Origin of the sequence: Methylobacterium sp. Leaf117, from assembly GCF_001422985.1 — a bacterium.
In the GTDB taxonomy this organism is placed as follows: domain Bacteria; phylum Pseudomonadota; class Alphaproteobacteria; order Rhizobiales; family Beijerinckiaceae; genus Methylobacterium.
The window spans coordinates 1-56,427 of the sequence record NZ_LMNL01000006.1; the positions used below are offsets into that span (position 1 = coordinate 1).

At 70.3% G+C, this 56,427-nt stretch carries 49 protein-coding genes, 1 tRNA gene and 2 pseudogenes (1 of these 52 only partly in view); 28 read left to right on the forward strand and 24 right to left on the reverse strand.

The features are described from left to right. Positions 1-215: 215 nt before the first annotated feature. From ASF57_RS05720 to bcsN, 12 genes and pseudogenes are all read left to right on the forward strand, one after another. Positions 216-533: a hypothetical protein gene (locus tag ASF57_RS05720; RefSeq protein ID WP_056190599.1), complete on the forward strand. Its 318-nt coding sequence runs from the start codon at positions 216-218 to the stop codon at positions 531-533. 183 nt (positions 534-716) lie between these two features. Beyond that, positions 717-790: transfer RNA gene (locus ASF57_RS05725), tRNA-Gln, on the forward strand. Between the two features lie 104 nt (positions 791-894). Continuing rightward, positions 895-960, forward strand: a pseudogene (locus ASF57_RS27365) (hypothetical protein); the annotation flags it as partial. Positions 961-995: 35 nt separating this feature from the next. Beyond that, entirely contained in the window at positions 996-1,244 is a 249-nt protein-coding gene (locus ASF57_RS26780) for a hypothetical protein (RefSeq protein ID WP_056481001.1), read from the forward strand. Positions 1,245-1,550: 306 nt separating this feature from the next. Beyond that, complete coding sequence (locus ASF57_RS05735) at positions 1,551-1,790, forward strand: hypothetical protein (RefSeq protein ID WP_056481003.1); 240 nt, start codon at positions 1,551-1,553, stop codon at positions 1,788-1,790. A gap of 108 nt (positions 1,791-1,898) precedes the next feature. Further along, on the forward strand, positions 1,899-3,362 hold the full coding sequence (locus tag ASF57_RS05740) for a hypothetical protein (protein ID WP_056481005.1): 1,464 nt from the start codon (positions 1,899-1,901) through the stop codon (positions 3,360-3,362). A 368-nt stretch (positions 3,363-3,730) separates the two neighbouring features. Further along, a complete protein-coding gene (bcsS, locus tag ASF57_RS05745; RefSeq protein ID WP_244476838.1) occupies positions 3,731-4,540 on the forward strand; it encodes a cellulose biosynthesis protein BcsS in 810 nt (269 codons plus the stop codon). Positions 4,541-4,627: 87 nt separating this feature from the next. Continuing rightward, the gene (gene bcsA, locus ASF57_RS05750; protein ID WP_056481007.1) at positions 4,628-7,021 is read left to right on the forward strand and encodes a UDP-forming cellulose synthase catalytic subunit; all 2,394 of its coding nucleotides are present in this window, start codon (positions 4,628-4,630) and stop codon (positions 7,019-7,021) included. Between the two features lie 64 nt (positions 7,022-7,085). Next, entirely contained in the window at positions 7,086-9,608 is a 2,523-nt protein-coding gene (locus ASF57_RS05755; RefSeq protein ID WP_056481009.1) for a cellulose biosynthesis cyclic di-GMP-binding regulatory protein BcsB, read from the forward strand. A 290-nt stretch (positions 9,609-9,898) separates the two neighbouring features. Further along, positions 9,899-10,900, forward strand: a pseudogene (locus ASF57_RS05760) (glycosyl hydrolase family 8); the annotation flags it as partial. Then, the gene (locus ASF57_RS05765) at positions 10,885-12,840 is read left to right on the forward strand and encodes a hypothetical protein (RefSeq protein WP_056481011.1); all 1,956 of its coding nucleotides are present in this window, start codon (positions 10,885-10,887) and stop codon (positions 12,838-12,840) included. The pseudogene ASF57_RS05760 and the gene ASF57_RS05765, both read left to right, overlap by 16 nt. Beyond that, entirely contained in the window at positions 12,837-13,814 is a 978-nt protein-coding gene (gene bcsN, locus ASF57_RS05770) for a cellulose biosynthesis protein BcsN (protein ID WP_056481012.1), read from the forward strand. The genes ASF57_RS05765 and bcsN overlap by 4 nt, the downstream gene beginning before the upstream one ends. A 358-nt stretch (positions 13,815-14,172) precedes the next feature. Here the strand turns inward: bcsN and ASF57_RS05775 are convergent, their stop codons facing one another. The 4 genes from ASF57_RS05775 to ptsP form a co-directional block, all read right to left on the reverse strand. Continuing rightward, the gene (locus ASF57_RS05775) at positions 14,173-15,615 is read right to left on the reverse strand and encodes a carbohydrate porin (RefSeq protein ID WP_244476839.1); all 1,443 of its coding nucleotides are present in this window, start codon (positions 15,613-15,615) and stop codon (positions 14,173-14,175) included. A 137-nt stretch (positions 15,616-15,752) separates the two neighbouring features. Beyond that, complete coding sequence (locus ASF57_RS05780) at positions 15,753-17,507, reverse strand: PTS fructose transporter subunit EIIBC (protein WP_056481016.1); 1,755 nt, start codon at positions 17,505-17,507, stop codon at positions 15,753-15,755. A 68-nt stretch (positions 17,508-17,575) separates the two neighbouring features. Further along, on the reverse strand, positions 17,576-18,535 hold the full coding sequence (pfkB, locus tag ASF57_RS05785; protein WP_056481018.1) for a 1-phosphofructokinase: 960 nt from the start codon (positions 18,533-18,535) through the stop codon (positions 17,576-17,578). Further along, the gene (ptsP, locus tag ASF57_RS05790; RefSeq protein WP_056481020.1) at positions 18,532-21,084 is read right to left on the reverse strand and encodes a phosphoenolpyruvate--protein phosphotransferase; all 2,553 of its coding nucleotides are present in this window, start codon (positions 21,082-21,084) and stop codon (positions 18,532-18,534) included. The genes pfkB and ptsP overlap by 4 nt, the downstream gene beginning before the upstream one ends. Before the next feature lie 168 nt (positions 21,085-21,252). Here ptsP and ASF57_RS05795 point away from each other — a divergent pair, with 168 nt between their 5' ends. Continuing rightward, positions 21,253-22,236 carry a LacI family DNA-binding transcriptional regulator gene (locus ASF57_RS05795; RefSeq protein WP_056481022.1) on the forward strand — a complete coding sequence of 328 codons (984 nt, stop codon included), beginning with the start codon at positions 21,253-21,255 and terminating at the stop codon, positions 22,234-22,236. A 324-nt stretch (positions 22,237-22,560) separates the two neighbouring features. Next, a complete protein-coding gene (locus tag ASF57_RS05800) occupies positions 22,561-24,891 on the forward strand; it encodes an EAL domain-containing protein (RefSeq protein ID WP_056481082.1) in 2,331 nt (776 codons plus the stop codon). A gap of 7 nt (positions 24,892-24,898) precedes the next feature. Here the strand turns inward: ASF57_RS05800 and ASF57_RS05805 are convergent, their stop codons facing one another. From ASF57_RS05805 to ASF57_RS05820, 4 genes are all read right to left on the reverse strand, one after another. Further along, entirely contained in the window at positions 24,899-26,566 is a 1,668-nt protein-coding gene (locus ASF57_RS05805) for a thioesterase family protein (protein ID WP_348528119.1), read from the reverse strand. Positions 26,567-26,987: 421 nt separating this feature from the next. After that, complete coding sequence (locus tag ASF57_RS05810; protein ID WP_056481084.1) at positions 26,988-27,788, reverse strand: ABC transporter ATP-binding protein; 801 nt, start codon at positions 27,786-27,788, stop codon at positions 26,988-26,990. Between the two features lie 10 nt (positions 27,789-27,798). Beyond that, positions 27,799-28,602, reverse strand: coding sequence for an ABC transporter permease (locus ASF57_RS05815; RefSeq protein WP_056481027.1), 804 nt, complete (start codon positions 28,600-28,602; stop codon positions 27,799-27,801). 7 nt (positions 28,603-28,609) lie between these two features. Next, on the reverse strand, positions 28,610-29,602 hold the full coding sequence (locus ASF57_RS05820) for an ABC transporter substrate-binding protein (RefSeq protein ID WP_082503726.1): 993 nt from the start codon (positions 29,600-29,602) through the stop codon (positions 28,610-28,612). A gap of 115 nt (positions 29,603-29,717) precedes the next feature. Between ASF57_RS05820 and ASF57_RS05825 the strand changes: the two genes are divergently transcribed. The 4 genes from ASF57_RS05825 to ASF57_RS05840 all read left to right on the forward strand — a co-directional run bounded on the left by ASF57_RS05825 (position 29,718) and on the right by ASF57_RS05840 (position 34,357). After that, positions 29,718-30,656, forward strand: coding sequence for a 3-hydroxyacyl-CoA dehydrogenase NAD-binding domain-containing protein (locus tag ASF57_RS05825; RefSeq protein WP_056190630.1), 939 nt, complete (start codon positions 29,718-29,720; stop codon positions 30,654-30,656). A gap of 143 nt (positions 30,657-30,799) precedes the next feature. Further along, on the forward strand, positions 30,800-31,735 hold the full coding sequence (locus ASF57_RS05830) for a dihydrodipicolinate synthase family protein (RefSeq protein ID WP_056190633.1): 936 nt from the start codon (positions 30,800-30,802) through the stop codon (positions 31,733-31,735). Between the two features lie 22 nt (positions 31,736-31,757). Beyond that, the gene (locus ASF57_RS05835) at positions 31,758-33,476 is read left to right on the forward strand and encodes an IlvD/Edd family dehydratase (RefSeq protein ID WP_056190636.1); all 1,719 of its coding nucleotides are present in this window, start codon (positions 31,758-31,760) and stop codon (positions 33,474-33,476) included. A gap of 89 nt (positions 33,477-33,565) precedes the next feature. Continuing rightward, complete coding sequence (locus tag ASF57_RS05840; RefSeq protein WP_056481028.1) at positions 33,566-34,357, forward strand: fumarylacetoacetate hydrolase family protein; 792 nt, start codon at positions 33,566-33,568, stop codon at positions 34,355-34,357. A 38-nt stretch (positions 34,358-34,395) separates the two neighbouring features. Here ASF57_RS05840 and ASF57_RS05845 read toward each other — a convergent pair whose 3' ends face one another. Then, positions 34,396-35,634, reverse strand: a complete 1,239-nt coding sequence (locus ASF57_RS05845; RefSeq protein ID WP_056481030.1) for a CaiB/BaiF CoA-transferase family protein — start codon at positions 35,632-35,634, stop codon at positions 34,396-34,398. A gap of 155 nt (positions 35,635-35,789) precedes the next feature. Here ASF57_RS05845 and ASF57_RS05850 point away from each other — a divergent pair, with 155 nt between their 5' ends. Continuing rightward, on the forward strand, positions 35,790-37,019 hold the full coding sequence (locus ASF57_RS05850; RefSeq protein ID WP_056481032.1) for an acyl-CoA dehydrogenase: 1,230 nt from the start codon (positions 35,790-35,792) through the stop codon (positions 37,017-37,019). A 121-nt stretch (positions 37,020-37,140) separates the two neighbouring features. After that, the gene (locus ASF57_RS05855; protein ID WP_162241544.1) at positions 37,141-37,794 is read left to right on the forward strand and encodes a TetR/AcrR family transcriptional regulator; all 654 of its coding nucleotides are present in this window, start codon (positions 37,141-37,143) and stop codon (positions 37,792-37,794) included. A gap of 28 nt (positions 37,795-37,822) precedes the next feature. Here ASF57_RS05855 and ASF57_RS05860 read toward each other — a convergent pair whose 3' ends face one another. From ASF57_RS05860 to ASF57_RS05865, 3 genes are all read right to left on the reverse strand, one after another. After that, a complete protein-coding gene (locus tag ASF57_RS05860) occupies positions 37,823-38,035 on the reverse strand; it encodes a hypothetical protein (protein ID WP_056481036.1) in 213 nt (70 codons plus the stop codon). After that, entirely contained in the window at positions 38,035-38,166 is a 132-nt protein-coding gene (locus ASF57_RS27210) for a hypothetical protein (RefSeq protein WP_274533606.1), read from the reverse strand. Before ASF57_RS27210 ends, ASF57_RS05860 begins: the two co-directional genes overlap by 1 nt. Positions 38,167-38,289: 123 nt before the next feature. Continuing rightward, a complete protein-coding gene (locus tag ASF57_RS05865; protein ID WP_056481038.1) occupies positions 38,290-38,664 on the reverse strand; it encodes a hypothetical protein in 375 nt (124 codons plus the stop codon). A gap of 144 nt (positions 38,665-38,808) precedes the next feature. Between ASF57_RS05865 and ASF57_RS05870 the strand changes: the two genes are divergently transcribed. Beyond that, positions 38,809-39,888, forward strand: a complete 1,080-nt coding sequence (locus tag ASF57_RS05870) for a UV damage endonuclease UvsE (RefSeq protein ID WP_056481040.1) — start codon at positions 38,809-38,811, stop codon at positions 39,886-39,888. Between the two features lie 19 nt (positions 39,889-39,907). Here ASF57_RS05870 and ASF57_RS05875 read toward each other — a convergent pair whose 3' ends face one another. Continuing rightward, the gene (locus ASF57_RS05875; RefSeq protein WP_056190650.1) at positions 39,908-40,624 is read right to left on the reverse strand and encodes an aldolase; all 717 of its coding nucleotides are present in this window, start codon (positions 40,622-40,624) and stop codon (positions 39,908-39,910) included. 27 nt (positions 40,625-40,651) lie between these two features. Next, positions 40,652-41,662: a LacI family DNA-binding transcriptional regulator gene (locus ASF57_RS05880; protein WP_200935825.1), complete on the reverse strand. Its 1,011-nt coding sequence runs from the start codon at positions 41,660-41,662 to the stop codon at positions 40,652-40,654. Positions 41,663-41,893: 231 nt separating this feature from the next. Here ASF57_RS05880 and ASF57_RS05885 point away from each other — a divergent pair, with 231 nt between their 5' ends. The 5 genes from ASF57_RS05885 (at position 41,894) to denD (ending at position 47,348) form a co-directional block, all read left to right on the forward strand. Continuing rightward, positions 41,894-43,204 (forward strand): MFS transporter, encoded by a 1,311-nt coding sequence (locus ASF57_RS05885; protein WP_056481088.1) that lies wholly within the window; start codon positions 41,894-41,896, stop codon positions 43,202-43,204. A gap of 133 nt (positions 43,205-43,337) precedes the next feature. After that, positions 43,338-44,255, forward strand: coding sequence for an L-threonate dehydrogenase (gene ltnD, locus ASF57_RS05890; protein ID WP_056481044.1), 918 nt, complete (start codon positions 43,338-43,340; stop codon positions 44,253-44,255). Positions 44,256-44,269: 14 nt separating this feature from the next. Beyond that, entirely contained in the window at positions 44,270-45,082 is an 813-nt protein-coding gene (otnI, locus tag ASF57_RS05895; RefSeq protein WP_056190656.1) for a 2-oxo-tetronate isomerase, read from the forward strand. Next, positions 45,079-46,371 (forward strand): 3-oxo-tetronate kinase, encoded by a 1,293-nt coding sequence (otnK, locus tag ASF57_RS05900; RefSeq protein ID WP_056481046.1) that lies wholly within the window; start codon positions 45,079-45,081, stop codon positions 46,369-46,371. Before otnI ends, otnK begins: the two co-directional genes overlap by 4 nt. A gap of 17 nt (positions 46,372-46,388) precedes the next feature. Then, the gene (gene denD / locus ASF57_RS05905) at positions 46,389-47,348 is read left to right on the forward strand and encodes a D-erythronate dehydrogenase (protein ID WP_056481048.1); all 960 of its coding nucleotides are present in this window, start codon (positions 46,389-46,391) and stop codon (positions 47,346-47,348) included. A gap of 39 nt (positions 47,349-47,387) precedes the next feature. Here the strand turns inward: denD and ASF57_RS05910 are convergent, their stop codons facing one another. The 8 genes from ASF57_RS05910 to mdcA are packed head-to-tail and all read right to left on the reverse strand — an operon-like array spanning position 47,388 to position 54,588. Beyond that, the gene (locus ASF57_RS05910; RefSeq protein ID WP_056190662.1) at positions 47,388-48,392 is read right to left on the reverse strand and encodes an aldo/keto reductase; all 1,005 of its coding nucleotides are present in this window, start codon (positions 48,390-48,392) and stop codon (positions 47,388-47,390) included. 25 nt (positions 48,393-48,417) lie between these two features. Then, positions 48,418-49,377, reverse strand: coding sequence for an acyltransferase domain-containing protein (locus tag ASF57_RS05915; protein ID WP_056481050.1), 960 nt, complete (start codon positions 49,375-49,377; stop codon positions 48,418-48,420). 13 nt (positions 49,378-49,390) lie between these two features. Continuing rightward, on the reverse strand, positions 49,391-50,275 hold the full coding sequence (gene mdcB, locus ASF57_RS05920; protein ID WP_082503728.1) for a triphosphoribosyl-dephospho-CoA synthase MdcB: 885 nt from the start codon (positions 50,273-50,275) through the stop codon (positions 49,391-49,393). A gap of 3 nt (positions 50,276-50,278) precedes the next feature. Further along, positions 50,279-50,965, reverse strand: coding sequence for a malonate decarboxylase holo-[acyl-carrier-protein] synthase (gene mdcG / locus ASF57_RS05925; RefSeq protein ID WP_244476840.1), 687 nt, complete (start codon positions 50,963-50,965; stop codon positions 50,279-50,281). After that, a complete protein-coding gene (gene mdcE, locus ASF57_RS05930; protein WP_056481053.1) occupies positions 50,958-51,683 on the reverse strand; it encodes a biotin-independent malonate decarboxylase subunit gamma in 726 nt (241 codons plus the stop codon). The genes mdcG and mdcE overlap by 8 nt, the downstream gene beginning before the upstream one ends. Position 51,684: 1 nt before the next feature. Continuing rightward, positions 51,685-52,617 carry a biotin-independent malonate decarboxylase subunit beta gene (locus ASF57_RS05935; RefSeq protein WP_056481055.1) on the reverse strand — a complete coding sequence of 311 codons (933 nt, stop codon included), beginning with the start codon at positions 52,615-52,617 and terminating at the stop codon, positions 51,685-51,687. Then, entirely contained in the window at positions 52,617-52,928 is a 312-nt protein-coding gene (gene mdcC / locus ASF57_RS05940) for a malonate decarboxylase acyl carrier protein (RefSeq protein WP_056481057.1), read from the reverse strand. Before mdcC ends, ASF57_RS05935 begins: the two co-directional genes overlap by 1 nt. A 13-nt stretch (positions 52,929-52,941) precedes the next feature. After that, on the reverse strand, positions 52,942-54,588 hold the full coding sequence (mdcA, locus tag ASF57_RS05945; protein WP_056190673.1) for a malonate decarboxylase subunit alpha: 1,647 nt from the start codon (positions 54,586-54,588) through the stop codon (positions 52,942-52,944). 166 nt (positions 54,589-54,754) lie between these two features. Here mdcA and ASF57_RS05950 point away from each other — a divergent pair, with 166 nt between their 5' ends. Then, the gene (locus tag ASF57_RS05950) at positions 54,755-55,435 is read left to right on the forward strand and encodes a GntR family transcriptional regulator (protein ID WP_056481059.1); all 681 of its coding nucleotides are present in this window, start codon (positions 54,755-54,757) and stop codon (positions 55,433-55,435) included. Positions 55,436-55,633: 198 nt separating this feature from the next. Further along, positions 55,634-55,900 carry a hypothetical protein gene (locus ASF57_RS05955; protein WP_056190679.1) on the forward strand — a complete coding sequence of 89 codons (267 nt, stop codon included), beginning with the start codon at positions 55,634-55,636 and terminating at the stop codon, positions 55,898-55,900. An 84-nt stretch (positions 55,901-55,984) separates the two neighbouring features. On the opposite strand, the gene ASF57_RS05960 is transcribed toward ASF57_RS05955, so the two are convergent. Beyond that, a complete protein-coding gene (locus tag ASF57_RS05960) occupies positions 55,985-56,311 on the reverse strand; it encodes an oxidase (protein ID WP_056481061.1) in 327 nt (108 codons plus the stop codon). Positions 56,312-56,321: 10 nt separating this feature from the next. Continuing rightward, a protein-coding gene (locus ASF57_RS05965; RefSeq protein WP_056481063.1) for a cytochrome c oxidase subunit 3 crosses the window boundary here: on the reverse strand, positions 56,322-56,427 show its final stretch. It continues 560 nt past the right edge of the window; 106 of the gene's 666 nt are visible here — the last part of the coding sequence; the start codon falls outside the window, past its right edge — the gene reads right to left on this strand; it ends in the stop codon at positions 56,322-56,324.

Here is a 56,427-nt window from a genome sequence, read left to right on the forward strand (position 1 = left end):
AGCTCATCGCCCGCGGCAACCTGTTCTCCAAGACCGCCTACGGCCAGAACCTGCTCAAGCTCGCCAAGGAAGATCAGGCCTCCCTCCTGGCACGGTGAGCAGCGCTTTTGCCGACCCGGTGAGCGGACGGGATCCGCAACGGAGAGGCGGATGTCCTGCGCCGCGCGGACAGGGGGGTCTCCCCGAATCCGAGGGGGTCGGGTATAGGGACGGGCATGGACAACATCATCCGCCCCACCTTCGGCGCCCCGCGCCGCACGGAACAGACCGATCCGCGCCGCGTCCAGGTGCTGACGCAGCGGGTCTACGGCGAGGCTCACGGCTGCCGGGTCTGCCTCGTGCATGACGAGGCCGCCCCGGAGGGTGACGTCTACAAGGTGGTGGTCGGCTTCCTGACCGACGACGAGGTCAGCACGGTGGCGATCCTCCCGGCCACGCCGGAAGGCGAGACCGATTGCGAGATCGTCGCGCTGGCCATCCTGCGCACCCTCGGCATGATCGAGGCCCGCACCGAGCCACCCGGCATCGCCTGAGACCCGGGCCGGTGCCCCATGTCAGCGGAACGGACCCTATCACGGACCGTCAGAAGCGGGGTTGCATCGGTCCGGAAAGCCATGCTATCGCCCCTGCACCGGAACGGACCGGGTCGAAACCGCCGGGTATCGCATCGGCGCAGACGCAAAAACCGGATCCATCCTCGTGCCACGCGGGGATTTTGGGGGATAGTTTAACGGTAGAACAGTGGACTCTGACTCCTCTAGTCCAGGTTCGAATCCTGGTCCCCCAGCCACTGTCAGAACTAAGTTATTCTCGGCATTCGATACTTCGCTGAGCCGCCCTGCGGTCTGAGCCCTTTGCGACACTGGCTGTCCGCACGAACGGCGGGAGCACGGTTTGGGTTCGGTCGCCAACGTCGTTCAGCGCGGACGCACTTCCCATTTCAGACGCCGGGTTCCAGCCGACCTGCGGCAGCGCCTCGGCCGCCACGAACTCGTGTGCAGTTCGGCACGAACGACCTCCGCACTGCCAAGCTTGGGTCCTGTCGGCTATACGTGGGCGCGGAAGAGCTGTTCTCGACTCTACGCGCCCTGCCGATGCTGACCGACGACCAACTCGCCCACCTCGTCCGCGATTTCTACGACACCATGCTGTCGGACGAGAACGCCGGCCGGCTTACCCGCGGACCGCTGCCTGAGTGCGGACGCGAAGCCCGCGTTAGGCAATACGCGACGATGGCCGCTTAAGGGTCGCGAGGCGCTGCCCGGCAACCGTCTCGACGAGGCGGCCTTCGCGGAGATGATGTTGAAGTGTCAGGGAATCGCAGTCCGGGATCTGACGCCCAGAGAAGCCGCCAAAGCTTGCCCCTGACCCAGCAAACCGGTCCGCGCTGAGCGCAAGCTTTTCGGGCATCCTGAACCCTGAAGGAGGGTGGATGCCATGCCTCGCAAACGCTTCACGAATGAACAGGTCGCCTTCGCCCCGCATCAATTGAAGCTCCTCCAGATCATCGACGCCGGCGCGGGCAACGACGCCACTCCAGTCGAACGCGCTTGGGCGACCTCGTCGACGCGCTCGCGGCGCACGAAGCCGGGCGCAACCGGCTGGAGGACGAGGTCCTGGCCGTGCTCGACCACCGGCGCGTGCCGCTGCTGGCGGCTGCGGACGGGGGCGGGGGCGGGCTCGCCTGCGCCGCTGCCCCGAAGACGATGGAGCGTTGGACGAGCATGCCGAGGATGGCTGCACAGACCCCACACCGGAGAACTGAATTTACCCATGGCGTACAAGTCTAAACCGGCGCACCCGGCGGTAACGTTTCGTTTACCATTTCCGATAATGACTCGTTAACCCATCTTCGACCCGCCGGTCGAATGCGGCACCTCCGCTCGTTTGGCAGGCCTATGCGTACCGGACTGTTTTCCTCCCTCCGCAGCCTGCTGGCCTTCCTGCTCCTCCTAGCCACGGTGTTCGGCGGGCTCGCCGTCCTGAGCACGAGCGATCGGGTGACCGGCAACCCCCGGCGCATTGAGGCCGAGTGGCGCGTCCAGGCGGACTTCGTTGCCGAACGCCTGGAAGGGGGCCTTCTAGCGGTCGAACGGGAACTGCTCTTCGCTGCACAGAGTCTGGCGATCCAGGCGCCCGGCGGTGATCCGGACGCGCCGGCGCGCCTGCTCGCGGCCTGGCAGCGGCTCCATCCCGAACTGGCCGACGCGCTCTTCGCCGACCGGGCTGGTGTGGTTCTGGCCGCCTCGCGTCGGAGCATCCAGGGGGCAGACGTCTCCAGCAGTCCTTGGTTCGCCAAGGCGCTCTCGGGCTTGGTCGTCGGGGAGGCCGCGCAGGGAAGCCGGGCCGGAATCGGAGTCACCCGCAACCTCATCGTGGCGGCCCCCGTGGGCGAAGCCGGCGCTCCCCTCGGCATCGTCGCCGTCCAGCTCCCGCCCGAATGGACCGATGGAATCGTTGCCGGCGCCCGGCGCATGCTTCCGAACGGGGGGCGGGGCCTGTCGATCCGCGTCATGAACGGATCGGGGCGCAGCCTCCACGACTCCGGTCCAGACGCGCTGGGCCCCGAAGTTCGGGCGACCGTCGGCGACGTCGAGCGGGGCGGCGTGGGATGGCTCGTGACCCTGCGCCCTCCCGAGACCGCGGCCCCGGCGCTTCCCCTTCTGGTCCTGCTCGGCGCCGGCCTGTTCGCGGCCGCGGTCGGCTGGCTCCTCGGCGGATGGGCGACATGCAGCCTCGACCTCGCCGAGGCGCTCTGCCGTCAGGAGGGCCAGAATCGGACGGTCGCGTTCCCCCTGACCCGCGACTTGAACCGCCTCACCGGGTCGATTCGCGCGGCCATCGAGCGGAGCATGGTGCGCGAGCGCCTGCTCCAAGAGAAACGCGCGGCCCTCGCGCGCAGCCGTGATCGGATCCGGGCCATCCGGTCCCTGTCGGGCTCGACCTGCTGGGAAATCGATCTCTCGACCGGGAAAGTCGTCTGGACGGACCGCGAGGATGAGCAGGGCGGGACCACGCCGGAGCGGGTCTGCAACCTTGAAGATGTACTCGCGCATGTCGAGCCCGAGGATCGCGCGATGATGAGCGACGCCCTCGGCACGGTTCAGGCCAAGCACGGGGCCGTCCGCGAAGTGATCGTACGGACCCGGTCGGGCGCGGAACGGATCTCCGGCCGCCGGCTCGCCTTCCGCCTCTCGGCGCTGGGGGGAGCCGGCACGGGCCGCATCTACGCCCTGAGCCGCGAGTACTTCGAGCCACTCCTGATCGCCCCGAGCGTCGAGTGCAGCGCGGTAAGCGTCGAGCGCCGCAGCCCGGGCCTGGCGCGGCCGCGCCACGAAAGCGCGATTCGCCGCCTTGGCTGACCCTGCGGGGTAGGGGACGCAAGGCCGGGAACGGCACCGAGCGGCTGACGCGGCACGCGGCGCGTCCGCGACCTCACGTCGAGCTTCAAGCCCGAAACTCTGCAGAAAGCTTCCAGATTTCGTCAGAGCGTCATCGGCGTCGCGAAAACACCGTCCCGCGCTCCGAAATCAGTTCCTCATGAAATGGGACGTGAAACGCTAAACTTCGATATTGAATCGCTAGCAACGTCGCTTTTCCATTCAATGCTCTCGAGTGTTACGAGCACGGACTTCACGCACGGCGATGCTGCCGAAAACAGTCTTCGCACGCGCCGGCGGCGCAAGCCGAGGAATCTCGATTAACCAGCAATTAACTATACAAGCGCTTAATGATGCAGCGCGAAAAGAGGCGCAAATTTGCCACCTCTCGGGGTTCAGCACAAGTGTTCCACCGTCTCAGAAACGTGTCGTTCCTGCTCAGTGCTCTGGCCGTGGCGCCGACCTCTCCCCGCGCGGCCGACTGGTATACGGGCGCCGCTCAGCCAGAAGTCGCGGGTGACGAATGGATCGTGGCCGTCGATGCCAGTGCGACCGTTACAACCAATAGCTCCGCTTTTGGAACGATCACGGCGACGATCGCGCCCGTCGGCAACCTCCTCAACGACGGTCTCCGCGTACGCCTGCAAGGCGTAGCCGGCACCTATTCCTATCCGGGCGCGGCAGTCCGTCAAACCGTCAATGGCGTTCAGCAGGAAGGCACGGTCCTGCTCGGCTACGAGTGGATCTGGCAGCAGGCGGCGCTGGCCGGCTACATCGGCATGAACGTGCGCAGCAACGAGCTCTCCATCCTGGACCCCGGCAATCCCGTGGTCGGCACGGGCCTGGGCGTGAAAGTGGCGGCGGACCTTTATGTGAACCCCACCGAGAACACGCTGTTCTCGGCCAATGCCTCCTACTCGACGCTGTTCAACGCCTATTACGCGCGCTTCCGCACCGGCGTTGCGGTGGTGCCGGGCGTCTTCGTCGGCCCCGAGGCCACACTCCTGGGCGACGAATTCTTCAACGGCTGGCGAGCCGGCGGCCACATCACCGGGTTCGCCATCGGTCCGATGAAGTTTTCGCTCGGGGCGGGCTACGCATTCGACCGTATTCGTAAGGGTGGATACTACACCAGCGTCGATGGTCGCATCGCATTCTGAGATCACGCTGGAGGTATGCCGCGCGGGCGGCATCTCATCCTTCCTTCGCCTAACCCATCCTTCCTTCGCCTAACGCGGAGTGGCCCCATGCCACCCTTTCTCGTCCGAACCATCTGGCTCGCCAGCGCCGCGGTGACCCTGCTGTTGCTGTCGCAACCTCTGGGAACGGACGTTCAGCTTGAGATGAGCCTCGGCGCCATTGCGGTCATGATCCTCCTGTGGCTGTTCGCCAAGGGGCGCACCGGGCGTCTGACCTTCCTTGCCATCGGCAGTCTCGTGGTGCTGCGCTACATCTATTGGCGCCTGTCGAGCACGCTGCCGCCTGTCAGCGATCTTCCGGGTTTCACGGCCGGCGTGATCCTGATCGCGGCGGAGCTCTACTGCTTCTACATCCTGGCGGTCAGCCTCGTGATCAACGCCGATCCCCTGCGGCGTCCCCCGCCCCCGCAGGACGCGGAAGACGACCTGCCGACCGTCGACATCTTCGTCCCGACCTACAACGAGGACCGGCACATCCTCGCGACGACACTCGCGGCCGCAAAATCCCTGGACTACCCGGCGCACAAGTTCACCGTCTGGCTCCTCGACGACGGCGGGACGGACCAGAAATGCGCGGATAGCGATCCCCGCAAGGCCGAGGAGGCGCGTGCGCGCCGCAAGGTCCTGCAGGCCCTCTGCGCGGATCTCGGGGTGTCCTACCTGACTCGACGGCGCAACCTCCACGCCAAGGCCGGAAACCTCAACAACGGCCTCCAGAACTCGATCAGCGAGATCGTCGTGGTCCTGGATGCGGACCACGTGCCCTTCCGCTCGTTCCTGCTCGACACGATCGGCCATTTCGGCGTGGATCCGAAGCTGTTCCTCGTGCAGACGCCGCACGCCTTCCTGAATCCCGACCCGATCGAGCGGAACTTGAAGACCTTCGAGCGGATGCCCTCCGAGAACGAGATGTTCTACGCGGTGGGGCAGTGCGGGCTCGACAAGTGGAACGGCTCGTTCTTCTGCGGCTCGGCCGCGCTGCTCCGGCGCAGCGCGCTGGACGAGGCGGGCGGTTTCTCCGGCATCACCATCACGGAGGATTGCGAGACCGCCTTCGAGCTGCATTCGCGGGGCTGGACCAGCCTCTACGTCGACAAGCCCCTGATCGCCGGCCTCCAGCCGGAGACCCTCTCGGCCTTCATCGGGCAGCGTTCGCGCTGGTGCCAGGGCATGCTGCAGATCATGCTTCTCAAGAACCCGCTCTTCAAGAGTGGGCTGAGGCCGATCCAGAGGCTCTGCTACCTGTCGAGCATGACGTTCTGGTTCTTCCCGCTCCCGCGCCTGATTTTCATGGCAGCTCCACTGCTGTACATCTTCTTCGACATGAAGATCGTCGTCGCCAACGTCGACGAGGCCATCGCCTACACAGCCACTTACATCGTCGTAAACCTGATGATGCAGAACTACCTCTACGGACGGGTACGCTGGCCCTTCGTCTCCGAACTGTACGAGTACGTGCAGGGCCTGTTCCTCATCAAGGCGACCGCCGCCGTCATCCTGTCGCCGCGCAAGCCGACCTTCAACGTAACGGCCAAGAACGTCAGCCTGGACCACGACCAGCTCTCCCCCCTGGCGCTGCCCTACTTCATCGTCTTCGCGGTCCTCTTCCTCGCTCAAGCCTTCGCTACCTACCGCTACAGCTTCGAGCCCGGCGTCACGAACCTGATGCTCGTGGTCGGCCTCTGGAACCTCTTCAATCTCATCACGGCCGGCGCCGCTCTGGGCGTCGCTACCGAGCGGCGTCAGACGGAGACGGCCCCCTCGCTGCCGGTCGACCGGCCTGCGGTGCTGAACCTCAACGGCACGACCATCGACGTCACCGTGGAGCGCATCTCCAGCGCCCGATGCCGGATCCGGATAGATGCGGTGGTTCCGATGCGCCGTAGCGACGACGGTTCGGTCGGCACCCTCGCGGCGACCCACCAGGGACACATGCCGCTCCTGAGTCATGCCCGGACGATCCCGGTGCGGGTGGCAGGAATCACCGCCGCCGGCGAGGAATCGATCTGCGATCTTGTCTTCGAGCCCCTGACGCCCGGCAGCTACTTCGCCCTCGCGGACATCATGTACGGCGATGCCGACGCGATGGTCCGCTTCCAGCAACGCCGCCGCACCCACAAGGACATCCTGTCGGGGACCGGGCAGTTCATCGGCTGGGGTCTGTACGGACCGATCCGGGCCCTGGCCTGCCTGATGACGGGAACGGCACAGCGCCCTGTCGAGGAGGAGGCCCCGAAGGCCGCCGCCGCAGGCGCACGCCGCCGCGCCGCCGATTCGGACACGCAGACGGCCCCCAGGCCGGCGGCGGCCGCGCCACCGGCCGACGGATCGCCGAGCTGGCTCCAGCTGATGGTCGAGACCGAGACCGGGCAGGACGAGGCGGAGCGCGGACGTCGGACCTCAGACCGGATGGTCGCTGCCCCGACGGGGCTGCGCAGCTGAGATGGCGCGACCGCAACCCCACCCACGGACAGTCCATTCCTCGGACACGAGCGCGAACCCGGCCATGCCCGTCACATCCCAGCGTCGCCCCAGATCGCACGCGGCCTCAGCGCTGACGCTGGCCGGCCTGCTCCTCGCAGTGTCCCACCCGGCCCTGGCGCAGAGCTTCATCGGTCGCGGCGCACCGCGGGTCCTCGCCGTTCCCGATGCCGAGCGCGCCGGCCGGCCGGCCGCCGCCGGCCGGGCGGAGGCGGAGCCCGCGTCTCCTCCCGCTGCGCCGCCGCTGCCGCAGCGCCCGTTCCCGGCCCTGTCCAGCAGCCTGCGACTCAGCGGCGAGGAGAGCGGTCTGCAATGGCCGGTCTACCTCACGGAAGCGCAGTCTCGGGAGCACCTGCGCCTGCGCATCGGCTACCTCGCCGCGATCTCGGTGGTGCCCGACGCCTCGTTCCTCACCGCGAAGGTCAACGGCGTGGCCGTGGGCCGCAGCGAGATCAAGGCACCGGGCGCGATCCGGATCATCGAATTCGACATCCCCGGCGACCTCCTGAAGCCGGGCTACAACGCCCTGGAAATCGCCGGTGTCCAGCGGCATCGGGTCGACTGCTCCCTCGATGCGACCTACGAGCTCTGGACCCAGATCGACCCGGCCTGGACGGGTCTCGTCTCGGTCTCCGGCGCCGCGATGGCCAACTCCCTGCGCGATCTGCCCGCCATCGCGCCGGATGCGCGCGGCATCGTCCCGATCCGGATCGTCCTGCGCAACCGGCCGGGCTTCGCCACCTTCGAGCGCCTGATCGGCCTCGTCCAGCGCATGGCGCTCGCCGGCAGGTTCAGTCAGGTGTCGGTCGAGTTCGCCGGCGAAACTCAGGGGTCGGCCGGCCTCGAGATCCACGTGGCGGATGACGATGGCCCGGGCGGTCTCAGCCGCCAGCCCCTGACCTTCGAGCCGCCGCAGGGTGACCGGGCCGCTCGCATCACCCTCGCGGGCGACACGCCCGCCGAGATCGAGGCGGCCAGCAGCATCGTCAGTGGCCTCGCCACACGCGAACCGATGGGTAGCCCGCAGGGCCTCCAGGCCCTCGCCTTGGCGCGCGGCGTGCCGGCCCAGGGCCGCGAGACGTTGCCGTTCTCAGCGTTCGGCATCGAGAACCGGGAATTCAGTGGCCGCCTGTTCCGGACCGGCTTCGATCTGACCCTGCCGACGGATTTCGTGCCGGCGGATTACGACAAGGTCGCCCTCACCCTCGCGGGTGGCTATGCGGCGGGGCTGGAGCTCGGCGCCCAGATCATCGTGGACGTCAACGGGCGCAACGTGGCCAGCGTGCCCCTGGCAAATGCGGGCGGCGAACTCTTCCGGGACGAGACGATCGCCCTGCCGCTCAGCCGCTGGCGGCCTGGACGGAACAAGGTCGAGGTGAAGGCCCTGCTGCCGGCCCCCTCGGACCGCGCCTGCGAGGGAGGCAGCACGAAGAGCCGCTTCCTGCTCCTCAACCGGTCGACCCTGGCGGTTCCCCAACTCGCCCGGGCGATCCGCCTGCCGGACCTCGCCGCGACGCTCGGTGGCGGCCTGCCGAAGGTCGCGCCCGGCCAGCGCCCGCGCCTCGTCGTGCCGGCGCCCGACCGGGAATCCATGGCCGCCGCCGCGACCCTCGCGGTCCAGATGGCGCTCTCGGCCGAGAAGCCCATCGACTTCGAACTGACCAACGATCGCGCCCTCGAAGGGCGGACGCCGACCGTGGTCGTCGGGCCGGCCCGCGCCCTCGATCCCGCCATCCTGCGCACCACCGGCCTCGATCCTGACCAGATCCGCCAGATCTGGCAGGGACGGGCGGCCACGACGCAGCTGAGCGAGCCCGGCCGTCGCTTCGCCGTGATGGACGGCGCGAGTCTCGATCGCCTGCGCAACGACCGCCCCCCGGCCTGCGCGCTTCCGGCCGCGGGTCCCCGTCCGGCCGGCGCGGTCGGCCGGTCGCGTCCCGATTCCGCCACGGACCGGCGCGAGCGCGATGTCATCGCCGAATGGAACGGCGCCACCGCCTCGCAGGACCGCCTCTCCGACCAGGTCGCCACGATGTCGGCGAGACTCGGCGCCGCGGCGCGCGAGAGCTGGGCCGCCACCAAGGCCTGGGCCGAGGATCAGGTTCGCGAGCCCGAGATCGAGATCGGATCGCAGGCCTCCCTGATCGTCAGCCAGGGCCTGCCCGGACGCGATCCGAATGGACTCCTGACCGTGTTCACGGCCCCGAGCGCGGCCACCCTCCAGGCCTCGGCCATCTGCCTCACGACGCCCTCGATCTGGAACCGGATCGAGGGTCGCGTCGCCACCCTCGACGCCAATGACGGCGCGCTCACCAATCACGCGGCCAAGCAGGCCCGATTCGTGGAGAGCGGGCCGGCCTCCCTGGAGAACCTGCGCCTCGTGGTTGCGGGCTGGTTCTCCACCAATCCGAGCATGTTCACGCTCATCATGTTCGCCGCCGCGATCAGCCTCGGCCTGAGCACCTCGGCGATGCTACGCGGCCTGGGCCGGGCCAATCCGGGCACCGCCGCACCGGCCCGATCCGACGATGAGGGAGTTCCGCGATGAAGCGGTATCGGGCGCAAGCGTATGCGGCTTCGCTCTGTCTGCCGCTGCTGGCCATGGTGCCGGCGGCTGCGCAGGGCCCCGCCATCCCTTTCGGGACGAAGACGGGCGAAGCCGGACCGGGTGACGCCAAACCCATCGAAACGAGGCCCTACGAAGCGCGGCCCGGTGAGATCCAGACCACCGATGCCAAGCCCGTCGGGCAAGGCAGTCCCCAGCAAAGCGGTCCCCAGCAAGGCGGGGCTCGGCAAAAGGGGCCTCAACAAAGCGGGGCTTGGCCGGCCGAGGTGCTTCCGATGCTGAACAGCCTCGGGAACACGCCGGGCTGGCGCAGCTACAAGGCCCGCTTCGTCACGGACCAGGGCCGGGTCGTCGACACGGGCAACGGCCGCATCAGTCACAGCGAAGGGCAGGGCTACGGCATGCTGCTCGCGGTGGCGGCGGGCGACCGCGACGCCTTCCAGCGGATCTGGAACTGGACCCGCGCGAACCTGATGGTCCGCGACGACGCCCTGCTGGCCTGGCGCTGGGAGCCGGACAAGCGGCCCGCCGTCGCCGACATGAACGACGCCACGGACGGCGACATCCTCGTGGCCTGGGCCCTCGCCGAGGCCGCCGAAGGCTGGTCGGACGAGGGCTATCGCCTCGCCAGCCGGCGCATCGCCGTGGACATCGCCCGTCGAACGGTCCTGTTCCGTAACGAGGGCTTGCCCCTGCTGCTGCCCGCCATGAGCGGCTTCTCGGCCGAGGACCGGAACGACGGTCCGGTGATCAACCTGTCCTACTGGGTCTTCCCGGCCTTCCCACGGCTCGCCGGCGTCGCGCCGGAGTTCGAGTGGAGCCGCCTCAGCGCCGTGGGCCAGGAACTCACCCTGCGCGCCCGCTTTGGTGCGGCCCAGCTGCCGACCGAATGGATCTCGATGCGCGGGGGCCAGCCTCAACCGGCCGCCGGCTTCCCGCCGCACTTCTCCTACAACGCGGTGCGGCTCCCCCTCTACCTTGCCATGGCGGGCATCACGGAGCGGAACTACTACGAGCCCCTGTTGAAGCTCTGGGCCGAGCCGGATCCCGCCGGGCTGCCGATCATCGACACCGCGAGCGACACCGTCGCGGGACGCATGGCGGAGCCCGGCTACGCGGCGATCCCGGCCTTGGCCGCCTGCGCCGTCTCCGGCACGCCGCTGCCTGGCGGGCTGGCGGACCCGGCCCCGAACGAGAACTACTATCCCGCCACGCTCCACCTTCTGGCCCTGACGGCCACCAACATGAGGTACCGCTCATGCCTCGGCCGCTGAACCTGCGACCCGGCGCGGCGCCGCTCCTCCTCGCCCTCGCGGGCGGTCTCGCCTGGGTCGGCCCCAGTTTGGCGCAGCAGGCCCCCGTCCGCACGGGGGTGCTCCAACTCAACGAACGGCGCGCGCCGGTCATCCTCGACACGCCGCAGAACGCGGGCGGCGCCGAGATCATCGACGAGAGCGCCCTGCGCTACTACGCCGCCCAGCGCCAGGGCGAGCGCGTCCAGGCCGAGATCGCGCGGCTGCGGCGGCGCCATCCGAACTGGACCGTCCCGGCCGATCTCGACACCCTGAAGCCGAGCCCGCCCGAGGAGGCCCCGATGTGGGACCTCTTCACGGCCGGCCGCTTCGATGAGCTGCGCACGGCGATCAGCGTCCGCCAATCGGTGGATCCCGGCTGGCAGCCGTCGGAGGATCTCGCGCGCAAGCTCAACCGCGGCACCCTGCGCAGCGCCGCGCGGGCGGCCGCCCGGGACGGATCCTGGGACGACCTCATCGCCCGGGTGAAGGCCACCCAGGAGGGCATCCAGAACCTCGACATCGACATCGCCTGGACGCTGGCCGAAGCCTATGCGCGGACCGGCGACATCGCTTCGGCCTCCGCCCTGTACGGTACCCTGTTGAAGGAGCAGGCCGATCCCGGCCTGCGCCTCGCCACGGTGCAGAAGGCCATGGCGGCGATGCCGATGGCCGCCGTCGAGCCGCTCCTGGCCATGCGGAGCCCCGGCACCGAGGGCACGGACGAGTTCCGGTCCATCCATCAGGACGTGACCCGGGCCCGCATCACGGCGGTCCTGCACGGGCAACCGGCCGGACGCATCGAGCCGGCCGATCTGGCCGCCCTCGGCGAACAGGCCCGCCGCGTGGGCGAGCCCGCGCAGATCGCGCTGCTCGGCTGGTACGCCTATCACCGACGCCAGTTCCGCGAGGCCCTCGACTGGTTCAAGACGGCCCTGGCCCGCGGCGGCGATGCCGCGGTGGCGACGGGCCTTGCCCTGTCGCTGCGCGAGATGGGACAGGATCGCGAGGCGGAGGAGGTCGCCTTCGCCTGGCGCACCGCCTCGGTGACGAACCTCTCCCTCTACGTCGACATGATGGAGCGGCGCCTGGGCGAAGGCCCCGCCTCGCCGGTCGAGACCGAGCGCCTCGACCGGTTTGCCAAGGTCGTCCTTGCCACGAGCGCTCCCGAAGGCGCGCAGGCGCTCGGCTGGTACGCTTACAATGCCTGCCAGTTCGACGCCGCCGCGGACTGGTTCCAGAGGGCCGTCAGCTGGCGGCCGCGCGAATCCGCCGTGCTCGGCTACGCCCTCAGCCTGTCGCGCCTCAAGCGCACGCGGGACTACCTGGAAACCGTGAACCGGTACGACGGCCTGTTCCCGAAGGTGGTCGGACTCGTCTTCGCCGAGCCCGATCCGCAGGCGCGCGACACCGGCCCGTGCGGCCCGGCCCCGGCCGTTCCGCAGCAGGCGGCGCCCCCCGCCCCGTCGCGCGTGATGGTGCCGAAGCCGGCCGTCGCCACCGCGCCGGTCCGACCCCTGGCCGTCCAGCGTGGGGAATTTCCGATTACGGTCGCGGCTGAGAACCCCCTGCGCTTCGGCGAGGGCGCCTCTCTCACGCCGCGTGCGCGGGACTCGGAATACTTGCGTGAGGTGCGCGGGCCGCAGCCCCTGATCGCCCGCCGCGTCGTGGGCGTCGGGGCCATGCCCTACGAGCGCTACGGCTTCACCCTGCTGCCGGGATGGAACGGCCTCGCTCGGGCGAGCCTTCAGGCAGGACCGCCGGCCCCGCCTGTGGGCACCCTCGCGCAAGCTGAGGGTGGCATTCTTGCGCAGACCGGCTCGCCCCGGTCGGTGCAGCCCCGGGACGGCGACCGCTTCGGTCCGTTCGATACCGCCAGCACCGAACGGAGCGGCCAGCGAAATCCAGGACTGGATCGATGAACGGACCGAAGTTCTCCTCCGGCCGGCCGCAGGTGCCCTTCCGGAACACGCTGCTCCGGATGACCGGCCTCGCCCTCGGCCTGAGCCTGCTCGGGGCTTGCCAGACCGCGAAGACGAGCCGGAACGCCCCCCGATTCGAGACGGCCTTCGCCTCCACGGGGTCCGCCGGCAACCAGCCCCTGGTCTTCGTTCCGAACAGCGGCGCCATCGAGTCCGTCGAGGAGACGCGATCGAGCGCGAGCCTGCGGCAGCGCATCGTGTACGGACAATCCCGCGGCCGGGTGGATCTCACCATCGCGTCGGGCCGGGTGTGGGACGATCCGGCCATGGCCAAGCCAAGCCGCGCCGGAATCGCGGCCGAACTCGGAAGTCTGGAAGACGGGTCCTCCTACCGCATCGTCCGCCAGCCCATGCGCAACGCCTACGGACCCATCGGGGTCGCCGTGAGCCAACGCTGCGCCTATGCTTGGCAGTGGATCGACGACCTTCAGCGGGTAGAACTCGGCCGTGCCGCCCTGCGCGGGCCGGTCGCGGTCTCGCTCCGCGTGCAGCATTGCGGCCGCAGGCCGATGGCCGCCGAGACGCTCCTGGCCGACCTCACGCGCATCCGCCTTGGGGTGTCGACCGAAGCTGTGGCCCGTGCCACGCGTCCCCGGATCGTACGGCCGAGACCGGCCGCCGAGCCCTTGACCGCCGAGCCCGTGGCCACCCTGGCCCCGGTCGCCCCTGCCATCGCTGCGCCGACCCCAGTTCCGGGCCCGCCCTCGGTCGCAGTCAACAGCAGTCGCACCCTGGTGACGCTGCCACCGGCCCCGGCAGGCCAGTCCTACCTCGCGCAGCCCGCTCCGGCTCCGGCCGCGCAGACCGTATCCGTGGTTCCCCGGCCGACGGCCTCGGGGGGCTCGGATCGCGCGCGTTACCTGACCGACGCCCTGTCGGCCTCAGGCCGTACGCCGCCGCCAGCTGGCTGGTAGGGGTCCCGGACGGCGAGGATGCCCATCGCGTCGTGGCGGACGATGCAGGATTGTCCGACTCACGCTCGCTGCGCTGATCATTGCAGGCGAGCCCAGACCAGACCACACGACCTCGTTCCAGCGGTGACGGCAGGTGCTCGCCGACGATAACAACGCTTTTTCGTTCGAACCGAAACGTCGAGCCTGAGCGTGGGAAGGGTCTGCGGAGTGAGCCTGTCGCGGCGATGCGCGGCCACAACGCGCGTTCGAAGCTGCCACGCGGCCTCGGACATCGCCGGTCTCGTTATCGCACCCGGACCGGGTGTGGGTGAAACCGGCAGCCGATCGGTCCTCGCGGCGAGGCCGGAGGCAGGCGCCCTCAGTTCGACACCGATCCCGGCGCCAGCCCCGCGAGGGTGAAGAGATCGACCGACAGCTTGGCGCCGACCACGAGGGCGTCGGGGATGTTCCGGGTGTAGGCCGGGAAGCGGGTCTGGTCCGGGTTGATGATGTACTGAAGGTTCGGGGTCAGGCGGATCGCCGGGGTGACCTGGATGCCGTAGTTGAGCTCCATCATGATCTGCTGTCGGGGAATCGACCGGTCGAGGCCGAGGGCGTTCTGCGCGGCCGTGATGTTCGAGAGGGCCAGGGGCGAGAAGCGCTGAGTGTTGATGACGAAGCCCAGGGTGTCGAAGGGGCGGCCCGCGAAGGTGCCGGTCTGGAGAGCGCCGATCTCCAGGAAGTAATCCTCGACGAGGCGCCCGGAGGTGCCCGCCATGGCGACGCCGAACAGGGTCAGGCCCTGGATGGCGCTGGGATCGGGACGCCAGACCATCTGGTCGAAGCGGGCATAGACGCCCGAGCGCCCGAAGCGGCTGGCCGGGGCGAGACCCGTCAGGACCGCGCGCTGGCCGGTGATGTCGCGCACCGGGTCGGCATAGTCGGAGGCGTCGTACCAGCCGCCGATGCCGTAGTTGCGCGGCAGGGGGTCGTTGGCGAAGGTGGTGGAATAGCCGAGCTCGACCGGCAGGATCGCCCCGGTGGCGCCGCGGGTCGAGAGGTCGAGGCCATTGTCGCCGGGCTGCTGATGGCGGGGATTGACCTCGTAGACGCCGGCATGGACGAAGACCCGGTCGGTGAGCCAAGCCTTGGCGTGGGCGCCCCAGCTGGAGACCGGCCAGAAGGTGAAGTTCGAGGTCTTGAACACGAAGGTCGGGTTACCGCAGGCGGAATTCGACTGGAAGTTGCAGTAGATTGGTGAGTTCAGGAAGGCGATGTTGGCCACCAGGCGGCCGAACTCGATCACGAGCCGATCGTCGAAGAGCTTCTGCTCGTAGCTGAGCAGGGTGAGCCGGGTGGTCTGGCCGCCACCGTAGATCTCCTGCACGGAGGTGTTGTTGCCGATGAAGTCGCCGGCGAGATTGTCGCCGTGGCGGTTGGTGACGGCGATGTGGAAGGCGCCGCCACGGATGCCGGCGAGGCGGTTCAGGTCGGCGTCGATGCCGAAGAACAGCTGCCCGGCATAGGCGCCGCCCTGGCGGATGCCGCCGATCGGGTTGGCGGCGGCCTGACCGGTGTAGTTGGCGCTGAGCGTCAGGCCGTGGCCGAGGTCGAACACGCCCGTGGGCAGGGTGGGGGGCGTCGCACTCTGGCCCAGGGCGTCCGCCGCACCGGCCGCGCTCTGGGCCCCCGCGATGCCCTGGCCGCCCGGACGGGGCGGCAGGCGCCGCGGGCGGCGCAGGACCTGCCGCCGGACCGTCTCCGCCACGCCGATCCCGACCGCTTCCACCGCCTGCGCCCGCGCCTCCGATCCCAGCGTCATCAAGCCCAGGCTTACGACAGCAGCCCTCAATCCCTTGCTCATCCGGTGTCCCCTTCGATCGCGTGGTGTTTGCGTGGCCGGTCTTGATGCCGGGTAGGGTGCTGGCCGCCGGTCCCCGTGCGGGGCCGCCGGCGGCCTCAGGCGGCGCGCTTCTTGAGCAGGCCGACGAGCAGACCGGTGACAAGGGTTCCGACCACCAGGGCGATCAGCGCACCCGGGACGTTGGTCACCGCGTTGGGAATCGGCAGGACGAAGAGGCCGCCATGCGGCACCTTCAGCTCGACCCCGAGGCTCATCGCGATGGCACCGGCGAGCGCCGATCCCACCACCATGGAGGGAATCACCCGAAGGGGGTCCGCCGCGGCGAATGGGATCGCGCCCTCGGTGATGAAGGCCGCTCCGAGCACAGCCGCCGCGCCGCCGGCTTCGCGCTCGGCCTTGGTGAAGCGGCCGGGGAACAGCCGGGTGGCGAGCGCGATTCCGAGCGGGGGCGTCATGCCGCCGATCATCACGGCGGCCATGGGCGCGGTGATGCCCGATGCGATCAGGGCGGCGGCCGAGGCATAGGCGGCCTTGTTGACCGGGCCGCCCATATCCACCGCCATCATCCCGCCGAGCACCAGGCCGAGCACCAGGGCGCTCGCCCCCTGCATGCTTCTCAGCCAGTCGGTGAGGGCCGCCAGGATCGCCGCCACCGGTACGCCGACGACGTAGATCATCAGCAGGCCGGTGACGGTGGTGGCCAGCAGCGGCAGGATCAGGACGGGCTTCAGGCCCTCCAGGTTCCTGTGCAGGCGGATGTGCCGGTTGAGGAAGGCGGTGGTGGTCCCGGCGATGAAGCCCGCCGCGATGCCGCCGAGGAAGCCGGCCTGCAGGTTGGCGGCGAGCATGCCGCCGATCATGCCCGGCGCGATGCCGGGCCGGTCCGCGATGGAGAACGCGATGTAGCCGGCCAGCACCGGCACGATCAGCGCGAAGGCCGCCTTGGCGCCGATATCGCCCAGGGCGAAGCCGAGGCTGCCGGCGTGGTCGGGTTTCATCGCGTCGATGCCGCCGAAGGCGAAGGCCAGGGCGATCAGCAGGCCGCCCGCCACCACGAAGGGCAGCATGAACGAGACACCGGTCATCAGGTGCTTGTAGGCCCCGGCCTTCTTCTCCTCCGGTTCCGGCCGGGCCGACCCGCCGGCCTCGGTAGCGATTCCGGCAGCGGTTCCGGCATCGGGCTGGCGCTGCGCCTCGGCGAGCGCCGTCGCGAGCAGTCCCTTGCCGTCGCGGATCGCCGCCTTGGTGTTGGTGACGTAGAGCCTCTTGCCGGCGAACCGACTCCGGTCGACACCGGTATCGGCGGCGATCAGAACGATATCGGCCGCGGCGATCTCGGCAGCCGTGAGGGCGTCGCGAGCGCCGACCGACCCTTGCGTCTCGACCCGAACGTCGTGGCCGAGCGCCTGAGCCGCCGCCTGGATGCCCTCTGCGGCCATGAAGGTATGGGCGATGCCGGTGGGGCAGGAGGTGATGGCGACGATCCGCCGGCGCCCCTTCGGCGCCACGTCCTTCGGCGCCACGTCCTTCGGCGGACCCGCCTCGCCCGACCCGGCGAGGAAGCGGTCGAGCACCGCATGGGCGTCGGTGAGCACGTCCTCGATGCGAATCCGGGCGCGGCGCATGGCGCCGAAGCGGCCTTCGTCGAGGTCGCCGTCGCCCACCAGCAGGACGGCGTCGGCGCCCGCGATCGCGTCGGCGCTCAGGGCGTTGCCGGAGACGCCCTTGCCGCGCAACTCGAGGTCGAGGGGCTGGTTGCGCCGGCCGGCCGCCTTGCGCAGGGCCTCTCCGGCCAGCACCGCGTGCAGGCCGAGATCCCCACCTCCCACCACTGCGAGCACCTGCGTCATGGCTTCCTCCCGTTGCGTCGCGCGCCGCTGTGCGGATGCGTCGGTGTCATGATCCGGAGTCCGAGGTTTCAGACCGGGACGTCGAGCGATTCGACCCGCACCGTCCTGGCGATCGCCAGGACGGTCTCGCGGGCGGGCAGGTTGGCGCCGGCCAGGCCGAGCTTGCCGGCCGCGAAGGCCATGGCGAGGCGCGCGGTCGCGACCCGGTCGAGGCCCGCATGGAGGCCGGCGACGAGGCCGGCCACGAGGGCGTCGCCCGCCCCCACCGTGCTGGTCACCCGGGTCGGCGGGGGATGGGCGTGGACCATGCTGTCGGCCGCCGCGAACAGCGCGCCCTCGGCCCCCAACGAGACCACCACCAGGGGGATGCCGCGCGCCACCAGATCGCGGGCCGCCCCGACCACATCGGCCAGGGTCGGTAGCGGCCGCCCGACCCAATCCTCGAGTTCGTGCCGGTTGGGCTTGACCGCGAAAGGCAGGGCTTCGGCCGGGGCCGCCAGGGCCGCCGCCAGGGCGGAGCCGGACGCGTCGAGGACCAGGCGGGCGCCGCGCGGCCGCAGCTCGGCGGCGATCTCCGCGTAGATCCCGGGCACGACGCCGCCCGGCAGGCTGCCGGCCAGCACCACCAGGGCATCGGATGTCACATCCCGGCGCAGCAGCGCCCGGACGAGGTCGAGGGTGGCGGAATCGACGGCGAGCCCCGGCAGGTTGAGGTCCGTGGTGTCGCCGGTCTCCGCGTCGAACAGCTTCAGGTTGGTCCGGGTCTCGCCCGGGATGCGCACGAAGCGATCCTCGATGCCCTTGGCCGCCAGCAGGGCCTGGAACGGCGCGGCGTTGTCCTGGCCGAGGATGCCGGCGGCGGCCACCGGCACGCCCCAATCGGCGAGGCAGGCGGCGACGTTGACGCCCTTTCCGCCCGCATCCGAGCGCGTGCCGCGCGCCCGATGGACGTGCCCGGGCCGCAGGGCGTCGAGGGTCACGGACCTGTCGAGGGCCGGGTTCAGGGTGAGGGTGACGACGCGGCTCATGCGGGCTCTCCCTCGTCGGGCGCAGCCAGGGCTCGGACCGCGGCCGCGTCCTCCTGGGCGCAGGCCCGGGCGGCCAGCGCCCGCAGGGCGCCGATCTCGCTCACCCGCAGCCGGGCCTTCACGGCGGCCACGTCGCGCGGGGTCATCGACAGCTCGTGGACGCCGAGGCCGGCGAGCAGGCCGGCGCCGAACGGATCGCCGGCGATGCCCCCGCAGACGCCGACCCACCGCCCGTGCCGGGCCGCGCCCGCGCAGGTCATGTGGATCAGGCGCAGCACCGCAGGATGCAGGGAATCGGCCTCCGGCGCGAGCTCGGTGTTCTGGCGGTCGATGGCCAGGGCGTACTGCGTCAGGTCGTTGGTGCCGATCGAGAAGAAGTCGCAGTGCCGGGCCAGGGCGTCGGCCTGGATCGCGGCGGCCGGCACCTCGATCATGATCCCGAGCGGCAAGGCCGGCGCCTCGAGTTCGGCCCGGATGCGCGCGCAGTGGGCGCGGAGCGCGAGCACCTCCGGCACCGAGGTGATCATCGGGAACATGATGGAGAGCGGGGCCTCCCTGCCGGTGGGCGCACCGGCCGGAATGCCGTCTCGTGCCGCCCGGTACAGGGCGCGCAGCTGCGGCTCCATCAGGTCGGGCCGGCGCAGGAGCAGCCGGGCGCCGCGCACGCCGAGAAACGGGTTCTCCTCCCGCGGCAGGTGCAGGTGAGCCACCTGCTTGTCGCCGCCGATGTCGAGGGTGCGCACGATCAGCGGCCGGCCGGCGAGGGCGTCCAGCATCGCCCGATAGGTGGCGTACTGGTCGTCCTCGGTCGGCGTGTCGCCGCGCTCCAAAAACAGGAACTCGGTGCGCATCAGGCCCACGCCCTCCGCGCCCTGGTCGAGGGCGAGGGGCACCTGTTCGGGATTGTTGACGTTGGCCCCGATGGCGACCGTGTGCCCGTCGCGGGTGCGCGCGGGCAGGGACCGCTCGCGGGCCTCCGCCTCGGCCCTGGCGCGCTGGCGCGCACCCCAGGCCCGGGCCGAGGCGAGGTCGGCCGCGCTCGGGTCGAGGTAGAGCCGGCCGGTGCCGCCGTCGAGGATCGCGGGCGTGTGGTTCTTCAGGGCGAGCAGGGTGGGGCCGCCCGCCACCATGGCGGGAATCCCCAGGGTGCGGGCCAGGATCGCGGTGTGCGAGGTCGGGCCGCCCTGGGCGGTGGCGAGGCCGATGACCCGGGACGGGTCGAGCCCGGCGGTGTCGGACGGGGCGAGATCGGGGGCGATGAGGATGCAGGGCGCGTCCGGCAGGTCGTGGCGGCTCCTGAGCGACGGATCGATCTGCGCCAGCACCCGCCGGCCGACGTCGCGCAGGTCCGCCGCGCGGGCGGCGAGCACGGGATTGCCCAGGGCCGAGAGCCGGCCGGCCATCCGCTCCACCGCCTGGTTCCAGGCGAATGCGACCCCGTGGCCCTCCACCATCAGCTGGCAGGCCAGGGTGATCAGGTCCGTGTCGGCGATGAGCTCGCCTTGCGCCCGGAAAATGCCGGCATCCGCCTTGCCGAGGCGGCGCTCGGTGTCGTCGGCCAGGGCCCGGAGCTGACCCTCGGTGGCGGCGAGGGCCGCGTGCAGGCGGTCGCCGCCGGAGGTCAGGGGCTCGGGCACGTCCGGGACGGTGACCTCCGCCTGGCTCAGCACATGGATAGGCGCGATGGTGAGACCGGGGCTCGCGCCGATGCCCGCCAGCACGCGCGGCGCGTCGGCGGGATTCCAGCCGGCCACCGGGCCGGCCGCACGAGCGGCGGCTTCCGCAGCGGCCCGCGCGGCGGCCTTTTCCCCGGCGCTCAGGCCCGTCACCGCCGCGCAGATCCGGGCGAGGGCACCGGCCTCGTCGTCCCCCTCCGACGAGATCGTCACCGCGTCGCCGCAGCGCAGGCCGAGCTGGAGCAGGGCGATCAGGTTCTTGGCGTCGGCGACTTCGGCGCCGTGGCGCACCTGGATCCGGGCGGAGCAGGCGCGGGCCGTCTCGACCCAATGGGCGGCCGGGCGGGCATGGAGCCCGGTGGGATAATCGACGGTCCAGTCGAAGCGCTGCCTGAGGTCGCCCGCCGGGCCGGCCGCACCGGGCGCAGGCGCATCTTCGGTGAGGGCCGCGACGATCTCCTCCTTGCGGGTGGTGGTGCGCAGGGCGGCGAGGCGCGCCTCGTCCTGGATCAGCCGGGTCAGGCGACGCAGGATGGTGATGTGGGTGTCCGACTGGGCCGCGATGGCGACCACGAGGTGGGCGACCTGGCCGTCGTGCCACGCGATGCCGCCCGGAACCTGCAGGACCGCCAGCCCGCTGTCGCGGACGTGGTGACGGTCGTCGACCATGCCGTGCGGGATGACCACGCCGTGGCCCAGATAGGTGTTCGCCACGCCCTCGCGCCGCAGCATGCTGGCTTCGTAGGGCGCCTCGATGCAGCCGGATGCGATGAGGAGCTGGGCCGCAGCCCGGATCGCCGCTTCCTTGGTGGCCGGCGCGGCACCCAGCTGAATCAGCAGGCGCGGAGAAAGGGTCGGCGTCGGCGCGAGCATGGCGTGCTCCTCCCGTGAACATCGTTGCCGGTGCAGTTGTTGGCTGTATGAAAACGTTTTCACAAATCGTGTCAACGGAATTCGGCGCAATAATGCAAATCGGACCCTTGTCGATCACCGGTCCCGGTGCCAGAACGGCGCTATGACGCTGAAAACGTTCTCTTCCCGATGAGTGCCAGTATTCGTGACGTGGCGCGCGCGGCCGGTGTCTCGACGGCGACGGTCTCCCGGGCTCTGGGGCGGGGACCGGTCAGCGACGTCCTGCGCCAGCAAGTCGAAGCCGCGGTTCGAGCCACCGGATACCGCCCGAACCTCTCGGCCCGGCGCCTGCGCTCACAATCAACGCAGACCATCGGGTTGATCGTCGCCGACATCCGCAATCCCTTCTTCACGGCCGTGAGCCGCGCGGTCGAGGATGCCGCCTACGCCGCCGGCATGCGGGTGATCCTGTGCAACACCGACGAGGACCCCGAGCGCGAGCGTCTGTACCTCCGCTTGATGGAGGAGGAGCGGGTCACCGGCGTGATCTTCGCGCCCACCCGCGTCACCGCCGAGTCGCTCAAGGCCGACAGCCTGGACGTGCCGGTGGTGTTCATCGACCGGACCGGCCCCGCGGGCACCTATGACAGCGTGGTGCTCGACAACGCGGCCGCGACCGGCACCCTGGTCGATCATCTTCGAGCCCGGGGCTATCGCCGGATCGGCGGCCTGTTCGGCTCGACGAGCTCCACGGCGCAGGAGCGGCAGGCCGGCTACGAGGCGGCGATCCGGCGCCTCGGCGCCGAGCCCCTGGCGCGCGTCGCGCCGCCCACGGCGGAGGCGGCCGAAGCCACGCTGACCCGCTGGCTGACCGAGCCGGACCGCCCCGATGCGCTGATCCTGTCGAACGGCCTGATGCTGATGGGAGCAGTGCGGGCCGCGCGCGCGCTCGCCCTGGCGGTGCCGGACCGGCTCGGCCTCGCCGGCTTCGACAACGACCCTTGGACCGACCTCGTGGAGCCCGGACTCACGGTGATCGAGCAGCCCGTCGCGCAGATCGGCGCCCAGGCGATGGCGCTGCTGTTCGACCGGCTGAAGGCGCCGGCGGAAGCGGTGCGCAAGGTCACCCTGAGCGGCCGCCTCGTCGTGCGGGGATCGTCGGGGCGCGTTTAGACCCGTTCCGGAGCGCGGGACCACGGAGGGGCGCCCGAGGAGGATCGGAGACATGACGGGTCGGGCGATCCGTATCCCGACGGCCGGATGGTCCGGCCCACCCGGAGCCAACGATCATGCGGGAAGATCACGCCATTTGCGTCGATTTCCGATATTCAAAATACACTTGAGGATCATAGCATGGTTCACCGAAGGATATTATTTTTATGTTAACCTTCTGTTTCGCCCATCGTCGAAGAATCCCGGCTACAGGGCATATTAAGAGTTTCCACCTTTAGTTCCAGGTCTACAGACGCTCAGCAAGGGACGTCGGTGTCGTTCGAGATGTTGATTTCATTCCTGGTCGACACGGATCGGCGGGGCGGACCCCTGGATTCCAGTCTGCGCGATCGCGTTCGTCTCGAGCAGATCGATGTGGCCCTGCGCCTCGTGCCCTTCACGGTGCTGGTCAGCCTCAGCGTCGTGCAGGTCATCGTGTACCTTTACTGGAACTCGCCTGAGCGGACCTATCTGGCCCTGCTCGAAGCCTTCATCCTCCCGCTGGCCGTCGGCGCGCTGGAGCAGTGCTGGCGCTGGCGCTCGCGCGCCAAGCCGACCGAGGTGAATCTGCGCTTCGTCCGCCGGGTGACGCTCGCGGCGTTTCTCTACGGGTGCCTCCTGGCTTCGATCCCCGTCATGCTGTTCGGCAAGGCCGACGCGGATGGCCGCCTGCTGATCGCGGCGAGCTGCGCCGGCCTCATCGCCACCGGCATGAGCGCGGCGGTCCTGCCCCGCGCCGCCATCGCGTATTCCGGCCCGATCATCGTCGGTTCGTTCGTCGCCCTCGTGATGACGGGCGAGCAGTTCTACATCTATGTCGGCCTTCTCCTCACCTTCTATGCCGCGTTCGTCTGCCTGACGATCATCCACCTGAGCCGTCTCGTGACGATGCGGGTGATCGCGCAGGCCGATCTCGAACGGCAGCAGGAATTCACCCACCTGCTGCTCAACGAGTTCGAGGAAAGCGCCAGCGACTGGCTCTGGGAGACCAATTCCGACCTGCGCCTGCAATACGTGTCCCCGCGCCTGATCGAGGTCGCGGGCTCCTCCGAGCGCCAGCTCCAGGGCCTTCCGCTCGAACGGCTGCTCCTGCCCTCGCTTGCCGCGCCGTTCGGGCATCCGAGCGCGAGCCTGTGGAAGCATATCGAGGAGCGCCGCGCGTTCCGGAACATCCTGCTCCCCATCGACATCGCCGGCGAGGCGCGCACCTGGTCCTTGAGCGGCAAGCCGACCTTCAGCCGGAAGGGCGAGTTCGCGGGCTTCCGCGGCGTCGGCTCAGACGTCACCGAGAAGCGGCGCTCCGAGGAGCGGCTGTCGTACCTGGCTCTGCACGATTCCCTCACCGACCTCCCCAACCGCGTCCTGTTCCAGCAGCAGCTCGACAGCCTTCTCGCGGACCTCGGGGAGGCCGACCGGTTCGCCGTGCTGGCCCTCGATCTCGACGAGTTCAAGAGCGTGAACGATACCTTCGGCCACGCCACCGGAGACGCGCTGCTGCGCGCCATGGCCGAGCGGCTGCGCCGGGCCGCGCCCGACGTGCTCCTCGCGCGCCTGGCCGGAGACGAGTTCGCGATCCTGGCGACGGGGTCGCACCTGCGCGACGACTACGCCCTCGAGGCCCTGGCGAGCGGGATCGTCGAGGCCATCGCCCTGCCGTTCCACATCGAGGGCATCTGCGTCAGTGTGGGCATCAGCATCGGCATCGCGATCGCCCCGAAGGATGGGCGCCGCGAGATCATGCACCGCGCCGACCTGGCGCTCTACCGGATGAAGAACGAGGGCCGCAACGGCTACCGCTTCTACGAAGCCGAGATGGACGAGCGCATCGAGGCCCGGCGCGCCCTGACGGCGGATCTGCGCGGCGCGCTCGATCGCGACGAGTTCGTCCTCTACTTCCAGCCCATCGTCAGTGCGGCGGACGGCCGGATCCACGGCTTCGAGGCGCTGCTGCGCTGGAAGCACCAGATCCGCGGCTTCGTCTCCCCGGCCGAGTTCATCCCCCTGGCGGAGGAGACCGGCATGATCATCCCGATCGGGGAATGGATCATCCGGGAGGCCTGCCGGATCGCCGCGAACTGGCCGCGGGGCCTCCACATCGCCGTCAACCTGTCGCCGATCCAGTTCCGCCACTCCGACCTGACCCTGATCGTGCGCTCGGCCCTGCGGGATAGCGGCCTTCCGGCCGGCTGCCTCGAACTCGAGGTGACGGAATCGGTGTTCCTCGAGGCGACGCCGGCCGTCCACACCACCTTGATCAAGCTGCGCGAGATGAACGTCCGGCTCTCGCTGGATGATTTCGGGACGGGCTATTCGAGCCTGAGCTACCTGCGCCGCATCGCCTTCGACAAGATCAAGATCGACCAGAGCTTCGTGCGCGACCTGCCGCACGAGAAGAGCGGCGCCGCGATCGTGCGGGCCATCGTCGACCTGGCGATGAGCCTCGACATGACGATCACCGCCGAGGGCGTGGAGACCGAGGCGCAGCGCCTGTGCCTGGCCCAGCAGGGCTGCCACGAACTCCAGGGCTACCTGTTCAGCAAGCCCCTGCCCATGAAGGAGGCCGCGGCACTGGCGGCGCTGCGGGTGATCCGCCCGAGGCAGCCTCACGCGGCCTGATCCCGGCTCAGCGTCCCCCGATCGCCGCACTCTCCGCGGCCTGCTGCGGCTGGACCGTATGAGGCGAGGATTTCGGCCAGTAGGGCAGGAAGCCCTCGACGATCGAGCGGGGGATATCCAGGGGCCGGAACAGCTGCGTGTCCACGAACATCAGCGACTGCTCGCCCCGGCCGAGAAGGCCGTGCCGCTCGCTGTGGATCTCGTGGGCGAGAGTGACGAACTTGCGATTGTGGTTGGCGATCCGCAGTCGGACGACGATGGGCTCGAACTCCGCGGCCTCGCGCCGGAAATCGTGGGTGAAGGACTTGGTCAGGACGTAGAAGCTCGTCGTCTTCAGATCGAACCGCGGCATGCAGATGTTGAAGAACAGCTCGCGCGTCTTGCCGACCCAGCGGACGTAATTGGCGAAATAGACGTTCCCGACCGAATTGGTGTCGTCGTAGGTTGGGATCATCCGCATCACGAACCATTGCCCGTCGAACCCGTGCGACATGACCGCGTCCTCGCGCGCCATCGTCACCACGGGGGCGGCGGTCGGGACGGGCGCCTGCGGGACGGCGTTCGGGTCGGTCGCCGGGGCGACGGTCTGGGGCGCGGTCCAGCCGAAGAGATCCAGGATCGCCGGCAGCGCGCCGATCAGGCCGATCAGCGGCGCGACCGCCAGGAAGGCCGGGACGGGCGTCACGTAGCCGGCGAGGAAGATCAGCGCCGCGGTCAGGCCGATCATGTAGCTCAGCACCGGATCGTAGGGCCGTCTGGCACCGAGGGTCTCGCCGACGAGGCTGCCCGCAGCGCCGACCAGGAGCGTGGCGAAGGGGAGCATCAGGTACATCATCGACAGGTTGGCGGCGATCATCGCGAAGGCGAGCGCCAGCGCGGCGAACACGATCCAGACCGGGGAGGCGATGAGGCCCGCCGGGATGAAAGCGAGCAGCGGGGAGGAACTCCGCGCCGTGACCGCCGTCATGAACCAGCGCGTCGCGCCGTAGAAGCTGTCGAAGGTCGAGGCCGCCGCGATGACGGTCCACACCACGAAGGGCAGGACCACTCCGTCGAGGTGGCCGCGAGCGATCGCGAGGGCGACCGCCGGCTGCAATCCGGTGATCCCATCGGCCGACACGATGCTGCCGGCGGACCCCGCCGCCGCGGCCAGCAGGGCGTTCATCGACAGAAGCCCGAAGAACAGGATCGCGCCGACGCCATAGGCCAGCCGGATCGACGCGCCTTCGCGCCGGATCTCCACCGCCCGCTGCCAGTGCTGCACGTCCATCCACGGTCCGAGCAGGAAACCCACGAGGGTCGGGACGACGAGACCGGTGAAGCGATCGTCGAGGGCGAACAGCGGGAGGCTAGCGGCCTGCGAGGCCGGCCAGAAGCGCAGGAGCGCCACGCCGGCGGCGATCAGCCCGATGACCAGATAAGCCGCGTGGAGTGTCTTGAGCCTCCGCAACGGAAGCGCGTGTCCGATCGAGCAGGCGGCCAGGATCAGAACGGAGAGTCCGAGTTCGGCCTGCGGGCCGAACAGCGGAATCCACGCGTAATACGCGAAACCGAACACTGTGATGGCGAAGGCAAACAGTTGGCACAATTGGAACAGGAGCGCGTATCGCGACCCGACATCGGCCAGGATCTTGGCGGGATTTCTCTGAGGCGCTCCGAGCATCCACCCGAACAAGCAAAGACCTCCCGCATTAGGCAGTGCAAACGCAAGGAATCCGAGCCATCCATTGGTCAGCGTCACGTGAATTGCGTAGAAGAACCCTAACCCCCAGAACCATGACAAGGCGATGGTGGGCGACCACATCAGGGATCGAGAAAAACTAGACTGCATTTTAATCACTTGGCAGAGGATTACCTCGCGGTTTTTATCTGATCAGATCTCCAAGTGAAATACGATTATCATAAGAAAGGACGGGACGCCGAGCGTCGGCCGACAGACCTTCGAAAGGTCGCGGTGCGCCGAGGCGCCGGGCCCATCGGGCGCGCGGATGAGGTGCGGATCACACGCGGATCGAAACGTCAGGATCCAGCCCTGATCAGGCCGGGGCGACGACCGGGCGAGCCCGGTTCCGGGTCCCGCCGGCGGGCGTTGCGGTTCAGTCCACCGCGGCCCCGTGCAGCTCCGCGCTGGTGAAGCGCTGCTGCTCGGCCATCACCAGGCCGGCGAGTTCGCGCTTGAGGGCGTTGAACTCGCCCGAGGCGGTGTCGCGCGGGCGTGGGATCTCGACCGTGAGGTCGCGCTTGATGCGGCCCGGCCGGTAGGTCATCACCAGGATGCGGTCGGCGAGGTAGATCGCCTCCTCGATCGAGTGGGTGACGAAGATCACCGTCTTGCGGGACTCGGCCCAGATCCGTAGCAGCTCGTCCTGCAGGGTGCGGCGGGTCAGGGCGTCCAGCGCCCCGAACGGCTCGTCCATCAGCATCACGGGCGGGTCCAGCGCCAGGATGCGGGCGATGGCCACGCGCTGGCGCATGCCGCCGGACAGGTCCTTCGGGTAGCGCTTGCGGAAATCCGACAGGCCGAGGGTGGCGACGATGCGGTCCACCGTCACCGTGGCGTCGGCACGCGGCACGCCCTGGATGTCGAGGCCGAAGCGGACGTTGTCCTCCACGTTCATCCAGGGAAACAGGGCGTATTCCTGGAAGACCATGCCCCGGTCCGGGCCCGGCTCCGTCACCGGGCGCCCGCCCATGCGGATCTGCCCGGCGCTGAGGGGCATGAAGCCCGCCACCGCGTTGAGCAGGGTGGACTTGCCGCAGCCGGACGGCCCGAGCAGGCAGAGGAACTGCCCCTCCGGCACCGTCGCGGTGATGTCGTCCAGCGCCGGCACGGCGCCGGCGCCCGTCCCGAACACCTTGCTGGCGTGGGCGATCTCGATCTGCGCCGACCTGATCAGCCGTCCCGGTTCAGCGTTCAAGGCCGCGATGCCAGCGCAGGAGGTGGTCGTTGAGGCGCGACATCGCCCCGTCGATGATGAGGCCGAGGATGCCGATGGTGAGCATGCCGCCGATGATCTTGTCCGACCACATGTACTCGCGCGCCTCGAGGATGCGGTAGCCGAGGCCGTCCGAGACCGCGATCATCTCGGCCACGATGACCACGATGAAGGCGGTGCCGATGCCGATACGCATGCCTGCGAGCACGTAGGGGCTCGCCGCCGGCAGGATCACCCGGCGGAACATCGTACAGGGCTTCGCCCCGAGATTGCGGGCGGCGCGGATGTAGATCGAATCCACCTGCCGCACGCCCGCGATGGTGTTGACCAGCACGGGGAAGAAGGTCCCGAGCGCGATCAGGAACAGGGCCGGCGGGTTGCCGAGGCCGAACCACACGATGGCCAGCGGGATGTAGGCAATGGGTGGAATCGGCCGCAGGATCTGGAGAAGCGGGTTGAACAGCCCATAGAGCCGGTCGCTGGTGCCGAGGATGAGCCCGACCGGCACCGCGAGCCCGGCGCCGACGCAGAAGCCCATGAGGACGCGCGCGAGGCTCGCCACCGCGTCGTGCGGCATCTCGCCGGAGACCAGCCACTGCCCGTAGCTCTCCGTCGCCGGATCGTAGGGCAGGCCGGGCAGGAGGCCCTGGTACCACTTCACCGCCACCGCGCTCGGCGGCGGCAGGACGATCGGGGAGAACACGCCGGCCCGGCTGAGGATTTCCCACAGGACGAGGAGGACGAGGGGGACGAGAGCGCCGCGAAACCGGTTCATGGTCCGCTCAGTTCGTCTTGAGCTCGGCCTTGGCCTTGTCGAGGAGGTCGGTCTTCACCCACTCGGCGTCGGATTTCGGCGGGTTCACCATCTTCCCGAGGCCGTACTTCATCATGTAGTCGGTCGTGGTCTGCATGTGCCCGGCCGGCACGTCGTAGGTGTACTTCGCGTTGGCCATGCCATCGCGAAAATCCTGGCTCGAGAGCTGGCCCTTGAACACCGTTTCACGGACGTACTTCTCGGCGAGCGCCGGATCGTCGATGAAGGCCTTGGTGGCGGCCACGAACAGCTTGAGGACCCTGGCGGCGACCTCGGGCCGCTCGTTGTACATCTTTTCGGTCATCACCAGCGGGCGCACCGGCACGCCGATGGGGGTGTCGTAGGGCTTGACCACCTCGGTGGCGTAGCCCGCGCTGATGGCCTGGGTCGATTGGGGCTCGCTCTGGCAGATCACGTCGACGTATTTCTGCGCGAGCGCCTGGTTCAGGTCGGCGTAGTTGTTGAAGTAGATCAGCTGCACGTCCTTGCCGGCCCGCTCGGACCAGGTCATTCCGTGCTTGTCGAGCTCGGCCAGCAGCATCAGATCCTGGGTGCCGCCCCGCACGGTGGCGACCTTGAGGCCCTTCACGTCCTTCAGGGTCTTGACCGTGTCGAGGTCGGGCCGGCGCAGGATGCGGACGCCGCCATTGGCGAAACCCGCCACCACGTAGAGCTTCACGCCGTTGCCGCGCGCCGCCACCGCGCCATCGGCGCCCGAGGCCGAGATGTCGATCTGGTCCACCGCCATGGCGGGGTAGATGTCGGCCCCCTTGGCGAAGACCTTCTCGTCGATCTTCAGGCCGTATTTCGGGGCGATCTCCTTCATGTAGGAGATCGCCCCGTAATGGGCGAACTTCAGGTTGCCGAGGCGCACCACGTCGTCGGCCCGGGCGCTGCCGAGAGCCCCCAGGGTCGCGAGAACGAACAGGGCTGCGCGCGTCGTCGCGTGGCGCTTGAACATCGGTGTCCTCCGGTCGCGGGTCGTGGCGCCCGCTTTGTCCGCCGTGAAAACGGTCGGTACAGTCTTGAGTTAAGCGTATTCTGGATTCGAATGTAAAGCGCCGGGAGGGAGAGTTTTGGCAGGCCTTGAAACGGATGAAATCGGCCGGGTCACCGTGCTGGGCTGCGGCACCCTGGGTGCCAGCTGGGCCGCCCTGTTCCTGGCTCACGGCCTCGATGTGGCGGCCTGCGATCCTGCGCCCGGGTTCGAGGCGAGCGCCGGCCGGGCGATCGAGGCGGCGCGCGCGCAGTTGGCCGAGCTGGGCTTGCGCGGGCAGGGCGCGCTGCAATTCTACGGCCGCCCGGAGGACGCCCTCGCCGGCACGGACTACGTGCAGGAGAACGCGCCGGAGAACGAGGCGGTGAAGCGCACCCTGCTGGCGGAGGTCGATCGCCTGCTGCCGCCCTCGATCCTCGTGGCGTCGAGCACCTCGGCGATGCTGCGCAGCGCCCTCGTGGCCGATTGCGTCCGGCCGGAGCGGATCCTGGTGGCGCATCCGTTCCACCCGCCCCACCTCGTGCCGCTGGTGGAGATCGTCGCCGGCACGCCCGCGGTGGCGGCGCGGGCCGCGGCCTTCTATGCCCGCCTCGGGCGCCGGCCCGTGATCCTCGACCGCGAGATGCCGGGCCACATCGCCAACCGCCTCGCCTCGGCCCTGTACCGGGAGGCGGTGAACCTCGTGGCCGAGGGCGTGGCGAGCGTCGCCGACATCGATGCCGCCCTGTGTAACGGTCCCGGCCTGCGCTGGGCCGCGATGGGCCCGCACATGACCTATCACCTGGGCGGCGGGGCGGGCGGCATCCGCCACTATCTCGACCATCTCGGCCCGAGCCAGGAGCGGCGCTGGGCCAGCCTCGGCACCCCGAGCCTGACGGAGGCGGTCAAGAACCGGATCGTGGACGGAATCGAGGCCGAGGCCGCCGGCCGCTCGCTCGAGGTCCTGGCCGAGCGCCGCGACCGGTCCCTCATCGAGATCCTCAAGGCCCGCATCGAGGTGGCAGGGGAGGGCTCCTGAAGCCTCGCGCGGACCGCCCGATCCGCGGCCGGCCGCGGTCCGACCTCGTCACCCCGGCAGCGCCGACGATCCCCCGACAATCCCCTGCCACTTCCTCGTCACTTGCCCGTTCCTCGGCCCCGCCGACCCCCAAGGAGGACACCATGGCTCTGACCAGCGCGATCAAGGGGGTGATCCCCATCGCCCCGACCCCCTTCCATCCCGACGGCCGGGTCGACGAGGCCTCCCTCGACCGGATGTGCGGGGTCTTCTCGGGCGCGGGCGTCGATGGCGTCACCATCCTGGGCCAGCTCGGCGAAGCGCCGAAGCTCGACCATGCCGAGGCGGTCGCCATCGCCAAGCGGGTCGTCGGGCGCCTGGATATCCCCGTCCTCGTCGGTGTTTCGGCACCCGGTTTCGCCGCCATGCGGTCGCTCGCCCGCGAGGTGATGGATCTGGGTGCGGCCGGCGTCATGATCGGGCCGCCCAACACCCTGCGCACCGACGATCAGGTGGTGGCCTATTACCGCAACGCCGCCGAGGCGATCGGCGCCGACGTGCCCTTCGTGATCCAGGATTACCCGCTGACCTTCTCGGTGGTGATGACCCCCGCGGTCATCCGCCGGATCGTCACCGAGAATCCGTCCTGCGTCATGCTCAAGCACGAGGATTGGCCGGGGCTCGACAAGATCACGGCGCTGCGCGCCTTCGAGCAGGACGGTTCGATGCGCCACATCGCGATCCTCACCGGCAATGGCGGCCTGTTCCTCGACTTCGAGATGGAGCGCGGCGCGGACGGCGCCAACACCGGCTACGCCTTCCCGGAGATGCTGGTCGACGTCGTGCGGCTGTCGAAGGCCGGCGCGCGCGATGCGGCGCACGACCTCTTCGACGCACACCTGCCGTATCTGCGATACGAACAGCAGCAGGGTCCCTTAGGCCTCGCGGTGCGCAAGTACGTTTTCCAGAAGCGCGGCATCTTCGCCTCGGATGCCCAGCGCAAGCCGGCCGCGAGCCTGTCGGCGCAGGGTAGGGCGGAGGTCGACTACCTTCTGTCGCGCATCGCCCGCGTCGACCCGCGCGCCCGCGTGGCGCCCTGACATCCGGAACGGGACACGCATCATGAGCAAAGGTCTGCGCAAGGGCCTCACCAGCTACGGCGACGCGGGCTTCTCCCTGTTCCTGCGCAAGGCCTTCATCAAGGCGGCGGGCTACTCGGACGATGCCCTCGACCGGCCCATCGTCGGCATCACCAACACGGCGAGCGACTACAACCCCTGCCACGGCAACGCCCCCGCCCTGATCGAGGCGGCCAAGCGCGGGGTGATGCTGGCCGGCGGCCTGCCGATGGTGTTCCCGACGATCTCGATCCACGAGTGCTTCGCCCACCCGACCTCGATGGTCCTGCGCAACCTGATGGCCATGGACACCGAGGAGATGCTGCAGGCCCAGCCGATGGACGCGGTCCTCGTCATCGGCGGCTGCGACAAGACTCTGCCGGCGCAGATCATGGCGGCGGCGAGCGTCGACCTGCCCACCGTGGTCATCCCGGTCGGCCCGATGGTGGTGGGCCACCACAAGGGCGAGGTGCTCGGCGCCTGCACCGATTGCCGCCGGCTCTGGAGCGCTCATCGGGCCGGCGCGATCGATGCCGAGGAGATCGAGCGGGTCAACAGCCGCCTCGCCCCCTCCGTCGGTACCTGCATGGTGATGGGCACGGCCAGCACCATGGCCTGCGTCACGGAAGCGCTCGGCCTGTCGCTGCCGATGAGCGCCACCGTGCCGGCGCCCCATGCCGAGCGCATCCGCATCGCCGAGGCGAGCGGTCGCCGCGCCGCCGAGATGGCGGTCTCGGGCGGCCCGCGGCCGAGCGAACTCCTGACACCGGCCGCCTTCCGCAACGCCCAGGTGGTGATGCAGGCGATCGGCGGGTCGACCAACGGCCTGATCCACCTGACCGCCATCGCCAATCGGACGCCGCACGGCATCGATCTCGACGCCTTCGACGCAATCGGCCGGGCCGTGCCCGTGCTGGTCGACCTCAAGCCCTCGGGCCAGCACTACATGGAGCATTTCCACCATGCGGGCGGCCTGCCGACCCTGCTCCGGAACCTGGGATCGCTGATCGATCGCGACGCCCGCACCGTGGCGGGCGGCACCTTGCGGGACGTGGTGGCGCAGGCTGAGGACGTGCCGGGCCAGACCGTGATCCGCTCCGCCGGAGACCCGATCAAGCCGGTCGGCGCCATGGCGGTCCTGCGCGGCAATCTCGCCCCACGCGGCGCCCTGATCAAGCACAGCGCCGCAAGCCCCGCCCTGCTTCAGCACACCGGCCGGGCGGTGGTGTTCACCTCGATCGCCGACATGACCACCCGGATCGACGATCCCGACCTCGACGTCGGACCGGACGACGTCCTCGTCCTCCAGAACGGCGGACCGAAGGGCGCCCCCGGCATGCCCGAGGCGGGCTACCTGCCGATTCCGAAACAGATCCTGGCGCGCGGGATCAAGGACATGGTGCGGATCTCCGATGCGCGCATGAGCGGAACCGCCTTCGGCACCATCGTCCTCCACATCACGCCGGAATCGGCCGTTGGCGGCCCCCTCGGCCTCGTCCGGACCGGCGACCTCATCCGCCTCGACACCGCGGGCCGGCGCATCGACGTGCTGGTCGACGATGCGGAGCTGGAGCGGCGCCGGATCGCGCTCGGACCGCCCGTCAGACCGGATTGGGCCAGGCGCGGCTACTTGCACCTGTTCTACGAGACGGTGCTGCAGGCGGACGAAGGCTGCGACTTCGATTTCCTGCGGGCCGAGCCTTCTCCGGACAGGGCGCGCTGAGGAAAGAGGCGCATTCGGGCGCAGGAATCCGGTAGAGAATCCGGGAGGGGATCGGTCGCGCTCCGCTCCGCCCGACAGCAAGGTCCGCCATGCCCGATACGTTCGATTCCGATACCTTCGATCCCCGGCCCGCCGCGGAGCTGCTGCGGGATGCCTATCGCGACGGGCGGCCCTTCGTCGAATTGCCGGAGGCCGTCCGCCCGCGCACGATGGCGGAGGGCTACGACGTCCAGGATCGGCTCCTGGCCGCCCTCGGCGCGGAATCCGGCGGCTGGAAGCTCGCCATCGGCAGTCACAAGGGCAAGCGCAGTTCCGGCGTCGGCCGCTCCATCGCGGGCCGGGTGCTGAAGGATCACCTTCACGCCGACGGCGCCGCGCTCCGGATGCCGCATGCCGGCGCGGTCACGATCGAGTTCGAGATCGCGTACCGGATCGCCCGCGATGTCGCCCCGGACGCTCCCGTGGTCCCGGCGGCCGACATCGTCGGCGAGACCTGCGCGGCGTTCGAACTCGTGCTGTCCCGGTTCTTCGATCGCCGCGCCGTCGGCTGGCCGAGCTTCGCCGCCGACAATTCCGCCTTCCAGGCCCTGGTGCTCGGCCCGGCGATTCCGGCGGCCGACCTCGCCGAGGTGGCGCGCAGCCTCGTGGTCGAGGTCGACGGGACCGAGCGGGTCCGCGCCGTCACGGGCGACGACGTGACCGACCCGCTCGCCGCGCTCACCGACCTGATGGCCGTGGCGCGCGAGCGCGGCATGACTCTTCCCGCCGGCAGCATCGTCTCCACCGGCACACTCTCGGTGCCGTTCGACCTGGCGGGGCCGGGCCGGATCACGGCGCGCTTCGCGGGCCGGAGCCTCGGGTTCACGCTGCTGCCGGTTTGAAGACGCCTGCGGGTTCGAGGGATCGCCCTCGGGTCGCGCTACGGTTTTCCGTCCACCGGCTCCGCCCGGATCTCTCCCACGCGCCGCGCGTCGGATTCCGCTCGGATCTCGGCGCTCGACGCCCCGAGGGCCGGCGGCATCAGGCGGACGGGCAGGCGCTCCCCGTCGAGGCGATAGGGCGGGGCGAGGACGTGGGCGCCCGGATGGGCGTCGCCGCCCTGGGGCAGCACGAGGGTACCGGCCCGCGCCCGATCGGAGGTCAGGGCCTCGTGCAGACCCAGCACCTCGCCGCAGGGAATACCCGCCGCGTCCAGCCGGGCGACGAGATCGGCCCGGGTCCAGCGGGCGAGTTCGGCCTCGAGCGCCGGCAGGAACTGCGACCGGTTGCGCGAGCGCTCCAGGTTGGTGGAAAAGCGCGGATCGGAGGCGAGGTCGGGACGCTCCAGCACCTGCTCGCACAGGCGGCGGTACTGGCCGTTGTTGCCCACCGCCAGGACGATCGGGCCGTCCCCGGTCTCGAACACGCCGTAGGGCGCGATCGACGGATGGGCGTTGCCGGCACGGACGGGATCGTGCCCCCGCACCATCGCCTCCAGGCCGCAATAGGCGGTGAGCGCCACGCCGCAATCGAACAGGGCCAGTTCGACGTGGCGCCCGAGCCCGGTGCGCTCGCGCTCGAACAGGGCGGCGAGCACCCCCTGGGTCGCGTATTGCCCGGTGAAGAGGTCGACCGCCGCGAGGCCGAACTTCAGGGGGGGCCGGTCGGCCTCGCCGTTCAGCGCCATCAGGCCGGCCTCGCCCTGCACCACGATGTCGTAGCCCGGCCGCGTCGCCTCGGGGCCGTCCGAGGCGTAGCCGGAGATCGAGCAGTAGATCAGGCGCGGGTTCTCGGCGCTGAGGTCCGCGTAGCCGAGGCCGAGGCGATCGGCGCCGCCGGTCTTGAAATTCTGCACCACCACGTCGCTGGACCGGGCGAGATCGCGCGCGGTCGCCAGCCCCTCCGGGGTGGCGAGGTCGAGGGTGATCGAGCGCTTGTTGCGGTTGGCGCTGTCGAAATACGAGGTGTTGGTGGCGCCCGTGCGCAGGCCCCAGTCGCGGGTGTCGTCGCCCCGCTCCGGGTGCTCGACCTTGATCACCTCGGCCCCGAGATCGCCCAGGCACATGGCGCACCAGGGGCCGGCGAGCACGCGCGAGAGATCGAGCACGCGGATGCCGGTCAGCGGCAGGGCCGGCGATGAAGGCTGTGGGCCGCCGTCCTGCGCCGTCGTCTCGCCCATACGTGTTCTCCCATCCCTGCGCTGCCCCGGCACGACGCCCTCCGGCGCGGTGCCTGTCTACCAGGAATTCGCCCCGTTCCACTCCGGCGCCGCGCGGGTGGCCTCTCCGGCGCGGCCTGATAGGATCGCCGGAACAGACAATTCGAGGAACGCCGATGAACGCTCCGACGCGCCCGCCCGGCTCAGCCGCGCCGACAGCCCCCGCTTCCGCCGGCTTCGCCTGGGACGATCCCTTCCTGATGGACGACCAGCTCACCGAGGACGAGCGCGCCATCCACGAGGCGGCCCGGTCCTTCGCGCAGGAGGAACTCCTGCCCGGCATCGTCGAGGCCTACGCCCACGAGACCCCCAACCCTGAACTCTTCGCCAAGATGGGCGCGCGCGGGCTGCTGGGCGTGACCCTGCCGGAGGAATACGGCGGCGCCGGCGCCACGTACGTCGCCTACGGCCTCGTCGCTCGCGCCGTCGAGGCGGTGGATTCCGGCTACCGCTCGATGATGAGCGTGCAATCCTCGCTGGTGATGTACCCGATCCACGCCTACGGCTCGGACGACCAGCGCCGCAAGTTCCTGCCCAAGCTCGCTGCCGGCGAGTGGATCGGCTGCTTCGGCCTGACCGAGCCCGATGCCGGCTCGGACCCGGCCGGCATGAAGACGAAGGCCGTGAAGACCGGCGGGGGCTATCGCCTGTCGGGAGCCAAGATGTGGATCTCGAACGCGCCCTTCGCCGACGTGTTCGTGGTCTGGGCCAAGTCCGAGGCGCATGAGGGCGCGATCCGGGGCTTCATCCTGGAGAAGGGCATGCCGGGTCTCTCGGCCCCGACCCTGAAGGGCAAGCTTTCGCTCCGCGCCTCCACCACGGGGGAGATCGTGATGGCGGATGTCGAGGTGGGGGAGGACGCGCTTCTGCCCAACGTCTCGGGCCTGAAGGGGCCGTTCGGCTGCCTCAACCGGGCACGCTACGGCATCGCCTGGGGCGCCATGGGGGCGGCGGAGGATTGCTGGCACCGGGCGCGGTCCTACACCCTGGAGCGCCAGCAATTCGGCCGGCCGCTCGCCCAGACCCAGCTCGTTCAGAAGAAGCTCGCCGACATGCAGACCGAGATCGCCCTCGGCCTCCAGGCCGCACTGCGGGTCGGGCGCCTGTTCGACGCGGGGCGGATGGCGCCCGAGATGATCTCGCTGATCAAGCGCAACAATTGCGGCAAGGCCCTCGACATCGCCCGGGTCGCCCGCGACATGCACGGCGGCAACGGCATCATGGGCGAGTACCATGTGATGCGCCACGCCCAGAACCTCGAGACGGTGAACACCTACGAAGGCACGCACGACGTCCACGCGCTCATCCTCGGCCGGGCGCAGACGGGGCTGCAGGCGTTCTTCTGAAACGGCAGGAGGGGCGAGCCGGATCAACATGGCGGAACCGGGTCCACATGGCGTTGGTGCCGCCGCCCTGGTGTTCGCCGGGCAGGGCTGGCATCGTTTCCCCGGGGGAGGACATCGCGCCGTGACTCAGAGGGACGTGACGCCGTCGCCGGTCCGGCGCCTCGGCCGCCCGCCGCGCGGGACCGAGGGCGACGTCCTGCTGCGCGTCCTGGCCGCGGCCAAGGCGGTGTTCCTCACCGAGGGCTTCGAAGCGGCGAGCATCGACGCGATCGCGGGTTCCGCCGGCCTGTCGAAGAAGACGATCTACACGCGCTTCACCTCCAAGGTCGATCTTTTCGAAGCCGTCTGCGTGCGCTTCATCGAGGAGAACGTGCCCTCCATCGAGCGGGTGGCGGCCAAGGCCGGCTCCCTGGAGGAGCGGCTCCACCGCATTGCCCTCGCCATCCTCGAGACGGTCCTGACCCCCGACTGCATCGCGTTCCGGCGGGTGATGGTGGCCGAGGCCGCGCGCTTCCCGGAATTCGCCCGCGCGCTCCATGATTTCGGATTGGCACGCGTGGTACCCCTGGTCGAGCGCTGCCTGGAGGAGGGGGTCCGGTCCGGCGAGATCGCCGTGGAGGATGTCCGTCACGCGGCGGACGCCTTCCTGGGGCTGACCATCCGGGGGTTCGTCGACCGGACGGAACTCGGCCTGGAGCGGCCGGGCATGACCCACGTCAAGCGCGAGACGTTGAAGCGCTCGCTGGATTTCTTCCTGCGGGCCTGCCGGCCCTGAACGCGGTCCCCGCCGTGCGACGCGGGTCCTACGGCGCCTTGGCGGGCGGGAAGGCGGTTCCCGGACAATTGGCGGCGAGCCCCGTATCGCCGACCCGGTCGGGTGCGCAGGCGGGAATGGCCGGGCGGCCGCCATTCTCGATGCGCGCCTCCTGCAACCGCTCGAACTTCCACAGGCCGAGGCCGATCACCACCAGGATGGCGAGCAATGCGGCGCCCGCGAGCGGCAGCCAGCGCGGCATCAGCGGGCGCTCGCGCCGGCTTCCGGCACCGGCTGGGTGTGGGCGGTGTCGCCGTGCTTGACGAAGGTGAACAGGATCACCCCTGCCAGGAGAGCGACGGCGGCGATGAAGACGGGAAACAGGCGACGCATCGGAAGAAGACCACGCTGATCGAACGGAGCGCCGGGTGTGCGCCGGCGGAGGTGTGTAACGCGCGGACCGGCGCCTGGGTCGCAGGATCCGTCATCACGAATTGGGCGGCGGGGAAGATGGCGTCAGCCGCCCGCCGTGAGCCGCTGACCGGCCTCGCCGTAGCCGAGCCGCGCGCCCTCGCGATTGACGATCCCGAAGCGCAGGGTCGCCTGTTCGAGGTAGTCGATCGCCGCGACGAGGGCGCGGCGCGCCGGCTCGACGGCCTCGGGCTCGTCGTCGGGCGGCGTCTCGGCGAAGTTGACGGCGGCGATGAGCACCCGGTCGCGCTCGTCCTCGATCCGGCGATCGCGTTCGACGCGCCCGCGGATGTCGGCGTCGAAGGCGGCCACGACCGCGAAGGGAAAGTCGTCGCGGCGCGACCCCTTCGGGTAGGCCAGGGTCAGCCTGCGGGCGAGGTCGGCCGCGTGCCGGACCTGATCAGCGAGTTTGGCGTCCATCGGGGCTCCGGGGCCGGCGTGGGAGCCGGCACGTTACGCTTGCACCAGACCACCCTGCACAAGGGTTCGGCGCCGGGGCAACGCGCCTGGGCCGGCCGGGGGTTCCGGCCGTGCACCAATGGCGTTCCGCCGCGTTATCGCCCCATGACCGATTCAACACCCCGCCTCGGCTTCTGCTGCAAGTTCATCCTCGAGGCCCCGCCCGAGAGCTTCAAGACCCTGAAGGCCGCCCGCGAGGCGACCCTGCAGATGAATCTCACCCACGCCACCATGGCGCATCTGAAGACGCTGGCGCCCGCCGCGCGGCGGGCGAAGCTCGAGGGTCTGGTGCGCCACAACCTCGGCGCCCTGGAGCGGCAGGTGGCCTGGGTCGCCGCCCGGCCCGTGATCGAGCGCCTGCTGCGGATCGCCAGCAACGTCCTGCCCGGCTACACCCACGCGGTGGCGCAGGACATCTACGCCGAACCCGAGATGCGCCGCCTCGTCGAGGACGGCCTCGCCCGGATCGGCGCCATCGCGCGGGACGGGGCGGTGCGCCTGAGTTTCCATCCGGGGCCGTTCTGCGTCATCGCCTCGCAGAACCCGAATGCCGAGCGCAACGGCATCGAGGAACTCGAGCACCACGCCGAACTCATGGCGATGCTCGGCTACGGCCAGGGCTGGCATCCGCACGGGGCCCACATCAACATCCATGTGGGCGCCCGCGACCCCGGCATCGCCGGCTTCCGGGCCAGCCTGCCCAAGCTCTCGCAGACGGCGCGCGACCTCCTTACGGTCGAGAACGACGAGAACGTCTTCGGGCTCGACACGGTGCTGGGCCTCGCCGACGTCGTTCCGGTGGTGCTCGACCTGCACCATCACTGGGTCGAGAGCCGGGGCGCGTATATCGAGCCCGACGACCCGCGCGTGATGCGCGTGCGCGAATCCTGGCGCGGGGTGCGCCCCGTGGCGCATATCAGCGTCTCGCGCGAGAGCCTGCTGGAGGGCCACGCACCCGACGCCCTGCCGGATTTCGCCGCGCTGACGGAGGCCGGCCACAACTGGCGCGACCTCGCCGCCCATTCGGACATGATGTGGAACCGGGCTGTCAACGCCCTGGTGGCCCGCCACATGGCCTGGGCCGATTTCGAGATTGAGGCGAAATCCAAGAACATCGCCTCGGTCGGCATCGCCGCCGAGATCGCGGCCGCCCTGCCGGGGGCGCAGATCGAGGTGGCAGCCTGAATCGACGCCGGTCGCGGTCTCAATGCCCGTGGTCGTGCCCGTCCGGCTCCGGCAGGGTCAGGCCGAAATGGCTGACGAGATCCTGGACCTGCCCTGGGCTGAGGTGGCGCGGATTGAGGTTGCGCAGGAGGAGGTAGAGCTTGGCCGTCTCCTCCAGCTCCTCGGTGGCGAAGACCGCGTTCTCCAGGGTGGTGCCGGCCACCACCGGGCCGTGATTGGCCAGCAGCACCGAGGCGTAGCGGCCGGCGAGCCCCCGGATCGCGTCCGCCACCGCCGGATCGCCGGGTCGGTAATACGGCACCAGGGCCGTGGCGCCGGCCCGCATCAGGTAATAGGGCGTCAGCGGGGGCAGCACCGCCTTCGGGTCGATCTCCGGCAGCATCGAAACCGCGACCGCGTGGGTCGAGTGCAGGTGGACGATGGCGCGCGCCTCCGTGCGGCTGTCGTAGAGCGCCGCGTGAAGCGGAATCTCCTTCGTGGGCGCGTGGCCCGAGACCAGGGCGCCCGTCGCGTCCAGGCGCGAGATCGTGGCCGGATCGAGGAAGCCCAGCGAGGCGTTGGTGGGCGTCACCAGCCAGCCGCCGTCGTCGAGGCGGAGTGAGATGTTGCCCGACGAGCCCGGCGTCAGGCCGCGCTCGAACAGCGAGCGGCCGAACCGGCAGATCTGTTCGCGAAGCCGGGACTCGCTCGGTGTAGTCTCGCTCGATGTTCTCTCGCTCGATGTTCTCTCGCTCATGGCGTTCCTTGATCGTGAGGGGCGATCTCAGGCGGTGGCGCCGGGGATCAGTTCATAGCCGAGATCGATCACCTCCGGCGGGCCGTCCGCTCCGAGGCGCTCGGCCGCCATCGCGCCGATCTCCAGGCGCGGGGTGCGGATGGTGGCGAGAGGCCGGGGCATCGCCGCGGCGATGTCGAGGGCGTTGAAACCGAACAGGGCGAGGCGCCCCGGCACCGCGATGCCTTCGGCGAGGCAGTGGAAGTAGCCGCCGAGCGCCATGTCGTCGTTGGAGAAGTAGACCGCGTCGAGGTCGGGCCGGCGGGCGAGGAGTTGCCCCAGGGCCTCCCGCCCGGCCGCCGCCGAGGAGGGGCCCGACGCGATCGCGCGCTCCACCAGGGGATGGCCGGCCTGGACCAGCGTCTCGCAGAACCCCGCCAACCGCTTGGCCGCGCGCAGGTCCCGCGTGATGTCGTGCCCGACATAGCCGATGCGGCGGTAGCCCCGGTCGAGCAGGTGCCGGGCGCTGTCGCAACCCACCGCCCGGTTCGAGAACCCCACCACGATGTCGAGGCCGGTGCCGTCGGTATCGATCATCTCGACGACACGGATGCCGCTCGCCCGCAGGCGCGCGACCGCACCGGGCGTGTGCTCCAGGCCGGTGACGATGAGACCGGCCGGGCGCCAGGAGAGCAGGGCGCCGATCAGCGCCTCCTCGCGGCTCGGGTCGTAGTCCGAGACCCCGATCACGCTCTGGAAACCGTCGCGGTCGAGGGCGGCGTTGGCGCCGCGCAGGAGATCCGGGAACACGATGTTGGTGAGCGACGGGATGATGATGCCGACCAGCTTGGCGCCCGCCGTGGTACCGGAGCCCGCCAGCATGCCGGCCAGGCGGTTCGGCACGTAGCCGAGGCGCGCCACCGCCTCCGCGACCCGATCCTGGGTGCGCTTCGAGAACGAGCCCTGGTTGCGCAGGACGCGGGAGACCGTGCTCTCGCCGACCCCGGCCGCGCGGGCGACGTCGGCCAGGGTCACGAGCCGGCGCTCGGGCTCATGCACGTTCATCGGCGACCTTCATCCTCGGGGCAGGGACGGCAGAGCCATAGCAAGGTTAGCGACCCGCAACAATCAGATTGGCAGCGCTGCCAATCGCTGTTATCCAAGATGCAAGCGCTGCCAACAGGAGTCGCGCACCGATAAAATTCTGCAACGCCAGAACGGTGATCCGCAAAGCGGGCGCCCGCAGGAGGAAACATGACCGTGCAAGCTTCAACGGCGAAGGCTTCGACCATGCCGGGCGCATCCGCGCGCGGCGCCGGCGCGCCCTCGTCGGATTTCGTCGAGCAGACCTACGCGAAGGTATTCTGGCGGCTCGTGCCGTTCTTGATGCTCTGCTACGTGGTCGCCTATCTCGACCGCGTGAACGTGGGCTTTGCCAAGCTGCAGATGTCCCAGGAGCTGGGCTTCAGCGAAACGGTCTACGGCCTCGGCGCCGGCCTGTTCTTCATCGGCTACTTCCTGTTCGAGGTGCCCTCGAACGTCATCCTGCACCGGGTCGGCGCCCGGGTCTGGATCGCCCGCATCATGATCACCTGGGGCATCATCTCGGCCGGGTTCATGTTCGTGAACTCCGCGACCTCGTTCTACCTCATGCGCTTCCTGCTCGGCCTCGCGGAGGCCGGCTTCTATCCGGGCGTGATCCTCTACACGACGACCTGGTTCCCGGCTCATCGCCGCGCCCGGGTGATCGCGGTGTTCATGTCGGCGATCCCGGTCTCGGGCATCTTCGGCAACCCGCTCTCCGGCTGGATCATGGACACGTTCAACGGCACGCACGGCCTGTCCGGCTGGCAGTGGATGTTCCTGATCGAGGCGGTGCCGGCGGTGCTGGTGGGTCTCGCCGTGTTCTTCTATCTCGACAACCGCCCCTCGGAAGCCAAGTGGCTGAACGCCGCCGAGAAGCAGGTCATCGAGCGCGACATCGCCGCCGACGGCGCCGGCAAGGAACAGAGCCCGCATTCCATCGCCACCGTGTTCCGCAACGGCCGGATCTGGTTCATGAGCCTGATCTACTTCGCCTTCGTCACCGGTCAATACGGCCTGACCTTCTGGATGCCCACCATCGTCAAGGCGTCCGGCATCCAGGGCAACCTCAACATCGGTCTCGTCAGCGCGATCCCGTTCCTGTTCGCGGTCTTCGTCATGATCCTGCTCGGCCGCAGCGCCGACCGGATGCGCGAGCGGCGCTGGCACCTCATCGTCCCGGCCCTCTGCGGCGCGGTCGGCTTCGTGGTCGCGGCCAGCACCGGCAGCACGGTCGTGGCCATCGCGGCGCTGGCCGTGGCGGCCGGCGGCGTGCTCACCTGCGCGCCGCTGTTCTGGTCCCTGCCCACCGCCTTTCTCAGCGGCGCGGGTGCGGCGGCCGGCATCGCGCTGATCAACTCGGTGGGCAACCTCGCGGGCTTCGCCAGCCCCTACGTGATCGGGGCCCTGCGCGATTCCACCGGCAGCACCGCCGCCGGCATGTACGCGCTCGCCGTGATGCTGGTGATCGGCGCGGTCTGCGTGTTCGTCACCCCGAAGCACGTGGTCAATCGCTGAGCCGGACGGATCCGAAACCCACACCGTGATTCCGGGGCTGCGCAGCAGAACCCGGGATGACGGGGTGAGTGGCAGGAGCATCCGTTCGATCCGCCTTCCCCTGATTTCGAAATTCCATCCGACAGGTCCCTCCATGAGCACGAACACCCAGAACCGCTGCGTAGCCGTGATCGGCCTCGGCTCCATGGGCGCCGGCATGGCCGGTTCGCTCCTCCGGGCCGGCTTCCAGGTCACCGCCTGCGACGTGAACGCGGAAGCGGTCGCGCGCTTCGCCGAGAGCGGGGGACAGGCGGCGGCGAACCCGGCGGCGGCGGCGGCGGGGGCCGACGTGGTGGTCTGCGTCGTGGTCAACGCCGCCCAGACCGAAGCGGTGCTGTTCGGGCCGGACGGGGCTGCCGAGACCATGCCCGAGGGCGCCGTGTTCGTCTCCTCCGCCACCATGGACCCGGCCATCGCCCGTCGCCTCGCGGCCCGGCTGGAGGAGACCAGACGGCACTATCTCGACGCCCCGATGAGCGGCGGCGCGGTCCGGGCGGCGGACGGCGAACTCACCTTCCTGGCCTCCGGCAGCACGGCGGCCTTCGATGCCGCCCGACCGGCCCTGGAGGCGATGGCCGGCAAGCTCTACGCGCTCGGCGACGCGGCCGGGCAGGGGGCCGCCTTCAAGATGATCAACCAGCTGCTCGCGGGCGTGCACATCGCGGCCGCCAGCGAGGCCATGAGCTTTGCCGCCAAGCAGGGGCTCGACCTGCGCAAGGTCTACGAGGTGATCACGGCCTCCGCCGGCAATTCCTGGATGTTCGAGAACCGCATGCCGCACGTGCTCGACGGCGATTACAGCCCGAGAAGCGCGGTCGACATCTTCGTCAAGGATCTGGGCATCGTGCAGGACATGGCGCGGGCGGAAAAGTACCCCGTGCCGGTGGCGGCCGCCGCCCTGCAGATGTTCCTGATGGCGTCGGGCTCCGGCATGGGCCGGGACGACGACGCCTCGGTGGCCCGCCTCTACGCCCAGGTGGCCGGCGTCACCCTGCCGTCGCCCAAGGCCTGAAGGGAGAACAGCCGATGCCGCGTTTTGCCGCCAACCTCACCCTGATGTTCACCGAACGCCCCTTCCTCGACCGCTTCGCGGCGGCCCGGGAAGCGGGCTTCACCGCCGTCGAATTCCTGTTCCCCTACGACCATCCGCCCGAGGCCATCGCCGAGCGCCTGGCGCAGTACGGCCTTACCCAGGCCCTGTTCAACCTGCCGCCGGGCGATTGGGCGGCGGGCGAGCGCGGCCTCGCCGCCCTGCCGGACCGGTTCGCGGAGGTGCAGGCGGGCGTCGAGACCGGCCTGACTTACGCGAAGGCCACCGGCGTGGCCCGGCTCCACCTCATGGCCGGCATGGCGGATGCGCAGGATCCGGCGGCGCAGGCGGCCTATCGCCGGGCCGTGGCCTGGACCGCCGAGCGGGTGGGTCGCGAAGGGCTCGACCTCGTGCTCGAGCCGATCAACGCCCGCAACATGCCGGGCTACTTCCTCAACGACTTCGCCATGGCCGCCCGCCTGATCGAGGACCTCGCCCTGCCGAACCTGAAGCTGCAGTTCGACCTCTACCATTGCCAGATTCTGCACGGGGACGTGACCACCCGCCTGCGGACCCTGATGCCGATGGTCGGGCACGTCCAGACCGCGAGCGTGCCCACCCGGCACGAGCCCGGCACCGGCGAGATGAACGACGCCTTCCTCTTCGCCGAGCTCGACCGCCTCGGCTATGCGGGCTTCGTCGGCTGCGAGTACAACCCGGCCGGCGGCACGGGGGAGGGCCTCGGCTGGTTCGAGCCCTACCGCGCGTCGCAGGGACAGCAGGCGCAAATCCGGGAGGCCACCCGATGAGCCTCGCCCTCGGATCGGTGGCCGACGACTATACCGGCGCCTCGGACCTCGCCAACACGCTGACCCAGGCCGGCCTGCGCACCGTGCAGACCATCGGCATCCCGGCCGACGACCTCGATCTGGCCGGGGTCGATGCCGTGGTGGTGGCCCTCAAGAGCCGCTCCATCCCGGCTGCGGACGCGGTGGCGCGCTCCCGCGCGGCCGAGGCCTGGCTGCGTGGCCGGGGCGCCGCCCATGTCCTGTTCAAGATCTGCTCGACCTTCGATTCGACCGATCAGGGCAATATCGGTCCCGTCCTGGACGCCCTGCGGGGCGATGCGGGCGAGGCCATCGCCCTCGTCACGCCCGCCTTCCCGGAGACCGGGCGCACCGTCTACCAGGGCAACCTGTTCGTCGGCGCCGTGCCGCTGAACGAGAGCCCGCTCAAGGACCATCCCCTCAACCCGATGCGCGACGCCAACCTCGTGCGGGTGCTGGCCCGCCAGAGCGCGGCGCCCGTGGGCCTCGTGGATTTCGCCACTGTGGCGAAGGGGCCGGACGCCGTCGCCGCGCGCCTCGACGCGCTCGCCGCCGGCGGCGTGGGCGCGGCCATCGCGGACGCCGTGAGGGAGACCGATCTCGAAATCCTCGGGGTGGCGGCGCTCGGCCATCGCATCTCGGTGGGCGCCTCGGGCCTCGGCCTCGGCCTCGCCCGCGCGCTCGTGGCGGCCGGCCGGGCGGCGGCGCCGGACAGCGCCTCGGATCTCGGCGCGCCCGTTGGGGGCCTGGCCGCCTGCCTCGCCGGAAGCTGCTCGCAGGCGACGCTCGGACAGATCGCGGCGGCGCAAGCCGTGATGCCGGTGCGGCGCCTCGACCCCGAGCGCCTGCTCGCCGCGGGTGAGGCCGAGATCGAGGCCGCCGTGGCCTGGGCCGGCGATCATGTCGGCGCCGGCCCCGTTCTCATCGCCAGCAGCGCCGAGCCCGAGACCGTGCGCGCCCTCCAGGCCCGCCACGGTGGCGACCGGGTCGGCCATGCCATCGAGGCCGCTTTGGCCCGCATCGCCGGGGACCTGGTGGCGCGCGGTGTGCGCCGCCTCGTGGTGGCGGGCGGCGAGACCTCCGGCGCGGTCGTCGACACGCTCGGGCTGAAGGCCTTCCGCCTCGGTCCCGAGATCGCCGCCGGGGTGCCGGTGCTCCGGACGATGGGGCAAGGGGCAGCCGGCCTCGGCGATCCCATGCTGCTCGCTCTCAAGTCCGGCAATTTCGGCGGCCGCGACTTCTTCTCCCGCGCCCTCGACCTGATGCGCTGAGCCCGAAAGGACGCCCCATGCACGCTCTGATCCTCGGCGCCGCCGGCATGATCGGCCGACGCCTCACCGACGCCCTCGCCGCGCAGGGCGATGCCCGCGCCCTCACCCTGGTGGACGTGGTGGAGCCGACGCCGCCGATGGGCTTCACCGGCCCTGTCGCCACGGCCGCCGCCGACCTCGCGAGCCCGGGCGCGGCGGAGGCCGCCATCGCGGGCCGGCCGGACGTGATCTTCCACCTCGCGGCGATCGTGTCGGGCGAGGCGGAGGCCGACCTGGAGAAGGGCTACCGGGTCAATCTCGACGCCACGCGCCTGCTTCTCGACGCGATCCGGCAGGCCCACGGGGCGGAGGGCTACCGGCCCCGCGTGGTCTTCACCTCATCGCTGGCGGTGTTCGGGCCGCCGCTTCCGGGCGTGATCCCGGACGACATGATCCTGACACCGGCCACCTCCTACGGCACCCAGAAGGCGATGGGCGAGTTGCTGCTCGCCGATTACACCCGGCGCGGCTTCCTCGACGGCATCGGCTTGCGCCTGCCCACCATCTGCGTACGGCCGGGCAAGCCGAACAAGGCGGCCTCCGGGTTCTTCTCCGGGATCATCCGCGAGCCGCTGGCCGGCCAGGAGGCGATCCTGCCGGTGCCCGACAGCGTGCGCCACTGGTTCGCCAGTCCACGCTCGGCCACCGAATACCTTCTGCACGCCGCCCGCATCGACCTTGGTCCCCTCGGCCTGCGCCGCAGCCTGACCATGCCGGGGATCTCGGCGACGGTGGCCGACGAGATCGAGGCCCTGCGCCGCGTGGGCGGTGATCCGGCGGTGGCGCTGATCCGGCGTGAACCGAATCCGGCCATCCAGGCGATCGTGGAGACCTGGCCGGAGGCCTTCGATACCCGCCGCGCCCTGGAACTGGGCTTCAAGGGTGACGCCAGCTTCGACGCGCTGGTGGAGTTGCACCTGGCCGAGACGCGGGGGTAAGCAGGCTGAACGCGTCTCCCTCCCCCGCACAATGGCGTTTTACCCCCGTACGCGCCCCTCGATCGGATAGGCCGGATCGTTGTAGCCCGGGGTCGAGGGGTGGCCGGTGACGACGTGGGCGTCGACCAGCGCCTCGTCCTCGTCCGTGAAGGTGTAGCCGAGAGCGCCCAGATACTCGTCCCACTGCGCCTCCGTGCGCGGCCCGGCGATGACCGAGGTGACGGTGCGGTTGGCCAGCACCCAGTTCACCGCGAACTGCCCCGCCGTCAGCCCGCGCGCGGCCGCGTGGGCCTGGAACGTGCGGGCGATCACCAGGGATTCCGGGCGCCACTCCGTCTGCATCATGCGGGTGTCCTGGCGCCCCGCGCGGGTGCCTTCGGGGGGCGGGGCATCGGGATCGTACTTCGCGGTCAGCACACCGCGGGCGAGCGGCGAGTACGGCACCACGCCGAGGCCGTAATGGGCGCAGGCCGGCAGGTGCTCGGTCTCCGGCATCCGGTTCAGGGCGTTGTAGTAGGGCTGGCTCACCACCGGACGGTCGATGCCGAGATCGTCGCACAGGCGGCAGATCTCGGCGACGCGCCAAGCCCGGTAGTTCGAGACGCCGAAGTAGCGGATCTTGCCCTGGCGCACGAGCTGCGCGATGGCGCCGATGGTCTCAGCCAACGGCGTCGTGTGGTCCTCCTTGTGGAGGTAGTAGATGTCGATGACGTCGGTGCCGAGCCGCCGGAGGCTGGCCTCGGCGGCGCGCAGCACGTGGGCGCGGGACAGGCCCCGGTCGTTGACGCCCGGCCCCATCGGGTTGGCGACCTTGGTGGCCAGCACCCAGGCCTCGCGGTCCCGGGCGATCGCCCGGCCCACCACCTCCTCGGAGCGGCCCTCGTTGTAGACGTCCGCCGTGTCGAGAAAGTTGATCCCGGCGCTCCGGGCGCTGTCGATGATGCGGCCGGCGGTGGCCTCGTCGGTGGGGCCGCCGAACATCATGGTGCCGAGACAGAGCGGCGAGACCTTGAGGCCCGAACGGCCGAGATTGCGATACTGCATCGTGTGCGTTTCACTCCGTCGGGGTTCAGGCCCCGTCCTCGATCCATTGAATCACACCGGCGGACCTCCGAAAATCCTCCAATGCATGAACCCGCGCGTCGGGCAGGGCCGCCCGGGCCATGGTGGCGAGGGCGTGGCCGGGACCGAGCTCGAGAACGTGGTCCGCGCCGAACTCGCCGATGCTCTCCAGGCAGGCGGCCCAGTCCAGGGTCTGCGAGAGCTGCGCGGCGAGCTTGGCCAAGCCCACCTCCGGCCGGAACACCGCCGCCCCGTCGAGGCCGCTGAGGAGGCGCGGGGCCGGACGCGGGGGCGTCGCCAGGGGCGCTTCGGCCAGCCGTTCGGCGAAGCGGGCCGAGGCCTCGGCCAGGAGCGGCGTGTGGGAGGGGATATGGACGGGCAGGCGCACCGCCCGCGCGGCGCCGGCTGCGAGCGCGGCCGCGCAGAGCCTGTCGAGGGCCTCGACGGGACCGCCCACCACCACGCTGTCGACGGCGTTGCGGATCGCCGGGTGGCACCCATGCTCCCCCGCCATCGCGAAACACCGCTCGGCGGGCAGGCCGCGCAGGCCCGCGAGGCCGTAAGGAATGCCGCGGCCGGAATCCGGACCCGCCACCGCATCCATCGCCTCGGCGCGGGCGGCGGCGAGGTCCAGCACCGTCTCGGGCGCGAACAGGCCGGCGCAGCCGAAGGCCGCGAGATCACCGATGCTGTAGCCGGCCACCACGACGCGCGCGGGTCTCGCGGCTTGCGAGGCTTGGGCGGCTTGCACCAGGGTCCAGGCGGCGAGACCGGCGACGCAGCACAGGATCTGCCCGGTGCGGTTGGCGTGGAGGTCCGCGCCCGTGCGCACGAGGTTGCGCGGGTCCTGGCCGAGGAGCGGGGTCGCCGCCGCGAAGATGCCTTGCGCCTCCGGCCGATCGGCGGTGAGGTCGAACATTCCCGAATGCTGGCCGCCCTGGCCGGACAGCAGGATCGCGAGGGTCATGACGGCGCGACGATCATGGTCGCTCCCAGGCGTCGACGAACAGGGTCATGGCGAGAAGGTCGGCGGCCCCGCCGGGGCTGAGGCGGCGGGCGACGAAGGCCCGGTGCAGCGCCTCCGCCCGCGAAAACCAGTCGTCCGGCGCGATACCGCCCGCGGCGATGAAGCGGGCGGCTTCCGCCCGCGCGAAAGCATACCCTTCGGGGCCGCCGCGATGCAGCAGGTTGGTGTCCTCCAGGCAGGCGACGAGGGCGAGGCAGGCCTCCACCCGCGCGGCCTCGGGCGCATCGGGGCGAAGAGCGCGGGCCCGGCGCAGGGCCGGCAGCCCGGTGCCGTAGAGGCTCGGGAACCCGGCCGCCGCCTCGGCCGGCGCGCCCCCGACGCCGTGTCGGCGCCGCGCCCGCGCGCCCGGCGCGTGCAGCAGTTCGGGGCCGTCGAGGATCGCGTCCGCGTGGCGCGCGCGGACATGGGCGCCGAGGCTCCCGGCCGCCGGGCGCATCCCTGAGGCGCCGGCCGCGGCACTGAGGAGGCCGAGGCCGAAAATGGCGCCCCGGTGGGTGTTCACGCCCCCGGTGGCCGCCCGCATCGCCGCCTCCGCCGCGAGGCCGATCCGGCGCAGATGCGCCATCTCGGCCCCCGCCGCGCCGGCCTCGGCGAGCTCCGCGAAGAAGGGCTCCAGGGCATCGGCACTCGCCCGGAAGCGGCCCGCGTCCATGTCGGAATGGCTGCCGCTGTCCACGTGGCTGACGAGACCGGGCTTGGGATAGGTGGCGAGCTCGCGGTGCAGGCATGCGGTGGCGAGGCGGGCGATCCGCCGCGACAGGCCGCGGGGTCGCGCCGGGTCGGGCGTCGCGGACGGGATGGCAGCTCCCTGGATCGCAGGTGCGGAGGCGGACGGCATCGCTCAAGCTGCCGGGGACAGGGCGGCGCGGAGTGTCGCGACGGGCCGAAGCTCCAGGCGCAGCAGGCCCTTGACGAGGACCGCCTCGTCGGGTCCGGCCGCGTGCAGTTCGCGCCAGTTCACGGCGCAACCGTCCGGTAGACAGATCTCGCCGTCGAGGCGCATCGGCGCCGGTCCCGCGATGCGCGCCAGACCGTCGAGGAAGGCGCGATCGAGGGAGTCGGGCCAGAGCAGGTCGAGGTCCGAGGTGTCCGAGAGATAGGGCAGGCCGGTCAGCGCCTGCCAGAGCAGGCCGCCGAACACGCGCGGCACGCAGCCATGGGCCGCCCCGTGCGCGACGAGGGCCGCGATGGTCGGGTGCCAGGCGGCGGGGGCGGCCCCGCCGGCCTCGGTCAGGGTCAGGCCTGGGCGGGGCGTGACGGAGCCCGGATCGAGGGCGAGGCCGATGCGGCGCTTGCCGAGGGCGGGCGGCAGCGGCAGGCCGGCGGCGACGAGGCCGGCATCCTCGCCGGGCCCGCGGCGCCGGGCGATGACGGGCCAGCCGCGTTCCGCCCAGCCGGCGAGATGGGGAATCTCCGCGAGGTCCGGCCGTCCCGCCAGCACTCGGCTCCAGGCGCCGGGCGTCACGGTGAGAAGGTCGTGGCGCGCGAGGGGCGACAGAGGCGACAGGGGCGACACAGGATCACGCACCCTGCGCCTCGCGCACCACCCGGGCGGCGATGTCGTGGGCCAGCGGACGGCCGCCCCGCTCACAACCGAGGGCGTCGCGGGTATCGCGGATGTCGGCTGCAGCCCCCTGCGCGATCAGCGCGGCGACCTGGGGACCGAGGGGCCGTGTGGGATCGAGAACCGCCTGCACGGCACCGGTCTGGACCATGTTGTCGAGGCCGGGGGCGAAGACCGGCGTAGCGCGAGCCATCTCTTCCAGCTTCTCCAGGGGCAGCTTGGTGACGCGGGCCACCGAGGGCAGATCCATCACGCTCGGATGGGCGCCGGGCAGGGCCACGAGCACGCGGGTGGCGAGCGCGGTGGCGATGAAGGCGCCGGCCGCGCTGTGGCCGTAGAGCAGGCCGATGGTCGGATGGCCTTGCGCGTCGGCCAGCAGCAGCGCCTTGGCCAGATGGGCGAGATACTCGTTGAGGCCGAGCAGTTCGTCGCGCCGGCTCATGCGCTGGCTGTCGGAATCGATCAGGACGAGGATCGGCGTCTCGCCGCCGGCCCGCACCACGTCGAGGACGCGCCCCGCCAGGTGGCAGGCGCCCTCGATCCCGAGGGCCGTGTTCCCGTCGATGCCGACCACGGCGATCCGGCCGGCCCCGAGAGGACCATCCCCGGTGATCAGACCGTCCGACACCGTGACGGCGTGGCCCGCGGGAAAGAGCGCGGCGAGGATCGCCTCGAGGGCCATCTTATCGGGCATGGTGCGGCTCCTCCGGCAGGCGGGCGAGCAGGGCGTCGAAGCCCTCGGTGGTCAGGCCCGGCACGGCGGCGGGGTCGGCGATGCCGAGGCCGCCCCAGATCTCGGTGGCGTCCCGGGCATCACCGAAGCGGTCGAGGCGGGCTTCCAGGCGGGCCTGCTCGGCTTCGAGCGTGGCGAGGTCGAAGGAGGGGGCTGCCGGGATCGCCGCCAGGACGGCCTTGCGGAACGCCCCGATGGTGTCGTCGACGAAGGCGTCGGCGGCGCCGATGAGACGCCGGTGCTTGCCGCCCATGGTGCGCCACACCAGCGCCCGGTCGCGGGAATCGAATTCCTCCGCCCCCCGGTTGGTCTCGATCACCTCGGGACCGGAGACGCTGAGGCGCCCGCCCTCGGAGATGACGAGGCGCGCGCAGGTGCCGGCGATGAGCCCGCCGCCACCGTAGCAGCCGGCCCGGCCGCCGATCAGCCCGATCACCGGGATGCCGGCGGTACGGACCTGCGTGATCGCCCGCATGATCTCCGCGATGGCGGTCTCGCCGGCATTGGCTTCCTGCAGGCGCACGCCGCCGGTATCGAACAGGATCAGCACGGCGGCCGGCTTCACGGCCAGCGCCGCCCGCAGCAGGCCGACGAGCTTGGCGCCGTGGATCTCGCCGAAGGCGCCTCCCATGAAGCGGCCCTCCTGGGCGGCGATCAGCACGGGTCGCTCTTCGAGCAAGCCGCGCCCGACGATCATCCCGTCGTCGAAGGCGCGCGGCAGGTCGAACAGCGGCAGGTGCGGGCTCATCATCCGCTGCTCGGGGCCGATGAATTCCTGGAACGTGTCCGCGTCGAGGAGACCCGCGAGGCGGGCGCGGGCGCTGGCCTCGTACCAGCTCTGGTCGAGCGGAGAGGTGGAGAGAGAGACGGGTTTGAAATCCATCACGGCATCTCCATCAGGCGCGCGCCCTGGGCGAGGCGCAGGGACACGGTGTCGGGGCGCGCGCCCCCGTCGTTGATGGTGATGGTGAGCCCGCCGGGCTGCCGGCGCGCCACGAAATCCGCCACCACGGCGGCCCAGACCGCCCCGTAACCGGCGATCGCGGTGTCGATCTCGACGCGGCAGGCATCGGGCGCGAGATTGCGCTCCAGCAGCACTTCGAGGTTGCCGGAGGCGACGACCCCGGTGATCGCGCTGGCCCGGGTGCCGGGGAGCGCCGTACGGGTGGCGTGGCGGAAGCTCAGTTTCTCCATCGGCGAACCCTCCTCACCAGTTCCGGAACTTGGCCGGGGGCTCGTAGAGACCGCCCGACCAGTGCACGAGGTCCTTGATCGAGCGCGCCGCGAGCAGCGAGCGGTCGGCGTCGAGGGGCTCGATGCCGAGGTCTTCCGGCCGCTGGATGATCTTTCGCGCGCGCAACGCCTCGACCATCGCGTGATCGCGGCCCCGGCCCACATCGGTGTAGCCGGCGACCCCGCGGATCGCCTGCTCGCGCTCGTCGAGGGTCCGGCACAGCAGCAGGTTGGCGATGCCCTCCTCGGTAACGATGTGGGTGACATCGTCGGCGTAGACCATCACGGGGGCGAGTTCGAGGTTGAGCTTTCTGGCCAGTTCCAGGGCGTCGAGACGCTCCACGAAGGCCGGCACCAGCTTGTCGCCGAAGGTTTCGACGAGTTGCACCACGAGCTTGCGTCCGCGCCGCAGGGCCGGATCACCGGTGCCGCCGGCCTCGCGACCCGCCTTCATCCAGGTGTCGGAGGGATGGCGCCGGCCGTGCGGGTCCGAGCCCATGTTCGGCGCACCGCCGAAGCCCGCCACTCGGTTGGTGGTCACGGTGGAGGAATGGCCCTGGAGATCGATCTGCAGGGTCGAGCCGATGAAGAGGTCGCAGGCATAGAGCCCCGCCGTCTGGCAGAAGGCGCGGTTCGACCGGAGAGAGCCGTCGGAGCCGGTGAAGAACACGTCCGGCCGGGCACGGATGTAATTGTCCATGCCCACTTCGGACCCGAAGCAGTGGATCTGCTTCACCCAGCCGGATTCGATGGCCGGGATCAGGCTCGGATGCGGGTTGAGCGCCCAGTGGGTCGCGATCCGACCCTTCAGGCCGAGGCGTTCGCCGTAGGTGGGCAGCAGCAATTCGATGGCCGCTGTGCCGAAGCCGATGCCGTGGTTGAGGCGGCGGATGCCGTACGCGGCATAGATGCCCTTGATCGCCATCATGGCCATCAGGATCTGCGTCTCGGTCACCGCCGCCGGGTCGCGGGTGAAGAGCGGCTCGACGTAGAACGGCGTGTCGGCCTCCACCACGAAGTCGACCCGATCACCCGGGATGTCGACGCGCGGCACCCGGTCGACGATGTCGTTCACCTGCGCCACCACCACGCCGTTCTTGAAGGCGGTCGCCTCCACCACGGTGGGCGTGTCCTCGGTGTTGGGGCCGGTATAGAGGTTGCCGTCCCGGTCGGCCGAAACGCCCGCGATCAGGGCCACGTTCGGCGTGAGGTCGACGAAGTAGCGCGCGAACAGTTCGAGGTAGGTGTGCACCGCCCCGAGTTCGATCTGGCCGCCATACAGCATCTTGGCGATGCGGGCGCCCTGGGGGCCGGAATACGAATAGTCGAGCCGCTTCGCGATCCCCTGTTCGAAAACATCGAGATGCTCGGGCAGCACGATGCCGGACTGCACCATGTGCAGGTCGTGGACGCGGGCCGGATCGCAGGCGGACAGGCCGCGGGCGAGGCAATCGGCCTGCTTCTGGTTGTCGCCCTCCAGGCAGACCCGGTCGCCCGGCTGGAGGATCGCCTCGAGGAGGTCGACGACCCGGGACGCCGGCACGACCTTGCCATCCGCGTGCGGCCGTGCCCGTTCCAGGCGCGCCTCGCGGATGTCGCGCTCCTTCTGCCACTGGCTCATCGGATCGGCTCCCGAACTCTAACCCGCTTCGTATACATGATAACGCGAATTCCGGCCATCGATATCCCAAACCAGAGGAAAACGACTTCGTGACGTCATCTGACGTGCTATAGCGGCTCCTCCGTATACGCAGTCGGGCACCGCCCGGCCTCCGCGAGGCGACCCGATGGACGAACACGGAACGGAACGCGGACTCCTGTCGGACCAGATCCGCAACGCGCTCACCGACGAGATCGCGGCCGGTCGTCTGGCTGCCGGCACCGCCCTCGACGAGCAGGATCTGGCCGACCGCTTCGGCGCTTCGCGCACCCCCGTGCGAGAGGCGCTTCGGCAGCTGGCGTTCAACGGGCTGGTCGAGCTGCGCCCCCGCCGGGGCGCCGTGGTCACGCGCATGACGCCCGAGCGGATCATGGACATGTTCGAGACCACCGCCGAGTTCGAGGCGATGTGCGTGCGGCTCGCCACCTACCGGATGACGCCGCTGGAGCGGAGCCACCTGATGGACCTGCACGCGCTCTCCGGTGCCATGGTGGCGGCCGGCGATGTCGACGCCTACGACAGCCTGAACCGCAGCTTCCACGAGGCGCTCTACGGCGCGACGCATAACGGCTTCCTGAAGGAGCAGGCGTTGGCGCTCCGCACCCGCCTGTCGGGCTTCCGCCGGACGCAGCTGCGCCACGGCGACCGCATCCGCGGCTCGCGCGAGGAGCACGGAGCGATCCTGGCGGCGATCGCGGAGGGCGACGGCGAGGCGGCGGCCCGGCGCATGCGCGCTCACATGCTCAATGCCGCCAGCGCCCTGCGCCACTACATCGACGCTCACTCGGACGCCCACTCCGACGCGTGATGCGTCAGGCGCATGAAGAACGGCAAGAGCGAGGGCAGAAATGCGCCCGGCACATGCAACGGGTGCTGCAGCGCACGCTGTCCTCGAAAAGCCCGGCCTATATCGAGACTGTACCAAGAAGAACGGCCCCCGGACATCCTGAGCTTGATCCAGGATCGTTTGACGGAGACCGGACCTGTACATCTGGATACTAGAGCTATGAACACCCGCCTTGCTTCCGCCGCCGTCGCCCTCGTCCTGACCCTCGGCGCCCCCGCCACATCCGCCCTCGCGCAGAGCTACAACGCCCCGGCCGGCATCCCCGCCGCCGCCGCGCCCGGCAGCCGCGTCGTCGGCGCCTTCGATGACGTGACCACCGGCTCGCTCGGCCGCCGCGCCGACGACTCGGCCAAGGCCGGCAACGCCGAGCAGAACAACAAGCCGACCGCCAATTACGGCACCACCTCGGGCGGCCCGGCCTATTGAGGGCCGCGCAACACCTGAGCTGACAAAGGCGGGGCGCGAGCCCCGCCTTTGTCATAGGGACGCGATCTCCTCCGGTGGCGCGCTTCAGCGCGCGAGGTAATCGGTCAGCGTCATCCCGAACAGAATCGCGACCCAGAAGAAGCCGACCCCGGCGAAGAGCCGGACCAGGGGCGCCTCGTGGCGGACCTCCATCGACACCAGGATGATGATCGCCGCCATCACGGCGACCACCGCGAGTTCGACGATCCAGGCCTGGGCGAAGGGCCGCGTGGCCCCGAGCGTCACGTTCACGGCGAGCAGGGCCAGGAGCGCCAGGAAGGTGCGGGCCGGCCTGCGCAGGCGGCTCCACAGGAGGGCGCGATCCTGGGGACCGAGAGCCTGGGGACCGAGAGCGTGAAAGGGGTTGCGCATCGCCGTCTTCCTACCGGTTGACCACGTAGAGCACCGGGAAGGCGATGATCCAGATCAGGTCGATGAAGTGCCAGTACAGGCCGTAGACCTCGATCCAGTTCTGGTGCCGCAGCAGG

Excerpts from the sequence above, each read along its gene's own strand:
- ASF57_RS05780 (WP_056481016.1), bottom strand. The coding sequence starts at position 17,507 with ATGACGCAGGTGCTCGCAGTGGTGGGAGGTGGGGATCTCGGCCTGCAC.
- ASF57_RS05935 (WP_056481055.1), bottom strand. The coding sequence starts at position 52,617 with ATGGATTTCAAACCCGTCTCTCTCTCCACCTCTCCGCTCGACCAGAGC.
- ASF57_RS05840 (WP_056481028.1), top strand. The coding sequence starts at position 33,566 with ATGCCCGATACGTTCGATTCCGATACCTTCGATCCCCGGCCCGCCGCG.
- ASF57_RS05850 (WP_056481032.1), top strand. The coding sequence starts at position 35,790 with ATGAACGCTCCGACGCGCCCGCCCGGCTCAGCCGCGCCGACAGCCCCC.
- ASF57_RS05820 (WP_082503726.1), bottom strand. The coding sequence starts at position 29,602 with ATGTTCAAGCGCCACGCGACGACGCGCGCAGCCCTGTTCGTTCTCGCG.
- ASF57_RS05795 (WP_056481022.1), top strand. The coding sequence starts at position 21,253 with ATGAGTGCCAGTATTCGTGACGTGGCGCGCGCGGCCGGTGTCTCGACG.
- ASF57_RS05765 (WP_056481011.1), top strand. The coding sequence starts at position 10,885 with ATGCCTCGGCCGCTGAACCTGCGACCCGGCGCGGCGCCGCTCCTCCTC.
- denD (WP_056481048.1), top strand. The coding sequence starts at position 46,389 with ATGCACGCTCTGATCCTCGGCGCCGCCGGCATGATCGGCCGACGCCTC.
- ASF57_RS05720 (WP_056190599.1), top strand. The coding sequence starts at position 216 with ATGGACAACATCATCCGCCCCACCTTCGGCGCCCCGCGCCGCACGGAA.
- ASF57_RS05960 (WP_056481061.1), bottom strand. The coding sequence starts at position 56,311 with ATGCGCAACCCCTTTCACGCTCTCGGTCCCCAGGCTCTCGGTCCCCAG.
- mdcE (WP_056481053.1), bottom strand. The coding sequence starts at position 51,683 with ATGGCCCTCGAGGCGATCCTCGCCGCGCTCTTTCCCGCGGGCCACGCC.
- ltnD (WP_056481044.1), top strand. The coding sequence starts at position 43,338 with ATGAGCACGAACACCCAGAACCGCTGCGTAGCCGTGATCGGCCTCGGC.
- ASF57_RS05955 (WP_056190679.1), top strand. The coding sequence starts at position 55,634 with ATGAACACCCGCCTTGCTTCCGCCGCCGTCGCCCTCGTCCTGACCCTC.
- ptsP (WP_056481020.1), bottom strand. The coding sequence starts at position 21,084 with ATGCTCGCGCCGACGCCGACCCTTTCTCCGCGCCTGCTGATTCAGCTG.
- otnI (WP_056190656.1), top strand. The coding sequence starts at position 44,270 with ATGCCGCGTTTTGCCGCCAACCTCACCCTGATGTTCACCGAACGCCCC.
- mdcA (WP_056190673.1), bottom strand. The coding sequence starts at position 54,588 with ATGAGCCAGTGGCAGAAGGAGCGCGACATCCGCGAGGCGCGCCTGGAA.
- bcsN (WP_056481012.1), top strand. The coding sequence starts at position 12,837 with ATGAACGGACCGAAGTTCTCCTCCGGCCGGCCGCAGGTGCCCTTCCGG.
- ASF57_RS27210 (WP_274533606.1), bottom strand. The coding sequence starts at position 38,166 with ATGCGTCGCCTGTTTCCCGTCTTCATCGCCGCCGTCGCTCTCCTGGCA.
- otnK (WP_056481046.1), top strand. The coding sequence starts at position 45,079 with ATGAGCCTCGCCCTCGGATCGGTGGCCGACGACTATACCGGCGCCTCG.
- ASF57_RS05830 (WP_056190633.1), top strand. The coding sequence starts at position 30,800 with ATGGCTCTGACCAGCGCGATCAAGGGGGTGATCCCCATCGCCCCGACC.
- ASF57_RS05860 (WP_056481036.1), bottom strand. The coding sequence starts at position 38,035 with ATGCCGCGCTGGCTGCCGCTCGCGGGCGCCGCATTGCTCGCCATCCTG.
- ASF57_RS05815 (WP_056481027.1), bottom strand. The coding sequence starts at position 28,602 with ATGAACCGGTTTCGCGGCGCTCTCGTCCCCCTCGTCCTCCTCGTCCTG.
- ASF57_RS05915 (WP_056481050.1), bottom strand. The coding sequence starts at position 49,377 with ATGACCCTCGCGATCCTGCTGTCCGGCCAGGGCGGCCAGCATTCGGGA.
- ASF57_RS05865 (WP_056481038.1), bottom strand. The coding sequence starts at position 38,664 with ATGGACGCCAAACTCGCTGATCAGGTCCGGCACGCGGCCGACCTCGCC.
- ASF57_RS05755 (WP_056481009.1), top strand. The coding sequence starts at position 7,086 with ATGCCCGTCACATCCCAGCGTCGCCCCAGATCGCACGCGGCCTCAGCG.
- pfkB (WP_056481018.1), bottom strand. The coding sequence starts at position 18,535 with ATGAGCCGCGTCGTCACCCTCACCCTGAACCCGGCCCTCGACAGGTCC.
- ASF57_RS05740 (WP_056481005.1), top strand. The coding sequence starts at position 1,899 with ATGCGTACCGGACTGTTTTCCTCCCTCCGCAGCCTGCTGGCCTTCCTG.
- ASF57_RS05835 (WP_056190636.1), top strand. The coding sequence starts at position 31,758 with ATGAGCAAAGGTCTGCGCAAGGGCCTCACCAGCTACGGCGACGCGGGC.
- ASF57_RS05775 (WP_244476839.1), bottom strand. The coding sequence starts at position 15,615 with ATGACGCTGGGATCGGAGGCGCGGGCGCAGGCGGTGGAAGCGGTCGGG.
- bcsA (WP_056481007.1), top strand. The coding sequence starts at position 4,628 with ATGCCACCCTTTCTCGTCCGAACCATCTGGCTCGCCAGCGCCGCGGTG.
- bcsS (WP_244476838.1), top strand. The coding sequence starts at position 3,731 with ATGATGCAGCGCGAAAAGAGGCGCAAATTTGCCACCTCTCGGGGTTCA.
- ASF57_RS05885 (WP_056481088.1), top strand. The coding sequence starts at position 41,894 with ATGCCGGGCGCATCCGCGCGCGGCGCCGGCGCGCCCTCGTCGGATTTC.
- ASF57_RS05845 (WP_056481030.1), bottom strand. The coding sequence starts at position 35,634 with ATGGGCGAGACGACGGCGCAGGACGGCGGCCCACAGCCTTCATCGCCG.
- ASF57_RS05870 (WP_056481040.1), top strand. The coding sequence starts at position 38,809 with ATGACCGATTCAACACCCCGCCTCGGCTTCTGCTGCAAGTTCATCCTC.
- mdcC (WP_056481057.1), bottom strand. The coding sequence starts at position 52,928 with ATGGAGAAACTGAGCTTCCGCCACGCCACCCGTACGGCGCTCCCCGGC.
- ASF57_RS05800 (WP_056481082.1), top strand. The coding sequence starts at position 22,561 with ATGTTGATTTCATTCCTGGTCGACACGGATCGGCGGGGCGGACCCCTG.
- ASF57_RS05875 (WP_056190650.1), bottom strand. The coding sequence starts at position 40,624 with ATGAGCGAGAGAACATCGAGCGAGAGAACATCGAGCGAGACTACACCG.
- ASF57_RS05950 (WP_056481059.1), top strand. The coding sequence starts at position 54,755 with ATGGACGAACACGGAACGGAACGCGGACTCCTGTCGGACCAGATCCGC.
- ASF57_RS05910 (WP_056190662.1), bottom strand. The coding sequence starts at position 48,392 with ATGCAGTATCGCAATCTCGGCCGTTCGGGCCTCAAGGTCTCGCCGCTC.
- mdcB (WP_082503728.1), bottom strand. The coding sequence starts at position 50,275 with ATGCCGTCCGCCTCCGCACCTGCGATCCAGGGAGCTGCCATCCCGTCC.